Source organism: Novosphingopyxis sp. YJ-S2-01, assembly GCF_016093175.1.
Classification (GTDB): Bacteria; Pseudomonadota; Alphaproteobacteria; order Sphingomonadales; family Sphingomonadaceae; genus Novosphingopyxis; species Novosphingopyxis iocasae.
The window spans coordinates 173,015-228,071 of the sequence record NZ_JAEDAI010000001.1; the positions used below are offsets into that span (position 1 = coordinate 173,015).

General features: G+C 64.6%; 54 protein-coding genes and 2 tRNA genes (2 of these 56 cut by a window edge). 27 read left to right on the forward strand and 29 right to left on the reverse strand.

The window, feature by feature from the left end; all coding sequences use genetic code 11:
- Together I6A82_RS00735 and I6A82_RS00740 are read left to right on the forward strand one after the other, a co-directional pair.
- Positions 1-57: the 3' end of a SapC family protein gene (locus I6A82_RS00735; RefSeq protein ID WP_187334578.1), read on the forward strand. 723 nt of this gene lie to the left of the window's left edge; the window shows 57 of its 780 coding nt (coding positions 724-780); its start codon lies off the left edge, out of view; the stop codon is at positions 55-57.
- 5 nt (positions 58-62) lie between these two features.
- Entirely contained in the window at positions 63-617 is a 555-nt protein-coding gene (locus I6A82_RS00740) for a cytochrome b (protein ID WP_198093324.1), read from the forward strand.
- Between the two features lie 183 nt (positions 618-800).
- On the opposite strand, the gene I6A82_RS00745 is transcribed toward I6A82_RS00740, so the two are convergent.
- Entirely contained in the window at positions 801-1,682 is an 882-nt protein-coding gene (locus I6A82_RS00745; RefSeq protein ID WP_198093325.1) for an N-formylglutamate amidohydrolase, read from the reverse strand.
- A 132-nt stretch (positions 1,683-1,814) separates the two neighbouring features.
- Between I6A82_RS00745 and cpdR the strand changes: the two genes are divergently transcribed.
- Positions 1,815-2,201: a cell cycle two-component system response regulator CpdR gene (gene cpdR, locus I6A82_RS00750; RefSeq protein ID WP_187334581.1), complete on the forward strand. Its 387-nt coding sequence runs from the start codon at positions 1,815-1,817 to the stop codon at positions 2,199-2,201.
- Positions 2,202-2,280: 79 nt separating this feature from the next.
- Positions 2,281-2,355: transfer RNA gene (locus I6A82_RS00755), tRNA-Val, on the forward strand.
- A 97-nt stretch (positions 2,356-2,452) separates the two neighbouring features.
- Here I6A82_RS00755 and I6A82_RS00760 read toward each other — a convergent pair.
- Complete coding sequence (locus I6A82_RS00760) at positions 2,453-3,460, reverse strand: mechanosensitive ion channel family protein (RefSeq protein WP_198093326.1); 1,008 nt, start codon at positions 3,458-3,460, stop codon at positions 2,453-2,455.
- 107 nt (positions 3,461-3,567) lie between these two features.
- Between I6A82_RS00760 and I6A82_RS00765 the strand changes: the two genes are divergently transcribed.
- On the forward strand, positions 3,568-4,044 hold the full coding sequence (locus I6A82_RS00765) for a hemerythrin domain-containing protein (RefSeq protein ID WP_198093327.1): 477 nt from the start codon (positions 3,568-3,570) through the stop codon (positions 4,042-4,044).
- A gap of 47 nt (positions 4,045-4,091) precedes the next feature.
- Complete coding sequence (locus I6A82_RS00770; protein ID WP_198093328.1) at positions 4,092-4,859, forward strand: thioesterase family protein; 768 nt, start codon at positions 4,092-4,094, stop codon at positions 4,857-4,859.
- Positions 4,860-4,875: 16 nt separating this feature from the next.
- On the opposite strand, the gene I6A82_RS00775 is transcribed toward I6A82_RS00770, so the two are convergent.
- Complete coding sequence (locus tag I6A82_RS00775) at positions 4,876-6,117, reverse strand: SAM-dependent methyltransferase (RefSeq protein ID WP_198093329.1); 1,242 nt, start codon at positions 6,115-6,117, stop codon at positions 4,876-4,878.
- A 138-nt stretch (positions 6,118-6,255) separates the two neighbouring features.
- Here I6A82_RS00775 and I6A82_RS00780 point away from each other — a divergent pair, with 138 nt between their 5' ends.
- The gene (locus tag I6A82_RS00780) at positions 6,256-7,563 is read left to right on the forward strand and encodes a spinster family MFS transporter (RefSeq protein WP_198093330.1); all 1,308 of its coding nucleotides are present in this window, start codon (positions 6,256-6,258) and stop codon (positions 7,561-7,563) included.
- Here the strand turns inward: I6A82_RS00780 and soxR are convergent.
- Complete coding sequence (gene soxR / locus I6A82_RS00785) at positions 7,560-8,015, reverse strand: redox-sensitive transcriptional activator SoxR (RefSeq protein WP_198093331.1); 456 nt, start codon at positions 8,013-8,015, stop codon at positions 7,560-7,562. The genes I6A82_RS00780 and soxR overlap by 4 nt on opposite strands.
- Before the next feature lie 104 nt (positions 8,016-8,119).
- Between soxR and I6A82_RS00790 the strand changes: the two genes are divergently transcribed.
- From I6A82_RS00790 to I6A82_RS00800, 3 genes are all read left to right on the forward strand, one after another.
- Positions 8,120-8,284, forward strand: a complete 165-nt coding sequence (locus tag I6A82_RS00790; protein WP_198093332.1) for a hypothetical protein — start codon at positions 8,120-8,122, stop codon at positions 8,282-8,284.
- Positions 8,281-8,655: a VOC family protein gene (locus I6A82_RS00795; RefSeq protein ID WP_198093333.1), complete on the forward strand. Its 375-nt coding sequence runs from the start codon at positions 8,281-8,283 to the stop codon at positions 8,653-8,655. Before I6A82_RS00790 ends, I6A82_RS00795 begins: the two co-directional genes overlap by 4 nt.
- A gap of 66 nt (positions 8,656-8,721) precedes the next feature.
- Positions 8,722-9,336 (forward strand): flavin reductase family protein, encoded by a 615-nt coding sequence (locus tag I6A82_RS00800; RefSeq protein WP_198093334.1) that lies wholly within the window; start codon positions 8,722-8,724, stop codon positions 9,334-9,336.
- A 170-nt stretch (positions 9,337-9,506) separates the two neighbouring features.
- On the opposite strand, the gene I6A82_RS00805 is transcribed toward I6A82_RS00800, so the two are convergent.
- Positions 9,507-10,559 carry a winged helix-turn-helix domain-containing protein gene (locus I6A82_RS00805; protein WP_198093335.1) on the reverse strand — a complete coding sequence of 351 codons (1,053 nt, stop codon included), beginning with the start codon at positions 10,557-10,559 and terminating at the stop codon, positions 9,507-9,509.
- A 104-nt stretch (positions 10,560-10,663) separates the two neighbouring features.
- Here I6A82_RS00805 and I6A82_RS00810 point away from each other — a divergent pair, with 104 nt between their 5' ends.
- Entirely contained in the window at positions 10,664-11,197 is a 534-nt protein-coding gene (locus tag I6A82_RS00810) for a hypothetical protein (RefSeq protein ID WP_198093336.1), read from the forward strand.
- Here I6A82_RS00810 and I6A82_RS00815 read toward each other — a convergent pair whose 3' ends face one another.
- From I6A82_RS00815 to I6A82_RS00835, 5 genes are read right to left on the reverse strand one after another with little or no spacing between them, the layout of a single operon-like run.
- Entirely contained in the window at positions 11,198-11,806 is a 609-nt protein-coding gene (locus I6A82_RS00815; RefSeq protein WP_198093337.1) for a class I SAM-dependent methyltransferase, read from the reverse strand.
- Entirely contained in the window at positions 11,803-12,783 is a 981-nt protein-coding gene (locus tag I6A82_RS00820) for an acyl-CoA thioester hydrolase/BAAT C-terminal domain-containing protein (protein WP_198093338.1), read from the reverse strand. Before I6A82_RS00820 ends, I6A82_RS00815 begins: the two co-directional genes overlap by 4 nt.
- 52 nt (positions 12,784-12,835) lie before the next feature.
- Positions 12,836-14,092: a 23S rRNA (adenine(2503)-C(2))-methyltransferase RlmN gene (gene rlmN, locus I6A82_RS00825; RefSeq protein ID WP_198093339.1), complete on the reverse strand. Its 1,257-nt coding sequence runs from the start codon at positions 14,090-14,092 to the stop codon at positions 12,836-12,838.
- Positions 14,093-14,147: 55 nt separating this feature from the next.
- Positions 14,148-14,609 (reverse strand): hypothetical protein, encoded by a 462-nt coding sequence (locus tag I6A82_RS00830; RefSeq protein WP_198093340.1) that lies wholly within the window; start codon positions 14,607-14,609, stop codon positions 14,148-14,150.
- Positions 14,610-14,617: 8 nt separating this feature from the next.
- Positions 14,618-15,265 (reverse strand): histidine phosphatase family protein, encoded by a 648-nt coding sequence (locus I6A82_RS00835; RefSeq protein WP_198093341.1) that lies wholly within the window; start codon positions 15,263-15,265, stop codon positions 14,618-14,620.
- A 129-nt stretch (positions 15,266-15,394) separates the two neighbouring features.
- Here I6A82_RS00835 and I6A82_RS00840 point away from each other — a divergent pair, with 129 nt between their 5' ends.
- Positions 15,395-16,054 (forward strand): outer membrane protein, encoded by a 660-nt coding sequence (locus I6A82_RS00840; protein ID WP_187334598.1) that lies wholly within the window; start codon positions 15,395-15,397, stop codon positions 16,052-16,054.
- 163 nt (positions 16,055-16,217) lie between these two features.
- Positions 16,218-17,333: a DNA polymerase III subunit beta gene (dnaN, locus tag I6A82_RS00845; protein WP_187334599.1), complete on the forward strand. Its 1,116-nt coding sequence runs from the start codon at positions 16,218-16,220 to the stop codon at positions 17,331-17,333.
- A gap of 463 nt (positions 17,334-17,796) precedes the next feature.
- Here dnaN and I6A82_RS00850 read toward each other — a convergent pair whose 3' ends face one another.
- On the reverse strand, positions 17,797-21,072 hold the full coding sequence (locus I6A82_RS00850) for a type ISP restriction/modification enzyme (protein WP_198093342.1): 3,276 nt from the start codon (positions 21,070-21,072) through the stop codon (positions 17,797-17,799).
- Between the two features lie 429 nt (positions 21,073-21,501).
- On the opposite strand from I6A82_RS00850, the gene I6A82_RS00855 reads away from it, so the two are divergent.
- Positions 21,502-22,404, forward strand: a complete 903-nt coding sequence (locus I6A82_RS00855) for a LysR substrate-binding domain-containing protein (protein WP_187334601.1) — start codon at positions 21,502-21,504, stop codon at positions 22,402-22,404.
- A 79-nt stretch (positions 22,405-22,483) separates the two neighbouring features.
- Here I6A82_RS00855 and I6A82_RS00860 read toward each other — a convergent pair whose 3' ends face one another.
- Positions 22,484-23,836, reverse strand: coding sequence for a PQQ-dependent sugar dehydrogenase (locus I6A82_RS00860; RefSeq protein WP_198093343.1), 1,353 nt, complete (start codon positions 23,834-23,836; stop codon positions 22,484-22,486).
- A gap of 313 nt (positions 23,837-24,149) precedes the next feature.
- Positions 24,150-25,964 carry a translational GTPase TypA gene (gene typA, locus I6A82_RS00865; protein ID WP_198093344.1) on the reverse strand — a complete coding sequence of 605 codons (1,815 nt, stop codon included), beginning with the start codon at positions 25,962-25,964 and terminating at the stop codon, positions 24,150-24,152.
- A 508-nt stretch (positions 25,965-26,472) separates the two neighbouring features.
- On the opposite strand from typA, the gene I6A82_RS00870 reads away from it, so the two are divergent.
- The 3 genes from I6A82_RS00870 to I6A82_RS00880 all read left to right on the forward strand — a co-directional run bounded on the left by I6A82_RS00870 (position 26,473) and on the right by I6A82_RS00880 (position 29,616).
- Complete coding sequence (locus tag I6A82_RS00870) at positions 26,473-27,435, forward strand: bile acid:sodium symporter family protein (RefSeq protein WP_232343188.1); 963 nt, start codon at positions 26,473-26,475, stop codon at positions 27,433-27,435.
- A gap of 230 nt (positions 27,436-27,665) precedes the next feature.
- Entirely contained in the window at positions 27,666-28,883 is a 1,218-nt protein-coding gene (locus I6A82_RS00875; protein ID WP_198093345.1) for a toxic anion resistance protein, read from the forward strand.
- Positions 28,884-28,896: 13 nt separating this feature from the next.
- Entirely contained in the window at positions 28,897-29,616 is a 720-nt protein-coding gene (locus I6A82_RS00880; RefSeq protein WP_198093346.1) for a hypothetical protein, read from the forward strand.
- Between the two features lie 171 nt (positions 29,617-29,787).
- Here I6A82_RS00880 and I6A82_RS00885 read toward each other — a convergent pair whose 3' ends face one another.
- From I6A82_RS00885 to I6A82_RS14660, 10 genes are all read right to left on the reverse strand, one after another.
- Positions 29,788-30,624 (reverse strand): cupin-like domain-containing protein, encoded by an 837-nt coding sequence (locus tag I6A82_RS00885; RefSeq protein WP_198093347.1) that lies wholly within the window; start codon positions 30,622-30,624, stop codon positions 29,788-29,790.
- Positions 30,621-31,796 (reverse strand): GNAT family N-acetyltransferase, encoded by a 1,176-nt coding sequence (locus I6A82_RS00890; protein WP_198093348.1) that lies wholly within the window; start codon positions 31,794-31,796, stop codon positions 30,621-30,623. Before I6A82_RS00890 ends, I6A82_RS00885 begins: the two co-directional genes overlap by 4 nt.
- Positions 31,796-33,016, reverse strand: a complete 1,221-nt coding sequence (locus I6A82_RS00895) for a glycosyltransferase family 4 protein (RefSeq protein ID WP_198093349.1) — start codon at positions 33,014-33,016, stop codon at positions 31,796-31,798. Before I6A82_RS00895 ends, I6A82_RS00890 begins: the two co-directional genes overlap by 1 nt.
- On the reverse strand, positions 33,013-34,353 hold the full coding sequence (locus I6A82_RS00900) for an O-antigen ligase family protein (protein WP_198093350.1): 1,341 nt from the start codon (positions 34,351-34,353) through the stop codon (positions 33,013-33,015). Before I6A82_RS00900 ends, I6A82_RS00895 begins: the two co-directional genes overlap by 4 nt.
- Positions 34,331-36,529, reverse strand: coding sequence for a hypothetical protein (locus I6A82_RS00905; protein ID WP_198093351.1), 2,199 nt, complete (start codon positions 36,527-36,529; stop codon positions 34,331-34,333). The genes I6A82_RS00900 and I6A82_RS00905 overlap by 23 nt, the downstream gene beginning before the upstream one ends.
- Positions 36,526-37,305: a polysaccharide biosynthesis/export family protein gene (locus I6A82_RS00910; RefSeq protein WP_198093352.1), complete on the reverse strand. Its 780-nt coding sequence runs from the start codon at positions 37,303-37,305 to the stop codon at positions 36,526-36,528. Before I6A82_RS00910 ends, I6A82_RS00905 begins: the two co-directional genes overlap by 4 nt.
- A gap of 86 nt (positions 37,306-37,391) precedes the next feature.
- Positions 37,392-38,474 carry a glycosyltransferase gene (locus tag I6A82_RS00915; protein WP_198093353.1) on the reverse strand — a complete coding sequence of 361 codons (1,083 nt, stop codon included), beginning with the start codon at positions 38,472-38,474 and terminating at the stop codon, positions 37,392-37,394.
- Positions 38,471-40,021 carry a lipid II flippase MurJ gene (locus I6A82_RS00920; RefSeq protein ID WP_198093354.1) on the reverse strand — a complete coding sequence of 517 codons (1,551 nt, stop codon included), beginning with the start codon at positions 40,019-40,021 and terminating at the stop codon, positions 38,471-38,473. Before I6A82_RS00920 ends, I6A82_RS00915 begins: the two co-directional genes overlap by 4 nt.
- Before the next feature lie 47 nt (positions 40,022-40,068).
- Positions 40,069-40,770, reverse strand: a complete 702-nt coding sequence (locus I6A82_RS00925; RefSeq protein ID WP_198093355.1) for a GNAT family N-acetyltransferase — start codon at positions 40,768-40,770, stop codon at positions 40,069-40,071.
- Positions 40,767-41,810 carry a lipid II:glycine glycyltransferase FemX gene (locus I6A82_RS14660; protein WP_198093356.1) on the reverse strand — a complete coding sequence of 348 codons (1,044 nt, stop codon included), beginning with the start codon at positions 41,808-41,810 and terminating at the stop codon, positions 40,767-40,769. Before I6A82_RS14660 ends, I6A82_RS00925 begins: the two co-directional genes overlap by 4 nt.
- Positions 41,811-42,003: 193 nt before the next feature.
- Between I6A82_RS14660 and I6A82_RS00935 the strand changes: the two genes are divergently transcribed.
- The 4 genes from I6A82_RS00935 (at position 42,004) to I6A82_RS00950 (ending at position 46,086) form a co-directional block, all read left to right on the forward strand.
- Positions 42,004-42,999: a GNAT family N-acetyltransferase gene (locus tag I6A82_RS00935; protein WP_198093357.1), complete on the forward strand. Its 996-nt coding sequence runs from the start codon at positions 42,004-42,006 to the stop codon at positions 42,997-42,999.
- The gene (locus tag I6A82_RS00940) at positions 42,996-44,192 is read left to right on the forward strand and encodes a polysaccharide deacetylase family protein (RefSeq protein ID WP_198093358.1); all 1,197 of its coding nucleotides are present in this window, start codon (positions 42,996-42,998) and stop codon (positions 44,190-44,192) included. Before I6A82_RS00935 ends, I6A82_RS00940 begins: the two co-directional genes overlap by 4 nt.
- Entirely contained in the window at positions 44,189-45,334 is a 1,146-nt protein-coding gene (locus I6A82_RS00945; protein ID WP_198093359.1) for a glycosyltransferase, read from the forward strand. The genes I6A82_RS00940 and I6A82_RS00945 overlap by 4 nt, the downstream gene beginning before the upstream one ends.
- A gap of 65 nt (positions 45,335-45,399) precedes the next feature.
- Complete coding sequence (locus I6A82_RS00950) at positions 45,400-46,086, forward strand: hypothetical protein (protein WP_198093360.1); 687 nt, start codon at positions 45,400-45,402, stop codon at positions 46,084-46,086.
- A gap of 30 nt (positions 46,087-46,116) precedes the next feature.
- On the opposite strand, the gene I6A82_RS00955 is transcribed toward I6A82_RS00950, so the two are convergent.
- The gene (locus I6A82_RS00955) at positions 46,117-46,902 is read right to left on the reverse strand and encodes a sugar transferase (protein WP_198093361.1); all 786 of its coding nucleotides are present in this window, start codon (positions 46,900-46,902) and stop codon (positions 46,117-46,119) included.
- 277 nt (positions 46,903-47,179) lie between these two features.
- On the opposite strand from I6A82_RS00955, the gene I6A82_RS00960 reads away from it, so the two are divergent.
- The 3 genes from I6A82_RS00960 to I6A82_RS00970 are packed head-to-tail and all read left to right on the forward strand — an operon-like array spanning position 47,180 to position 49,724.
- The gene (locus tag I6A82_RS00960) at positions 47,180-47,935 is read left to right on the forward strand and encodes a hypothetical protein (protein ID WP_198093362.1); all 756 of its coding nucleotides are present in this window, start codon (positions 47,180-47,182) and stop codon (positions 47,933-47,935) included.
- Positions 47,935-49,131, forward strand: coding sequence for a M48 family metallopeptidase (locus tag I6A82_RS00965; protein WP_198095428.1), 1,197 nt, complete (start codon positions 47,935-47,937; stop codon positions 49,129-49,131). The genes I6A82_RS00960 and I6A82_RS00965 overlap by 1 nt, the downstream gene beginning before the upstream one ends.
- Positions 49,128-49,724 carry a hypothetical protein gene (locus tag I6A82_RS00970; protein WP_198093363.1) on the forward strand — a complete coding sequence of 199 codons (597 nt, stop codon included), beginning with the start codon at positions 49,128-49,130 and terminating at the stop codon, positions 49,722-49,724. The genes I6A82_RS00965 and I6A82_RS00970 overlap by 4 nt, the downstream gene beginning before the upstream one ends.
- Before the next feature lie 65 nt (positions 49,725-49,789).
- Here the strand turns inward: I6A82_RS00970 and I6A82_RS00975 are convergent.
- Together I6A82_RS00975 and ygfZ are read right to left on the reverse strand one after the other, a co-directional pair.
- Positions 49,790-49,864 (reverse strand) — tRNA-Val (locus tag I6A82_RS00975).
- Positions 49,865-49,936: 72 nt separating this feature from the next.
- The gene (gene ygfZ, locus I6A82_RS00980) at positions 49,937-50,725 is read right to left on the reverse strand and encodes a CAF17-like 4Fe-4S cluster assembly/insertion protein YgfZ (RefSeq protein WP_198093364.1); all 789 of its coding nucleotides are present in this window, start codon (positions 50,723-50,725) and stop codon (positions 49,937-49,939) included.
- A 115-nt stretch (positions 50,726-50,840) separates the two neighbouring features.
- On the opposite strand from ygfZ, the gene pyrC reads away from it, so the two are divergent.
- Positions 50,841-51,875: a dihydroorotase gene (gene pyrC / locus I6A82_RS00985; protein ID WP_198093365.1), complete on the forward strand. Its 1,035-nt coding sequence runs from the start codon at positions 50,841-50,843 to the stop codon at positions 51,873-51,875.
- Between the two features lie 24 nt (positions 51,876-51,899).
- Here the strand turns inward: pyrC and rarD are convergent, their stop codons facing one another.
- Entirely contained in the window at positions 51,900-52,841 is a 942-nt protein-coding gene (gene rarD, locus I6A82_RS00990) for an EamA family transporter RarD (protein WP_198093366.1), read from the reverse strand.
- A gap of 13 nt (positions 52,842-52,854) precedes the next feature.
- Positions 52,855-53,163: a hypothetical protein gene (locus I6A82_RS00995; RefSeq protein WP_198093367.1), complete on the reverse strand. Its 309-nt coding sequence runs from the start codon at positions 53,161-53,163 to the stop codon at positions 52,855-52,857.
- A gap of 133 nt (positions 53,164-53,296) precedes the next feature.
- On the opposite strand from I6A82_RS00995, the gene I6A82_RS01000 reads away from it, so the two are divergent.
- Entirely contained in the window at positions 53,297-53,722 is a 426-nt protein-coding gene (locus I6A82_RS01000; protein WP_198093368.1) for a glycine zipper 2TM domain-containing protein, read from the forward strand.
- A gap of 104 nt (positions 53,723-53,826) precedes the next feature.
- Positions 53,827-54,366 carry a GNAT family N-acetyltransferase gene (locus I6A82_RS01005; RefSeq protein WP_198093369.1) on the forward strand — a complete coding sequence of 180 codons (540 nt, stop codon included), beginning with the start codon at positions 53,827-53,829 and terminating at the stop codon, positions 54,364-54,366.
- An 8-nt stretch (positions 54,367-54,374) separates the two neighbouring features.
- On the opposite strand, the gene I6A82_RS01010 is transcribed toward I6A82_RS01005, so the two are convergent.
- Positions 54,375-55,057: the 3' portion of a DMT family transporter gene (locus I6A82_RS01010; protein ID WP_198093370.1), read on the reverse strand. It continues 214 nt past the right edge of the window; the window shows 683 of its 897 coding nt (coding positions 215-897); the start codon falls outside the window, past its right edge; the stop codon is at positions 54,375-54,377.

Sequence of the window (55,057 nt, forward strand, 5' to 3'; positions counted from 1 at the left end):
TCACGTCAGGTTCAGCTCGGTAAAATGCCGCAGGTGACCGAAGCACCACAGGTCTAAATCATATGGCAACGACTACGAGCAACGGCCGCGATCGCTACTCCACGGTGGCGATCATCCTTCACTGGCTGATTGCCGCGCTGATCATCACCAATCTCGTTCTGGCGAAATTGGCAGAGGGCGCCAGCGGTTCGGCTCGTAGTTCGTTGATGGGGCCGCATATGGCCATCGGGATTTCGGTCCTGTTTTTCAGCATCATCATGGTGCTCTGGCGAATCACGCATCCGCGTCCGCCTTTGCCAGCCGAACTGGCGGGGTGGGAACGCGTTCTCTCGAAGATCGTGCACGTCCTGTTCTATATCCTGATCATTGCTGCGCCGCTTGCCGGCTGGCTTCTGGTATCCAGCCATGGCGGATCCAAGGGTATTGACTTCTTCGGCCTATTCACCGTGCCCGATCTCCCGGTTTCTGCGGATAAGCAGGGCCATGAATTGATCGACACGGTCCACAAGAACCTCGGCGGCGCGTTCATCTATCTGATCGCTCTCCACGTGCTTGGTGCATTAAAGCATCAGTTTATCGACAAAATGCCCTATTTCCACCGGATGTGGCCCGGCTGAGCAGAGCCAAGCTTTTTCCGGCACGGACTTTGCATTTTATTGTGTCGGAATATTGAAACCAAAGGGCGCACAGGCCATTTAGGATTGGACGGACATTCCCCCTCTTGTCCGTCGGGCGTCCTTGGGGCGTCATCTCCCTGAGCCTTGGCCACCCCGAAAGGGGTGGTCTTTTTGTTTCAGGGTCTATTCGGCAGCATTCGGCCAGCTTTGCTCGGTCAATTCCAGCTCCAATGTGGCGACTGCGCGGAGCAGCCACTGCGCCATGCCGTTCACCGCCTCGGTCACCGGCTCGCGCGCAAGGGCATCAAGATAGAGCCCCCGATCCACTTCCAGTTGCAGCGCCTGAATATGCCCTGCCGGATTGCCATGACGTTCCAGCACATAGCCGCCCGCATAGGGATGGTTCAGCGCCGCTTCCCACCCCTCCTGGCGTGCCTGCTCGACAAGGAGCGATGCCAAGCGGCTCGATGCGCTGCGCCCGAACCGATCGCCTACGACGATCCGGGGAGCGGCTCCCGCGGGATAACGCAAGCTCGGCATACTGTGCAGATCGAGCAATAGCGCGCAACCGAGGCGGCGTCGCATCGCGCGCAGCACGTCTGCGATCCGGCGATGGTAGGGCCGGTGATCCTCCGCAATGCGCCGATCGAGCTCGCTCCGGTCCAGACGACCGGTCCACAACTCCCCGGCCGTACCCAACCAGCGCGGGACCAGCCCCAGCCCTCCGCGCACCTTGGCATTAGGCGGATCGACCTCATCCGCGTTCAGCCCTTCGATCATGGCAGCGTCCACTTCGCGCTCCGATCGATTGAGATCGATCCAAGCGCGTGGGCGATGCGCGACGATACAGGGAAAGCCGGCATCGATCGCGGCCTTCGCCAGCAGATCGACATAGCGGTCTTCAAGCCGCTGCAGGATGGATGGCGACACCCGGGACCGGGCTAGCAGGTCGGGCGGATAGACGCGGCCTGAATGCGGTATCGATATCAGCAGCGGGCGGGCGGGATCGTCCAGTCCATAGCCGGTAAAACTTGGCAGGCGATCGGGTTCGCATTCGGCCATCATCAGCCGAGATAGTCCGCCCGGCACCTACGCGCAATCACGCCCGGCCGCCGTTTCGGCCATAGAAAATAAACTTCTATCGGTTATGACAAGCACACATCATCGATCCCATCCCGAACAGACCGAGCCTCCCTTATGCCCGACCCGATCCGTATCCTGCTGGCCGAAGACGAAGAGGCGATGCGGGGCTATCTGACGCGCGCCCTGGAAAAGTCGGGCTATGAAGTGGTGGCCGTCGATCGCGGTACGGAAGCACTGCCGTTGCTCAAGGAGCAGCGGTTCGACCTGCTCCTCACCGACATCGTCATGCCGGAAATGGACGGGATCGAGCTTGCCCAGCATTGCGGCAAGGTTTCCCCCGATACGCAAGTGATGTTCATCACTGGTTTTTCCGGCGTCACCTTGCGCGCTGGCGAGGCCGTTCCTCGTGCGAAACTTCTGTCAAAGCCGTTCCACTTGCGCGATCTGGTGCTGGAAGTGGACCGCATGTTTCAGGGCGAGAGCAAGAGCGGCCTGATTTAGGCACTTGAACGCCGGCGCTCCTGTCGTTAGAGGAGCGGCCTTCGATCGCGCCCCACGAGGGGCGTGACCACCGGAAAATGGGCGTATAGCTCAGTGGTAGAGCACCGTGTTGACATCGCGGGGGTCGGAAGTTCAATCCTTCCTACGCCCACCATTTTCCGGAACTGAGGCTTGATCCGGGGGAGTGCCCCCGAAGACTTCGGCATCCCCAGGCTCGCTGGCACGCGCACCACGATCTGGAACCGTCGCGCCTATTCCGTCGCGCCCTTCATGATTTCCTCTTTGATCTGCTTGCGCCAGCGCGGCTCCGGCACGTCTCCGCCGCCCGGCCAGCCTTCTCGCTGCTCGCCGCGCACGCCGTCGATATCTTCTGTCTGATCGTGGAACAGATGGACGTGCGTTTCATAAGGCATGTCGATCCCCGCCTCGTCGAGCGCATATTTGATCGCGCGGATTACCTCGGCGCGCGTTGCCACCAAATCTTCGCGGAGGCTCTTGGTCCACCAGCGCACGCGCACCGTGACCCAACTTGCGGCCAGATCCCAGGTCAGCACGTCGATGCCATGTTCGCTGTCGACATGTTCGCAGGCATCGACCGCGCGGCGAATCACATCGCGCGCGGCATCAAGATCGTCGCCATAGCCGATGCCGACATCATATTCCGCGCGCCGTGTGGCGTAGGCGGTCTTCACCACCACGCTGTTGGTATAGACCGTGCTGTTGGGGATCACGATGCGCTGGCCGTCATAGGTGCGGATGTTGGTGGCGCGGGTCTTGATCGATTCCACCGTGCCGACATGCGTATCGACCTCGATCTGGTCGCCCACGCGGAAGGGCTGACGCAGCAGGATGAGGAGGCCAGCCAGCCAGTTCTGCAGAATATCCTTGAAGGCAAAGCCGATCGCGATGGAGCTGACGCCGAGCCCCGCCACCAGATCGCCCGGATTGAGGCTGGGCATTACGATGGTGAGCGCGATGAGGAGACCCCAAAGGATCAGCGCCCATTTCACGAGCGAGCCCAGCACCGCTCCCAGATCGCTGCGCTGCCGCGCCGCCAGGCTGCGACGGACGATCTGCCCCAGTGCATAGGCCAACAGCAGGAACAGCAGGAACGTGATGCCCGCGGCCACGAAATTGGGCCAGTTGAGATCGATCCAGTGCAGCCATCCACTGACCTTATCCACTGCCGCATTGGGATCGAGCGCATTGCGGGTCGGGGCGGCGGCGGCGGCGGCGGCGAGCATCGTGAGATCGATCATGCGGAATTAACCGTCCGCAGCCCCAAGCGTTCCGGCCCCGTAACGGGAACCGAAATCCCCGCCCGCCATTGATCGACGTGAACATTCAAAGCACCGACGGAGCTCTCATGACCGATATTTTCGAACGCCTGAAACAGGACCACGACCGCCATCGCGAGATGCTCGAAAAAATCGGCGACACCAGCGGCGACAGCGCCGAACGCGAGGAGCTGTTCAAGAAGTTCCGGATCGAAGTGACTGCCCATGCGGCAGCCGAGGAAGAGTCGCTCTATGCCGTGATGCTGCAGGATCCTGATATGCGCGAAGAAGGCACGCACTCCGTGTCCGAGCATAAGGAGATCGACGATTTTCTGGAGGAGCTGCAGGAAACCGACATGTCCAGCCCCGGCTGGATCGCCACGTTCAAGAAGATGCGTCACCGGTACGAGCATCATATCGATGAGGAAGAAGAGGATATCTTCCCGGTGGCGAAGAAAGAGCTCGACAAGGGCGTGCCCGAAGACCTCGCCGCCAAGTTCGAGGAGCGCAAGCCCGCCGAGAAGGAACGCGCCGAGAAGGGCGAGAAGAACGAAGCGCTGGACTGATGCAATCGGGGGTTGCGGCATTCCGCGCCCCCATTACACCGGCTTCCATGAGCCTATCCGAACTTCTGAACACATTCCGCGCGAATGACCTTTCCGTAGCCGTTCCTTCAGGCTGGATGCAGGGTCGCACCGCTTATGGCGGCCTCTCCAGCGCCATCGCGCTGGAAGCGGCACGAACGATCGAGGACGATCTGCCACCTTTGAAGAGCGGGCAGATCGCGTTCGTCGGCCCCATCGCGGAGACAGTGACCGCCAAGCGCCGCCTGCTCCGCCGCGGCAAGAACACGGCCTTCGTTCAAGTCGAGCTCGAAAGCCAAGGCGGCATCGGGATGATCGCCAGCTTCATCTTCATGAACGGCCGTCAAAGTTCGATCGCTTTCGACCTCGTCCCGAACATCGAGCTGCCGCCGCTTCCGTCTGACGAGGAAACGCGCAGCGGCCCGCCGGAATTCTTCACATCACAGCTCCATTACCCCGACAAGCGGCTGGAGCTGGGCAAGGGCAATGTGCATCTAGCCAATTGGCACCGTTTGAAAGAGCGCGAGGGGCTCGATCCGATGGTCGAGCTGATGGCGATCGGCGACGCGCTGCCGCCCGCGGCTATGGGCGCGATGGAAAAGCCCGGGCCGGTCAGCAGCATGAACTGGCAGTTCAACCTCCTCACCGATGCCCTCGAAACCACGGACGGCTGGTGGTGGGTCGATGCCGAGGGCCATCAGGCCGCCGATGGATCGAGCAGCCAATATATGTCGCTGCGCAATGCCGACGGCCGGCCGGTGATGATGGGGATGCAGTCGGTCGCTATTTTCGTCTGACCGGCGCCCCCACCCTTCATTTGCCCAGATAGCGCCTTTCCGCTTCCAGCATATAATCGCGCGAAAGCGGCAATGCGCGCCGTTCGCGGACGAACTGGATCTGATAATTACACATTCCCCCGCCTTCGAAGGCCGCGGCGGCACCTGCCAGATAGAAAATCCACATCCGGTAGAAGCGCTCGTCATACATGGCGACGACCTTGTCCTTCTGCGCCACCACCCGCTCATACCAGGCCCGCAGCGTATATCCGTAGTGAAGCCGCAGCGTCTCGATATCGCTGTGGATCAGCTTGGTCTTCTCGCTCGCCTCCAGCGTTTCCGACAGTGCCGGGATATAACCGCCAGGGAAGATATATTTGCGCGTGAATGCATCGGTCGCACCCGGCCCGCCGAAACGCCCGATCGTGTGGATCAACGCGACGCCGTCCGCCTTCATCAGCTTGCGCAGGCAGGCAAAATAGGTTTCGAAATTGGGCTGGCCCACATGTTCGAACATACCGATCGAGACCACCCGATCGAAGCTCTCCGGCTCACGCGCGGCGAGATCGCGATAATCGACCAGCTCGAACGTCACCCGGTCTGCCACGCCCGCCTTCTCCGCGCGCTCCTTGGCCAGGGCCAGCTGCTCGGTGCTCAGCGTGATGCCGTGAACGCGGATGTCCATGAGCGAGGCAAGATACAGCGCCGTGCCGCCCCAGCCGCAGCCGATATCAAGCACCCGCTGCCCCGGCTCCAGCGCCAGCTTGGCCGCGATATGCGCCTTCTTGGCGGTCTGCGCCTCTTCCAGCGTCATGCCCTCTTCGGGCCAATAGGCGCAGCTATACTGCATGTCTTCATCCAGCCAGAGCCGGTAGAAATCATTGCTGAGATCATAATGATGCGCGACGTTCTGGCGCGATCGGCCGATGCCGTTGACCTGGTCCGCGCGGCTCAGCAGCCACTCGCCGGCACGCGCCAGCGGCTTGCGCGCGCCCACCTCGGCCCCGGCCTCCCAGGGTGCGTTGCGGCGCACCAGCATGATCAGATCCCAGATGTCGCCCTCTTCGACGGTAACGCTGCCGTCCATATAGGCTTCGGGCATGCCGAGATTGGGATTGGTGACGATCCGCCGCTCCGCTTTCTTGTCGTGAAAACGCAAGGCGACGTCGGGCCAGCCGTCGGTCTTTATTCCGAAGCGCTCGACGCTGCCGTCGGGCCAGAAAAACGCAAGAGTGCCGCGTTCGATGCGCGAGCCGATGATCCGTCCAAGCAAACTCATGTCAGGGCATTTAGCGTTCCCCTCCCATTTTACCACCGCTTGACGCGAGCGCGCACCGCCCCACCATACCGGTCTTTCGAAATGCTTTGACGCAGCCCGCATCGCTGTTAGCTCTGTGACCGATAAAGGAGAGGCCGAATGGCAAGCAAGGCGGCGGATTTCGCCGAAACAGTGATGCCGGGCGTCAGCCCGCGGGCGCGCAAGATCACGCTCGCCCTGCTCACGATTACATATTTTTTCAGCTATATGGACCGGCAGATCCTCTCGATCCTGATCGAGGATATCAAGGCGGATCTGGTGCTGACGGACACGCAGATCGGCATTGTCGCCGGCCTTGCCTTTGCCGTATTCTATGCGACGCTCGGCATACCGGTTGCATGGCTGGCCGATCGCAAGAACCGCCGCAATATCATCTCCATCGCGCTGGCGTTGTGGAGCGGAGCCACCGCGCTGTGCGGATTCGCGAACAATTTCGTCCATCTGTTGCTCGCCCGAATCGGGGTGGGGATCGGCGAAGCCGGGTCCAGCCCGCCCAGCCATTCGATGATCGCCGATCTTTACGGGCCCAAGAAGCGCGCGGGCGCTCTCGCCATCTATTCGCTTGGCGTTACGCTGGGCGCGGCAATGGGTACCATTCTGGGCGGCACGATCGCGCATTTTTACGGCTGGCGCATGGCGTTCTTCGTCATCGGCCTGCCCGGCATTCTGCTGGCCATCGCGGTGCGCCTGTTCGCGGTGGAGCCGCCACGCGGCATGTCGGACGCCGCACAGACGGTGGCCGACGATAGCAGCCCTAGCCTTTGGGACGGGTTCCGCGCCCTTTGGCAAAACCGCGCCGCGCGCCATCTGGTGGCCGGCGTCACCATCACCTCGATGATCGGCTACGCGCTCACCTCCTGGGGTCCGGCTTATTATATCCGCAGCTTCGGCTTCGATAAGCTGGAGATCGCGCTCTACATCGCGCCGATTCTGGCGGTCGCGGGCGTCGCCGGAACCGTTGGCGGCGGCAAACTGGCCGACCGGCTGGCCGAACGCCACGGCTTGCACAGCCAAAGCATGATGATTGCAGTGGGCAAAACCGCGGCCCTGCCCTTCCTCTTCGCGCTCTATCTCTTGCAGGACGCTTGGTGGGCTATGGCGAGCTATTTCATCGCGCTGCTGTTCCAGAGCTGTTATCTCGGCCCCACTTTCGCGCTGATCCAGGGTCTTGCGCCGCTGAAGATGCGCGCCGTCTGGGCGGCGATCACGCTGCTCGTCATCAACCTGATCGGGCTTGGTGCCGGGCCGACCGCGATCGGCATATTGTCCGATGTGTATCGCGGCGCTTTCGGTGAGGAATCGCTGCGCTACGCTCTGCTGACCGGCGCAGCGTTCACCCCCTGGGCGGTGTGGCATTATTGGCGCGCGGGCAAGGCGCTGAAGGAAATGGAGCGCGCCGCCGCCTAAGCCTCGCTCTCCCCTTCCAGCAGAACGCGCGGACCGGCACCCTTGGCCGCCCATGCGTCGCCGGGATTGTAGAGCGCACATTTCTTCAGGCTGAGGCAGCCGCAACCGATGCAGCCGGTGAGGTCCGCACGCATTTTTTCCAGCGCCGCGATGCGCCGGTCGAGCACTTGCGCGATCCGGCGGCTGCTGCGTTCCCAGTCCCGCGCGGTCGGCGCCCGGTCTTGCGGGAGTTTGGCAAGTTCGGCGCCGATCTCCTCTATCGTCAGGCCCAGCCGCTGCGCGATCAGCACGAAGCTCAATCGGCGGATATCCGCGCGGCGGAAGCGGCGGCGGTTGCCGCCATCGCGCTGCGGATGCACCAGCCCCCGCTCCTCGTAAAAGCGGATCGCCGAAACCGAAAGGCCGGTGCGCCGGGCCAGATCGCCTATACCGAGTAAGTCGCTTGGTCTCATCGATTTTTCCGTTCGCCAAATCGTTTGACCTCAACTTAGCTTGAGGTCGCACATGTTGCCAAGCGGATCGCACAAGGCGGCCGCAACGACCAGGAGAACGGCATATGGAAACGGCAATCGACAGGATCTGGGACAGGCTTTCGCGCGAGCATGAACGAACGACAGCAGCGCCCGCCCCGCATCCGCGGGGCGTAGGAATCGAGGCGGACGACGCGGCCATGCTGGCGCGTCTGTTCAGCCTGAAGGCGAGAGAGGAGGTCCGATCATGACCGACGCTTTCATCGAACATATCAACATCACCGTCACCGATCCGGACGGAGCCGCCGAAAAGCTTAGGCAGATCTTCGGTTGGACGGAACGCTGGCGCGGCCCTGCGCTGAACGGTGGACGCACGATCCATCTGGGCAGCGAGGATCACTATCTCGCGCTCTATTGCCCCAAGGACGTTCCCGCCGGGCGCTTCCCCAAAGGCGCGCCGTTGCAGCATATCGGCGTGGTGGTGGACGATCTGGATGATGCCGAGACCCGCGTAGCCGCGGCGGGCTATCGACCATTCAACCATGGCGATTACGAACCCGGGCGGCGCTTCTACTTCCTCGGCCCGGACGAGATCGAGTTCGAGGTCGTGAGCTACGCCTGAGGTCAGGCCGATAGCCATGCGGGCGGGCACTGGCCAAGCCGGGCCCGCCTCTTTATGCGCGCATGCATGAGCACGCATTTTTATGAGCCCGCCGCCGGCCACGGCCTGCCCCATAATCCGTTCAATGCCATCGTCGCGCCGCGGCCGATCGGCTGGGTGGGCACGGTAAGCGAAGCGGGCGTTCACAATCTGGCGCCGTACAGCTTCTTCAACGCGTTCAACTACACTCCGCCAATCGTGGGATTCTGTAGCGTGGGCGACAAGGACTCGCTCAAAAATGTACGCGAGGTGCCGGAGTTCAGCTGGAACCTCGCCACCTGGGCGCAGCGCGAGCAGATGAACGCAAGCTCGGCCGGGCTGGACCATGGCACCAGCGAATTCGAAGCGGCGAAAATTGAGGTCGCCGAGCCCAAGCTGATCTGCCCCAAACTCGTGGCCGCCGCCCCCGTCCAATTCGAATGCCGCGTGACGCAGATCGAACAGCTGAAGACCGCGAGCGGGGACGATGTGCCCAGCTGGCTGATCCTGGGCGAAGTCGTGGGCGTCCATATCGACGAAACGATGCTGGAAGACGGCATCTACCAGACCGCCCGCGCCCGCCCGATCCTGCGCGGCGGCGGCCCCGGCGATTATTTCACCGTCACCGACAACGACAAGTTCTTCATGCCGCGCCCCGACTGATCGATTCGTTCGATTATCGGGGCCGTTCTTGATCCTAAGGTCACGGATGTCCCGATACGGGGTGCCCCTTTTCCTCCGGCCGCAAGCTGCACGGCAAAGCGAAGCAGGGCGGCGGAGCGAGCGGGGCATGGCCGCAGTTTAGCGCCTCAAGCCTTCTGTAGGACAGTGTTTCAGGCGCGGCGGCGGGCGATCAGCAGCATCGCGGCGGCGATGGCAGCGGCGAACAGCGCGCCTTCCAGCATACTGGTGGCGATCCGCGTGAAGACCCCGAAACCGTTCTCCCCGAACAGCGCGCCGATGGCGTTCAGCGACAGCTTCGATCCGGTGATGCGATCGGCGAACAGATCGAGGCTGCCGCCCATCAGCCGTCCTTCCGCCAGCGCGATCGCGAGGCCTGCCGCCGCGCCCACCGCGCCTGCTGCACCGGCGGCGACTTCCACCGGTTTATGCGCGAGGCGGTGGAGCGCCAGCCATGCACCCAGCCCCACCGCAGCGCCGAGCAGCGCTCCCTCCGGTGCGCCGGTGATATTGCCGGGCGATCGGCCCAGCATCAGTTGAAAGGCGTCGAGGCCGAGCAGACGCGTCAAGCCGCCGATCACGAGCCCGCCCAGCGCGCCGCCGAGCGTCAGCCGCATCCACTGCGCACCGCGCCGGCCTCCTTCCGCCACCGCGATACCGAAACACACCGCCGCCGCGCCCAGCGCCGCGACCATCAGCGTCACGCTGGCGATGACCACCAGCACCGAGAGCGAACCCATGCCCGGCGTGACCGTCGCACCGAAGCCGTAGAATAAGCCGCCCACAAGTCCGGCAAGTGCCCCGCCGAGCGTTCCCGCTCCCCAAAGCTGCAACAAAGCGGTCCAATCGCGCCCGCTTTCTGGCGCGGCAAACCTCTCTCCTGCTCGCAGCGCTTCCAGCGGGGCAGGCTCGACCGACGCGATGAAGCGATAGCCATGCTTCGGCACCGTCTCGATAAAACGCGGATCGCCCGCGCTGTCACCAAGTAGGCGGCGAAGGGTGCGGATGCATTGGGTCAGCGCCTCGTCGGTGACGGGCACGCCGCGCCAGACCTCTTCATGAAAGCGGTCCTTCGTCACGAGCGATCCGGCCTCCGCCACCAATAGGGCGAGCGCATCGAAATAGCGGCTGGAGCAATCGAGCGGCATGCCTTCTTCGGTCAGCGTGCGATCTGCCGGATCGAGAACGAACCGGCCGAATTGCACGGGACTTCCGCTCGATTTCACCAATTGCTCAGCCCTTCCTCATGACGCTCATGACCTGCCGCGGCCCAATAGCGGCTCCCCTTTCGATGAGGAGACGTACTGCAATGACCGACGACACGCTACGGCGCCCGCCCTACAGTTTTCGCCGCGCGATCATCTGGATAGCGATCATCACCGCCCTGCTCTGCCTCCCATTCATTGCGATGCAATTGACCGGCGAAGTGGACTGGACCGCCGGAGACTTCGTCTTCGCAGGCCTGATCTTCGGCGCGGTGGCGACCGGATATGAGCTTGCCGCACGCGCCGCCCCCAATGGCTGGTATCGGCTGGGCGCGGGGCTGGCGCTGCTGATCGGCCTGTTCACCGTCTGGAGCAACCTTGCGGTCGGTATCGTCGGTAGCGAGGACAATGCCGTCAATCAGATCTTCTTCCTGATCCCGCTGGCAGCGATCATCGGTACGGCGTTCGTTCGGGGACGGGCGGACGGCATCGCCAAGGTGATGGGCGTGGCTGCTCTGCTTCAATTGCTCACCGTTCCCACTGCTATCCTATGGGATCAGCGCGTGATCATATTCCTGATTGCTCTCTCTGTCGGATGGCTGGCCTCGGCCTGGTGTTTCCGCCGCGCGGCGCGATGATCAGTCGGCCTTGCGCAAGGTGAGCGCGAGCCATTCGCGCCTCACGCCATCGCTGCCTTTCCCGGTATAGCGATCGGCATCGAGAAGGCTGAAACCTGCCGCCGCATATCGCTCCTGCAGCCATGCGGCGGTAGGCAGGTTCGTCCAACGTCCCGAGGGATCGCGCGCCTCATCCGGATGGCATTCATCCGCCAGCTTGTAATTGGCGAAGTGCAGTCCGCCGGACTTCAGCGCGGCGTGGATGCGGGCGAGGATTGCGGGCAGCGCCGCGCGCGGCACGTGCAGCAGCGATGCATGAGCCCAGACGGCGTCATACTTCTCCACGGCGTCCAATTGATCGAAGCGCATCATCCGTGCGCCGATGCCGAAGCGCTGATTGGACTTGCGCACCATCGCTTCGGTGCCGTCGGTTGCGTCCAGCGCAAACCCGCGTCGGACGATATGCGCCGCATCGAGACCCACACCGCAGCCCAGTTCCAGCACCTGCGCGCCGGGCGCGAGCCGATCCAGGAAGGTGTCGAGGTGCCGGTGACGATCCTGCGCCGTGCTCGCGGTGTAGCGCGGAGCCGCCGCCTGATAATAAGCGATGGTCTGCGCGTCGAAGCTCATCGGCCCTTCAGATGCTCGGCAAGAAAGGCGAGCGTCGCGGGCCAAATCTCCTGCTGCGCGGCGAGCGTCGCTTCGTCGTAGCGAAATTCGCCTTCGGTTCGCTGAATACCGGTGCCGGACAATGCGTGGCCCGCGCCCGGATAGATCAGCGCGACCGTTTCCAGCCCGCCTGCCTCGGCGCGGCGTTCGGCGATGTTCTGCGCCATTCCGCCCGAATTCCAGGTATTGTCGGCATCGCCGCCCGCCACCAGCACCGGCTCGTCGATATCCTCCACCCGGATGCGCGCGGCGGGCACCCGATCGGGATTGGCCCGGCGTCCGGCATCCTGCGGGGTGCGCAGGCGCACGACCGCACCGGGGATCGCATATTTCGCGAACTCCTCTTCCATGCCGAGATAGGGCACGAAGGGCAGCGGCTCGCCCTGCCAGGAGAAACTGCTGACCTCGCCGGGCTTGGCGTGCGGGCCCCAGCCCTCCCAGATCACATCGCTCGGTACGATCGCGACGACGGCGGCGAACCCGTCGATCCGGCTGGCCCCGGCGAGAACGAACTCCGCGCCCTTGGACACGCCGTACAGTCCGATCGAATCCGCTTTCACATCATCACGTTTGCGCAGCCAGTCCCGCGCGATGGCGAGTTTTTCGAGCGGAATCGAATCGAACGCCTCGGGCAGCTTCGGCAACTGCTTGGACGGGGGGAGATAGGCAGGCGAATAATAGGGCAGGCCGAGCACCGCATAGCCCTGTTCGATAAATCGCGGGGCAGAACCGCGCGATCCCGTGTCGCCGCCCTCGCTACCGCCCAGAACGATCACGACCGGGAAGGGGCCGCTTCCCTCGGGCGTCGCGAAATAGGCATAGGGCAGTTCGTCGCCGACCATGATCTCGGTCGGTGCGACGGGCGGGCCGGGATCGGCCGCCACCGGCACCGAAAGCCCAAGACCGCAAGCCGCGAGAATTGTCAGAAACGTGCGCAAACTATACCTCCCTTAGTGTATTAGGAAGGCATTACACTTATGCGCGACCGTTTCAAGCGGCGGTTGCAGCTTCCGCAGCCTCGCGGTCCCGCTCGGCCCGGCTCTTCTTGGTGGCTTGCGTTTTCAGCTGGCCGCAGGCGGCGTCGATATCCCGGCCGCGCGGGGTACGCACCGGGGCACTGATGCCGCCTTCGAAGATGATGTTGCTGAACGCCCGGATGCGTTCCGGGGTGGAACATTCATAAGGCGCGCCCTCCCACGGGTTGAACGGGATAAGGTTCACCTTGGCCGGCAGGCGGTAATGCTTCAGCAGGCGGACCAGTTCGCGCGCATCCTCGTCGCTGTCGTTCTTGTCCTTCAGCATCACATATTCGAACGTGATGCGCCGGGCATTGTTGGCGCCGGGATAGTCGGCGCAGGCCTGTAGCAGCTCCTCGATGCCGTATTTCTTGTTGATCGGCACGATCTCGTCGCGGATGTCCTTGGTCACCGCATGGAGCGAAACGGCAAGGTTCACGCCGATTTCCTGCCCGCAGCGCTCCATCATCGGCACGACACCGCTGGTCGAAAGCGTGATGCGGCGCTTGGACAGCGCAAGGCCGTCGCCGTCCATCACCACTTTCAGCGCATCGCGCACATGATCGAAATTATAGAGCGGTTCGCCCATCCCCATCATCACGATGTTGGTGAGCATGCGGCCATCGGCAGTATAGGCCGCCTGATCGCTCTCTTCGTCCATATCGCCCACGGCCATGTTGCCGCGCGGCCATTCGCCCAGCGCATCGCGCGCCAGCATGACCTGGCCCACGATCTCGCCCGGCGTCAGGTTGCGCACCAGCCGCATCGTGCCCGTATGACAAAAACGGCAGTTGAGCGTGCAGCCGACCTGGCTGGAAACGCAGAGCGTGCCGCGATCCGCATCCGGGATGAACACCATCTCGAACTCGTGCCCATCGACTGATTTCAAGAGCCATTTGCGCGTGCCGTCGGTGGACACCTGCGCCTCGACCACGTCCGGGCGGCCGATCACGAAGCGTTGCGCCAGCCAGGGGCGCATGGTCTTGGCGATATCCGTCATGCCGTCGAAGTCGGTTGCGCCGCGATGGTAGATCCAGTGGAACACCTGCTTGGAGCGCAGCTTGGCCTGTCGCTCATCCAGCCCGGCGGCGGCAAAGGTCTCGCGGATTTCCGCACGGCTCAGGCCCAGCAGGTCCACGCGCCCATCCTCGCGCGCGGTGACGTTGCGGGGAACGGGCACGGGATCGAAATGCCCTGCGATGGGCATGGCGGTGGTCATACTGTCGGACATGACCGTCAATATACGTGTTCCGGCAGCGTTTGGGAAGCTGTGGCCTCGTGAGGCTCTATCGCGAAAGGCAGCTGAGCCGCGCGGCGTCGATCGCGCTGGGGCCGCCGGCGAGCGCATAAGCATCGACGATCGGGCGGCCCTGCATATCCGTGCCTTCGATGCTCATCGCATTGGCCATGCGTAGCGCGGAGAGGATCGCGCGGTCGGTTGCCGCCTTTGCGGCCAAGGCCTCACGCCCCTTGCCGGTCAGCCGGAACCGGCGGCCGCCCAGCGTCACCGTCAGGCTGGTTCCGGCGCGCCGCTCCCGGCTGAGGCGGGCATAGAAGCGAGGTAGCCCGCCTCTAGCGAACGCGAACCCCGCATAAGCGCGCGCCGTCTCGCTACCCGCAACGCGTTCGGGGCGGGCGATCGCATAGCATTCCTGTTCCTGAGCGAATGCCCCCCACCCTTCGAACACGCCGAGCGCTTCCTGCGCAGCTAGCGGCGTTGCCGTCAGGAGCGGCAGGAGGGCGAACATGGCGCGCCTCATCCCTTTTCGCCCTCACCTTTGCCCAGTACGATCACTTCTTCCACGCCATCCCGGATCATCACCATGCTGCCTTGCGGCAGGCCCGGCGCGATCGGCGCGTCGAAACCGTCCAGATCGGGCAGGCCGCACAGAATGCCGCGCAGCACGCGGCTGGTCATGCCATGGCTGATAATCAGCATATCGTTTTCGAATGCCTGATCCGCGATCCATGCATTGAGCCGCGCAGCGATATCACCATAGCTTTCCGCATCCTCGGGCAGCCGCACGAACAGCCGTTGCTGCACATCGATCACCGGTCCCTCGGCCATCAGATCGCGATAATAGCGGCCACCCCAGCTGCCCACATCGATCTCGGCGAGCCTCGGATCCGTTGTCGCCTCATGCCAGTCCCGCCCGATCGCTTCAGTGACGATGGCCAGCGTCTGAAGCGCGCGGCCGGTATCCGAAGCCACCAGATCGAGCGCTCCGTTCCATTCGCAGAGCCGGCGGGCCAGCCCGTCCCCCATCGCCAGCGCCTGCCGGAACCCGCGCGCGGTGAGCGGCGTATGCGCATGGGTTCCCTGAAGACGCCCGGCAGCGTTGAACACCGTCTCGCCATGCCGGGCGATAAACAGCCTTAATCCTTTTTTAATCAATTGTTTCACCCGACTTTGTGATCATTATGCAACAGGGTTTCGTTGTATCAGGTTCATGAAACAAACCGGCCAACCCCTCCGTTTTCCCGTCCGTGACACGCCCACAAAGGGCAGCACGAATAATAACGGAGTAACAAAATGCGTAAGATCTATCTCCCCCTCATTCTCGCCGCCGGTGCGGCTGCCACGCCTGCTCTTGCCCAGAGCGCGACCGCTGGCCCGTTCACCGGTCCGCGCGTCGAAGCCACCCTCGGCTATGACAATGTCACCGCCGGTAGCGATGTCGATAGCAATTTCGAGAATGACGACCAGTCGATCGACGGCCTGCTCTACGGTGCCGGCGTCGGGTACGACTTCAACGTCGGCGGCGTCGTCCTGGGCGTCGAGGGTGAATATACCGACAGCACCGCGAAGGTGGACTACAACAACCCCGATCCGAACACCTTCGGCTTCGGCCGCGTCGATGCGGGCCGTGACCTCTATGTCGGCGCGCGCGCCGGTGTGCTCGCCGATCCGCAGACGCTCGTTTATGTGAAGGGTGGCTATACCAATGCCCGCCTGAACCTGCTGGCGAACGATGGCGAGACCGAGCTGGATCGCAACTATGAGCTCGACGGCTTCCGCGTCGGTGCGGGTGTCGAGCGCGCCTTCACGCCGAACACCTTCGGCAAGATCGAGTATCGCTACTCGAACTATAGCTCGGCCGATTTCGGCACCGGCCAGTCGACCCTAGTGGACGACTTCAAGGTCGACACCGATCGGCATCAGGTGGCGGTCAGCGTCGGCTACCGCTTCTAACTCAGGCTTTATCCAAAGCCTTATCCACGCGTTTCGGCGCGTGAACGGAGGCCGGGGCGCTTGCCCCGGCCTTTTTTCATGGTAGGACACCCGGCAATCGCGCGCAGGGGGGACTCGGATTCCCACGCGCGCCAACGCCATAGCGGGGACAGAAGAGGGATCCATGAAAGCCACGATCGAGCGCGCCAGCCTGCTGAAGAGCCTGGGCCACGTCCAGTCGGTGGTCGAGCGCCGCAACACCATCCCGATCCTGTCCAACGTTCTGATCGAGGCGCGCGAAGGCGGCGGCCTGAAGCTGATGGCGACCGACCTCGATCTGCAGATCGTGGAGACCGCAGAGGCGCAGGTGGAGACGCCCGGCACCATCACCGTGAGCGCGCACACCCTGTTCGACATCGCCCGCAAGCTGCCCGACGGCAGCCAGGTGCGCTTCGAGGCGTCCGACGGGCGCATGGCGGTGCACGCCGGCCGCGCGCGCTTCTCTCTCGCCACCCTGCCGCGCGACGACTTCCCGGTGATCGCCGAGGGTGAGCTGCCGACCAGCTTCGAACTCAGCGCCCAAGACCTTGTCGCCATCATCGACAAGACGCGCTTTGCGATCTCCACCGAGGAGACGCGCTACTACCTCAACGGCATCTTCCTCCATGTGGCCGAGGACGGCGAGCCCGTGCTGAAGGCCGCGGCCACCGACGGCCACCGCCTGGCCCGCGTCACCCTGCCCCGCCCGGACGGCGCGGAGGGCATGCCCGACGTCATCGTGCCGCGCAAATGCGTGGGCGAGCTCAGGAAGCTGCTCGACGAGAACGGCGAGGCCCGCGTGCAGGTGGACCTCAGCGCCTCCAAGATCCGCTTCACCCTCGGCAACGCGGTGCTGACCAGCAAGCTCATCGACGGCACCTTCCCGGACTACAACCGCGTGATTCCCACCGGCAACGACAAGCTCCTGAAGATCGACCCCAAGAGCTTTGCCGAGGGTGTGGACCGCGTGGCCACCATCGCCACGGAGAAGACGCGTGCCGTCAAGATGGCGCTGGGCGCGGACAAGATCACGCTGTCCGTCACCAGCCCGGAGAACGGCACCGCGGCCGAGGAAGTGCCCGGCGCGTACAGCGCGGACGGGTTCGAGATCGGCTTCAACGCGCGGTACCTGCTGGACATCCTGGGCGAGATCGAGGGCGACAGCGTGGAGCTGCACCTGGCCGACGCCAGCGCCCCCACGCTGATCCGCGAAGGCGACAAGGCCCGCGCGCTGTACGTGCTGATGCCCATGCGCGTGTAACGCGCTGGACTGACACGCCGGGCCTGACCCACGCCCACTTCACACTGCTTCACACTGTCCAGAGGCGGAATGCTCCGCCCTTCCCGTCCCGCATCATTGCGAGCCACGCAAGGACGCAGAACGGACGCGCAGGCGTGGCGCATGACGAGGCGGGGCGATCGGTTCATAACGAGCCCACGATATAACCGATCCGGTACGCTGTAGGACAGCGCTTTGTGCAAGCGTCGGATGCTCCTCGAGAAGCTGGGCCCCGGATCAAGTCCGGGGCGACGGGAGGTTTTCCAGAAACTGACGCCTCCCCGATGACACCGTCACCCCGGCCCCCGGGCCGGGGTCCAGCTTCCTTCCATGCTGAAGAGATTGGACAGACGTAGCGGAGACTTCCACACACCCTCAGCGATAGAGGATCGTAATAGGCGCCACGGCGGGAAGATTTTCCGCGCTGCACGCCCCGGGCACGATCTTACCCCTCCGCCGCGTCCGTCTCCAGCGGCAGCACGATCTCCTTCATGATCCGGTCGGTCTCGATCAGGATTTTGACGATGTTCTGATAATGGCCGATATCGTCCCAGCTGAGCGCACGTCCCTTGCGGTCCTTCAGCCATTTCTGCGCAGGCTGATAGCCGCCGATGTAAAAGTCCCACGCCGCCTGCGGCACATCCGCGAAATATTGGTGCGGATTGATGTAGACGCGCCCATCCTTGTACTTCGGGTGGGCGGGCGCAACTTCGTCATTCGCCTCGTCCGGTCCGGCGCCTTCTGCGTTCATGAAGGGGAACGGCACATCGCCGATCGCGGCGGGTTCCATCAGGTGCAGGCGGCGCAACTGCTCGCCCTTTTCGCTGACATGCCGGAACAGTTCCGGGCTGGCCGGATAGGGGATGCGCGGAAAATCGACCTTGAGGAATTCGGCAAAGGTTTCCCGGTAATCGGGCGAATGCAGCACGCCGTAAATATAATCGAAAACCTTGATCTCGCTCGGCCGCGCATCGGCGGTGGGCGAGCGGAAATCGTCGTCCGGCCCGGCGGTGTTGGCTGGGTCGATCCCGGCGATCTTGCAGATGGCGGCGTAGAGTTTGGCGTCGAGATTTAGCGTGCGCGTGGTGGGGGCAAGAGCGTCCGCTTGGTCGGCTCTTTCGTCGGGGTATAGGTAAAGCGGAAAATTCACCGATTGAGTGCTACTTTCGGCAAATTTCGTTTCAGAAATTCTATCAGTCAGAAAGAAATGATCCGGAAAAGGATTTTTGTTGCTGCGCGCGGTGGCTAGTCCCAAATTCTGATGCCCATAGAAATGCGACATCACTCTTTCGCGACGATGAACTGCGACATGTGAATTGTAGATCGTCCATCGATTATCAAAGGGGCGGTAAGAAATCTGTGTAAGCTCGTTGCGAGCTTGTTCGACAGTTAGGTCTTTCTTAGCACTGAGATAATCCCACTGGGTGGTAGAGCATAGTCGGAAGCGTCGACGGGCATCCTGTTCGTCGGCCGAGCCAAGCAGTTGCGCGACTTTCAGTACGGCCTCCGCCGCATCCCAAGAAATTGCGAACTGATCTTGAGTTGTCACAATACCGGGAGCGGGTCGCCCATTTGGCGAAAAAAGTTCTGCGGTCGAAATTCCGTCCTGATAGATCTTTTCTAGTTTGGTGTCAGTGGGCTTAAACCTCCATGGATGGGACGCGGGACTAGCGTCTAAAAACCGCAAATTAGAAAGGGCGGACTCTCTTAGAGCTTTGTATTTTTCCTCTCGCTTTCCCCAAAAGTCGATATGCTTTATCGACGCTTTTTCCGGCTCTAAGACCTTATTATTTATTCTTTTGATGGCGACGATAATCGCTACACCCTGCTGAATATCGAAAACATTCTTATCCGAACTGCCGTCGGGGCAGATTTCTTTTCGTTTCGAATTTCCATGAAGATCAACGACGTAAATTGTGTCAAAGGTTTTTCTAAGATGATTGCGCATGTCGAGAAAAGTCGGATTATCCAAATAAGCGTGATTCGTGACGAAGCCGAGGACACCATGACCATTCTTCGAAATTGTGTTTTCGGCCATTCTGATGAATTTTACGTAGTCATCAGATAGCCATTTTGCCTGTGCCGGACGCTTAAGTTCCGGGCTTACCTTATAGTCAGCCATTAGGCTTTCTATCCACTCACCAAAATTTGATGAGTGTCCCGAATAAGGCGGATTGCCGATCACGCACATGATCGGTGTCTGGCGCTTCACCTCGCTCGCGCCGCGCGCCTCGTCCGCCAGCTGCTGGAAGAACAGGTCTGGGACGTCGCGCTCGCCCGGCTCCAGCGCGTTGGTGAGCCAGACGGACAGGCGCGGCGGCCACTGCTTGCCCGCGGGCCAGTCCGTCGGCGGCTTGCCTTCGCTCGGCACGTAGCCGCTCTCGGTCAGCTGCATGTCCAGCTTCATGTGGCACATGGCGTAGCTGGCCATCAGCAGCTCGAACCCATGCAGGCGCGGCAGCAGCTCCTGCTCCACATAGGAACTCCATTTGCCCGGCGCGCGCGCCTTCACCCGGTCCGCGATGGTCTGCACCGCCTTGGCCAGAAACGTGCCCGTGCCCGTCGCCGGATCGAGAATCTGGACGCGGTGAACGTCCTTCTTGATTGTGACGGGTTTGCCCTTGCGATCGGTCTCTCCTGTGTCCCAGTCCACCGTCACCTTGCCGGTATCGGCCAGGCCGTCGGCGATGCCGAATTCCGTTTTCAGCACATCGTCCACCGCGCGCACGATGAAATCGACCACCGGTTCGGGCGTGTACCAGACGCCCCGCGCCTTGCGCTTGGCCGGATTATAGGCGGCCAGGAAGGTCTCGTAGAAGTGGATGAAAGGATCGTTGCGCGCGGTGAACTTGCCGAAATCGGCAAACAGCGAATGCGGATCGCTGGCGCGCAGCACCTCGGCCAGATCGTCCACGATGTAGCGCAGCCTGTCCGGGATATCATAGCCCGCGACATATTGAAAAAGGCCGCGCAGGAAGGGGTTGGACTTGGGCAGCTTTTCCAGCGCCTCCTGCCGGCTGAACGTGTCCAGCGTATCATCGTGCAGCCGTGCGGCGAACATGCCGTATGTGATCGTCTCGGCATAGATATCGGCAAATTCGGGCGGGGTCAGGTTGGGGAGCAGATTGTCCTTGAAGTTGGTGAACTGCCGCCCGAGCGCGCTCTGGAAATCGGGATCGTCCTTCAGCGCGATGCCGACCTCATCCTTGATGATCGCCGCCTTGCCCGCCATCATTTCCGCGAGCTTTTGCGCGCTACGGATGCTGACCGGCTTCTGCTCGGCAAACAGGCGCAGCTGGCGCTCTAGCTCGTCGAACTGTTCGGGCCGTGGATTGAGGCCGCCCAGATCGCCCATGAAATCGGCGATGGAGGTGTGGTGCACAACCTCCTTGTTGCGGATGAATTCGAAGTCGACGCCGTTGGTGTAGATGAGGTTGGGGTAGGCGTTTTCGTAGCGCTTGCGCTGTTCGACCGAATAGCCCTTCAGCTTGATGACGTCCTTGTCGATATCCTTCGCCTCGGCCCAGCCGAAGGCGATGCCGTCCCGCTGGAACAGGAAATCGGGCATGCCACCTTCGGAGCGCTTGGGTTCGTTCACCACCTCGATGGCGGGATCGATCGACTGGAACAGGCCCTGCAGTGCGGCACGATAGCTGTGCTCGGTCGCGTGGCCGGTGGCATAGGTGCTGCGCACCACTTCCAGATATTGCGCAATGTCCATGGCTTACCCTCCCCTTACCCCATGCCTCATGGCGCGGGCGGGCGGGCGGTGCAAGCGGAGGTGGTGCGTTGGCCGCGATGCCCCCATGCAACGCTTGCCGGGCAATCGCAGCGGGGCGGGCTGCTGCCCTTCCGCTCCGATTGCCTCATGCTCTAGGGGGGTGGTTTGGGGCATGGCGGGCCACCCAAAGCCGTCCGTTAAGACTAAATGCCATGCCCCAATTTGTCGGACGGCACCCCGCAGGGAGAAGGGGTGGGAAGCAAGGCGCCGTCCTAGCGCGCTTTTTCGTTTGAGGTCCGGCGGTATCGGGGGCTGCCCGTCCGCCGGTTTCGATCTGCTCCTCGTTCCCCCAACAGATGGCGGCTGGCGCGTCATAAGACCAATCGAAACAGCGCTGGCCAAACGATAGAATTTATCTATCGTGTGGGCATGGTATCCATCCGTCAGCTCGAATATCTCATCGGTGTGGCGGAGGAGGGGCATTTCGGCCGCGCGGCGGAGCGGCTCAACGTCTCGCAGCCCACGCTCAGCCACCAGCTGAAGGCGCTGGAGGAGCGGCTGGGCACCGCGCTTCTGGACCGCGCGGGCCGCGGCGTCTCCGTCACCCCCGCGGGGCGCGAAATCGTGGACCGCGCGCGCGCCGTATTGCGCGAGGTGCAGGAGCTGAAACATGTCGCCGCCCTCGCCGCGAGCGGGCCGCTGGGGCGCGTGCGCTTCGGCGTCAGCCCCACGCTCGGCCCCTATCTGATGCCGCAGGTGATCGCATCGCTGCACCGCGACGTGCCGGACCTGAAGCTCCTGATCCGCGAAGGCATTCCGGACCGGCAGATCGGCGAGATTGCGCATGGCGGGATCGACATGATCCTGGCGCCGATGCCGGTGCGCGGGGAACATCTGCATGTCGAGCATCTGTTCGACGAGCCGCTGGCGGTGATCGCCCCGCCGGAGCATCCCTTCGTGAAGCGCGACTCCATCGCGCTGGGGGAGCTGGCGGGGGCCACCTTCGTCACCATCGACCGGCGGCACAATTATCACCGCGCGATCGAGCGGTTGTGCGAGCGCAGCGGGGCGGTGCTAATGGGCGATTATGAGGGCACGAGCCTCGACAGCCTGCGCCAGATGGTGGGATCGGGCGTGGGCCTTGCGCTGCTGCCCGAGCTCTATCTGCGCTCCGAAGCAAGCGGCAAGGACATGGTGCGGCGCCTCAACATCGAACGCTGGAGCGAACGCCGCTCCATCGCCGCGGTGTGGCGCAAGAACGCCGCCTATGCGGACGTCTACGCCGAAATCGCCCGCCGCATCGCCGACCAGGCACGGGTGGAACTGGCTTGAGGGGATAGAGATTCAGGCCACAACGCCATGTGTCTTGGCTGGTCGATCGGCGCGCCGCCCGATGGCGCGCCGGCCGAACTCAGTTCGCCTTGCCCACTCGGAACAGTTCACCGTCGAAATCCAGGATGTAGACCAGGCCGTCGCCGCCGACCGTGAAGGCCACCGGATTGTCGATCGTCCCCACTTCCGGCTGGAAATCGTCGCTGCGGTTTTCGACATTGTTCATGTCCAGCGTAGTGCCGCTGACGAAGTCGCCCGAATAGTTCCAGATATTGCCATTGGCGAAATCGGCGAACAGATATTTGAGGCCAGGATAGCCACTGGCGCGCACGCCCATGATGATCGAATTGCCCTCGAACCAGCCTGAGCCATGGCGATATTGCAGCACCGGGTTTGTCAGCATGCTTGTGGTGGAACCTTGATAGGGCAGCGTCCCTTCGCGCACCGGCCAGCCGAAATTGGTCAGCGCGCCATCGGTGGTGCTCAACCAGTCGATCTCTTCGACCTTGTCTTGCCCCACATCGCCGATGAGCAGATTATTGCCATCGAAGGTAGCGCGGAAGGGATTGCGCAGGCCCAGCGCATAAACGGTGGGATCGCCGCCCGATCGCACGGTGTAGGGATTGCCCACCGCAGGAGAGAGTTGAAAATTCCTGGGTACCGAGGCGCCTGCATAAGGATCGGCATCGTAACGGAAGCGAAGGATCTTACCCAGTTTGGACTGCGGGTTCTGCGCATTGCCTTCCGGGTCCCCGGCTCCGCCACCATCGCCGGTGGCAACATACAGGTTGCCATCGGGACCGAACGTCATCCAGCCACCATAATGATTGGTATAGGTCGGGTGAGGGATGGCGTAGTTCGTTACGCCGTCCCGGCTGGTCCCGCCGGTTGCGTAGATCGTTCGCAGTTCGATATCGCCATTTTGCGCCACAGCGAACACGATCATGCCGCTAAAATTGGCAAAATCCGGCGTAGGTGCCATGCCGAGAAGCCCCCCTTCGCCAGCGGTACTGATGTCCGTGACGGTGGTTGCCAGCGTTTTAACGCCCGACATATCGACAGAATAGATGCGGCCGCCCTTCTCGCTCACGAAAAGCCGGTTCGATCCCGGAACCGGCGTAACGAAAGTAGGCTGGTTGAAGCCGGTGGCCACCCGCGTGACCGCGATGCCCTCTTTGTCATTGGTTACGGTAATCTCGACGGTCTTACGGGCGGTCTCCCGTCCATCGCTGACGCTTACCTCCACCACATAAATATTGTCGAGGTTGGCATCGCGCGGTCGCTCGTAGTTCGGCGCGGCCTTGAACACGAGGTCTGAGCCGGTAATAGAAAAGAGGCTGGCATCCGCCCCGCCCGAGACCGAATAGGTCAGGCTGTCGCCATTCTGATCGCGCCCGTCGATCCGATAGGCAGTCGCATTATTCTCCACCACTTTCGCAGTGCTGCCCGATGCAATCGTCGGAGCGATATTAGCGGCCGGGGGCGGAGGTGGCGGAGTTGAACCGCTGTCGCTTCCGCCACAGGCGGCAAGGAGCACGGGAAGCGCCAGGGGCGTGGCATGAAGCCAATGTAGTCTGTTCTTCATACTCGACGACTAACGTCGGACGATATCCTTGTCGATCAAGTCTATCGAATAGTTTTACCTGCAAGTTCGGCAAACGATCGCCGTGAAACCGTTCAGCGGACTGACCGGTTTCGCCCTTTGCCCCTTCCCGCATAGGCGGGAAGGGGCCCGGAGCCTTGAGTCAGGCCGCTTTCTTGCGGCTCGCTTTCTTGCGTTCGTTGGGGTCGAGGATCGCCTTGCGCAGGCGGATGCTCTGGGGGGTTACCTCGACCATCTCGTCATCGTCGATATAGGCGATGGCCTGTTCCAGCGTCATGCGGGTGGGCGGGGTCAGGCGGATGGCGTCGTCCTTGCCGGTGGAACGGAAGTTGGTGAGCTGCTTGGATTTCAGCGGGTTCACTTCCAGATCGTCCGGCTTGGCGTTCTCGCCGATCACCATGCCTTCATAGACCTTTTCCTGCGGGCTGACGAACAGGATGCCGCGCTCTTCCAGCGCGTTCAGCGCATAGCCGACCGCTTCGCCCGTGGAGTTGGAGATCAGCACGCCGTTCTGACGGCCGCCGACGGCACCCTTATAGGGCCCGTACTTCTCGAACAGGCGGTTCATGATGCCCGTGCCGCGCGTGTCGGACAGGAATTCGCCATGATAGCCGATGAGACCGCGGCTGGGGGCGGAGAAGGTGATGCGCGTCTTGCCGACGCCGGAGGGCCGCATCTCGGTCATCTCCGCCTTGCGGCGCTGCATCTTCTCCACAACCGTGCCGGAATGTTCGTCGTCCACGTCGATGACGACGGTTTCATAGGGCTCCTCGCGGCCCTCGGGCCCATCGCGGAACAGCACGCGCGGACGGCTGATGCCGAGCTCGAAGCCCTCGCGGCGCATGGTCTCGATGACGACGCCGAGCTGCAGTTCGCCGCGGCCCGCGACTTCGAAGCTGTCCTTGTCGGCGGCTTCGGTCACGCGGATGGCGACGTTGGTTTCCGCTTCGCGCATCAGGCGATCGCGGATCATGCGGCTGGTCACCTTGTCGCCCTCGCGGCCCGCAAAGGGGCTGTCGTTCACGGCGAAGCGCATGGCGAGCGTCGGCGGATCGATCGGCTGCGCGGCGATCGGATCGGTGACGTCCGGCTGGCAGATGGTGTTGGCGACGGTCGCGTCTTCCAGGCCGGCAAGCGCGATGATGTCACCGGCGCGCGCCTCTTCCACGGGCACGCGTTCCAGGCCGCGGAAGCTCATCAGCTTGGTCGCGCGGCCGCTCTCGATCAGCTTGCCCTCACGGTCGATCGCCTTGATCGGATCGTTGACGCGGATGGTGCCGGACTGGACGCGGCCGGTCAGCACGCGGCCCATGAAATTGTCGCGATCGAGCAGGGTGGCGAGGAACTTGAACGGACCGTTCTCGTCCAGGCCGGGAGCGGGCACATGATCGCGGATCAGCTGGAACATCGGGTCCAGCGTGCCCTCGCGCGCGTCGATATCTTCGCTGGCATAGCCGTTGCGGCCCGAGGCGTAGAGCACCGGGAATTCCAGCTGCTCGTCATTGGCGCCCAGGTTCACGAACAGGTCGAACACCTCGTCCAGCACTTCGGAGGGGCGGCCGTCGGGACGGTCGATCTTGTTGACGACAACAATGGGCTTAAGGCCCAGCGCCAGCGCCTTGCCGGTGACGAACTTGGTCTGCGGCATCGCGCCCTCGGCGCTGTCGACCAGCAGGATCACGCCGTCGACCATGGAAAGGATGCGCTCCACCTCGGCGCCGAAATCGGCGTGGCCGGGCGTATCGACGATGTTGATGCGCAGGCCTTCCCACTCGATCGACGTCGGCTTGGCGAGGATGGTGATCCCGCGTTCCTTTTCCAGATCGTTCGAATCCATCGCGCGCTCCTCGACGCGCTGGTTGTCACGGAAGGTACCGGACTGACGGAAGAGCTGGTCGACGAGGGTGGTCTTGCCGTGGTCAACGTGCGCGATGATCGCAATGTTGCGAAGGGACATGGGGGCGGGCCTTGGAAATGAGAGGGGTGCGGCGGGCGCGCATCGCCCGCATCTCGCACGCACGGCGCCCATAGCGCCTATGCTGCGCTGCGACAAGGGGCGTTGGGGTGGATGTTGCGGGAGAGGAGCCCTTCGCCCCACTCCGTAAGTCCTGAGCTTGTCGAAGGACGTCTATCGGGCGAGCGCCACGCGCTTGGGAGAAGCGCCGTTGGCCCTGCGGGCCGTCTGCGACTCCGACAGGCTCAGGGCTACGGGCTTTTCTCTTTTCCTACCTCACCCCCATTCCGTTAGTCCTGCGCTCGTCGAAGGATGCCCCGCGGCGGCTAACCATCGTCATTGCGAGGAGCGCAGCGACGCGGCAATCCAGAGCCCCGCAGCGCTGCAACGGCCCTGGATTGCTTCGTCGCCTACGGCTCCTCGCAATGACGTACAGTCTTGAAGGCAATGGGCGGCGTTGACGGCAACAGACTTGCGCTCCCTCCGCCCCGCCGCCACAGCGCGCTAGCCCATGATGCTCCTGCGCGCCTTTACCGATCGCTTCGTGCTGCTGCTGTTCGCCACCGTGCTGCTGGCGAGCGTGCTGCCGGTGAGCGGGCGCTCCGCGGAGATTGCCAGCATCGTCAGCTCGGCGGCGATCTTTCTGCTGTTCCTGCTCCACGGCCTGCGCCTGCCGCGCGAGGAGCTGGGCCGCGCGCTGAAGAACTGGAAGCTGCAGGCGGCGCTGTTCGTGTTCGTGTTCGCGGTGATGGCGGGCGCGGGCTACGGCCTGTCGCACCTTGCCATGATCTGGCTGCCCACCGATCTGGCGCTGGGCCTCCTGTTCCTCGGCACCCTGCCCTCCACCGTGCAATCGGCCACCGCCTATTCGAGCCTTGCGGGCGGCAATGTCGCCGCTTCCGTGGTGGCCGCGGCGCTGCTCAACCTCGTCGGCGTGGTGCTGACGCCGATCCTGTTCGCCGCGCTGGCCAGTACGGCGGGCGTCAGCGTGACGGGCGATGCGGTGATCCGCATCATGACCATCCTGCTCCTGCCCTTCGCGCTCGGCCAGATCCTGCAGAAATGGCTGCGCCCGCTGGTGGCCGAACGCAAGGCGCTGGTCACCTGGATGGACCGCAGCGCCATCGCCATCGCGGTTTATGTCGCCTTTTCGGGCGCGGTGGTGGACGGCGCGCTGGGAAAGGTGAGCGCGGGCGAATTTGCCGTGTTGGGCGCAGCGATCGCCGCGTTCCTGTCCTTCGGCTTCGGCGGCGCGTGGCTCGTCGGTGGGCTTCTGCGGCTGGACGGGCCGGACCGGCGCACGATGCTGTTTTCCGGCGCACAGAAATCGATCGCCATCGGCGCCCCGCTCGCCGCGATCCTGTTCAGCGCGGACCGGGCGGGCATCATCCTGCTGCCGGTGCTGATCTATCACCTCTCGCAGCTGGTACTGAGCGCCCCGCTGGCGGCAAGATTGGGTGAGCGGGCCGCCTAGCACATCGTCATTGCGAGGCCGCAGGCCGAAGCAATCCAGGGCCGCCGCAGCGCTGCATGCGCCCTGGATTGCCGCGTCGCCTTCGGCTCCTCGCAATGACGTCAGGCTTTCATGGAACAGGTAACCCCGAGGATTGCACTGTTCTGCCAATACAATACAGTGTAAGACGAACGGGCTTGATGACCGGCCCCGCGCCGTCCATCTTTCCCGCCAAAGGAGCAGACACGACCATGGCCGAAGCCACGCAAACCGCCACCGACAGCAAGCTGGAACTGACCCCGCCCGATCCGGTGCCAACCGTCAGTGCGGAGCGGGCCGCGGGGCTCGTGCCGGTGAGCGAGGAGAAGAAATCCAAGCTCGATGAAAAGGTGGACCAGTTCCTCGCCGATCTTGTCGCGCAGGACGTGAACTCGCCCGAATTCGGCAAGCGGGTCGATCAGATCACCAATATGGGCCGCAAGGAATTGCAGGCCGCCGCCGGCCAGTCCAACCGCTTCCTGGACCGCCCCGTGCGCGCGATGGACGAAACCAGCGGCGTCGGCGCGGATCTTGCCGAATTGCGTCGCACGGTGGAGGATCTCGATCCCTCCAAACGCGGCAAGCTGCTGCAGAAGAAGAAGCTGTTCGGCGTCATCCCCTTCGGCAACAAGCTGCGCGACTATTTCGACGGCTATAAGAGCGCGCAGGGGCACATCTCCTCGATCCTCGACCGGCTGAAGAACGGCAAGGACGAGTTATTGATGGACAATGCCGCGATCGATGTGGAGCGCACCAAGCTGTGGGAGGCGATGGGCAATCTGGAACAGATGATCCACATCTCCAAGACCATGGACGCGCGGCTGGAGGAAAAGGCGGACGAGCTGGATCATAGCGATCCGGCCAAGGCCAAGGCGATCCGCGAGACGGCGCTATTCTATGTGCGCCAACGCACGCAGGATCTGCTGACGCAAATGGCGGTGACGGTGCAGGGCTATCTCGCGCTCGATCTGGTCAAGAAGAACAATGTCGAACTGGTGAAGGGCGTGGACCGCGCCAGCACCACCACCGTCGGCGCGCTGCGCACCGCCGTTACGGTGGCGCAGGCGATGACCAACCAGAAGCTGGTGCTCGACCAGATCACCGCGCTCAACACCACCACCGCGAACATCATCGAAGGCACCGGCAAGATGATGCGCGAGAACACCGCGCTGATCCACGAGCAGGCGGCGGGCAGCACCATTCCGCTCGAAACGCTCAGCAAAGCGTTCCAGGATATCTACGACACGATGGACACGATCGATCAGTTCAAGCTGCAGGCGCTCGGCTCCATGAAGCAGACGGTCGATGCGCTGGAGGGCGAGGTCGAGAAGTCCAAGGGCTATATCGCCCGCGCCGAGGGGCAGGCCGCCGCGCTGAAGGACGCGCGCGGGGCCGAGCCGGAGCTGCTGAGCGCGCTGGGCGCGGAGTGAAGGGCTGAAGCCGATGGTCACCGCCTCCGATCATGACGCCGTGATGCGCAGCGCCGCCCGCGTGATCCCCGATCAGCGGGCGCGGCGCGAGGGTTCGATCGGCCAGCGCTCCAAGGAGCTGAAGCGCAAGAAGGCGCTGCAGAAGCTCGCCATCGGTGCGGGCGGCGCGGGCGCGGTGGTGATTGCCGCGATGATCGCGGGGCTGATCCTGAACGGCATCGGCTTTACCGGCGTGATGATTGCCATCGGCCTGATCCTGCTCGCCTTCGTGATCGCCGCGATGCTGCCGGGCCTGCCCGAACCGACGCCGGAGACGATCCAGAAGGCTGACCTCAAAACGCTGGCCGGCAAGACCGAAATCTGGCTGGAGCGCCAGCGCCCCGCCCTCCCCGCGCCCGCCGTCACGCTGATCGACGGCATCGGCACGCGGCTGGACCAGCTCTCCCCGCAGCTCGCGACGCTGGGCGAGAACGATCCGGCGGCGCAGGAGGTGCGCAAGCTGGTGGGCGAATATCTGCCGGATATGATCAACGGCTATAAATCGATCCCCGAACCGCTGCGGCGCAAGGACAATGGCGGCTCGACGCCCGAGGAACAGCTGATCGGGGGCCTGCGCACCATCGACCGCGAGATCGAGACGATGACCGGCCAGATCGCGCGCGGCGAGCTCGACAAGCTGGCCACGCGCGGGCGGTTTCTGGAGCTGAAATATGACGGGGCGGGCGAGGAGTAAGCGGCTCCCGCGCTTCAGCCTGACGTCATTGCGAGGAGCCGAAGGCGACGCGGCAATCCAGTGCCCCGCAGCGCTGCAACGGCCCTGGATTGCTTCGCTACGCTCGCAATGACGTGGTTCTATTAGCGAACCATCGGTCACGAACGCCGCTGTAATTGGGAAGCGCGGGAGCTACATCCCCAGCCGCCGCGCCACGCCCCAGGCCAGTGCCTTGCCGCGGTTGCTCGCGGGGAAGCGGCCCGGGGGTTTGGGGCGCATCCCCAGCTTGCGCAGCGTCCCGTTGAAAGCATGCGCGTTCGCCTCCGCCACGCTCCAGGCGGAACGCCAGGTGATCGACAGCGAAATGCTGGGCTCCGGCCCGTTGCGCACATAATGCGGCGCCATGACGGGGACGTAGATCGCCTGCCCCGGCTCCAGTGTCACGTCCATGCCGCCGTCCGAAAAACCGTCCTGCCAGACGAGGTTGCGGTTGCCGCCGCGATGATAGCTTTCATGCGCCTCCTGCGGCGCGAACCGCGGATCGCCGGGCGGATAGACGCGCATCGTCTTGGTACCGCGCAATTGCAGCAGAATGTTGTGTTCGGGATCGAAATGATAGGGCGTCATCGAGCGCGGCGAAGAAATGAAGATATAGGCCTGCAGCTTCTTCATCGCGCCGGTCTTGGGCACGATATCGCCCTCCAGCTCCCCCAGCAGATCGTGCAGCAGCCGGGCATAGGCCGGATCGCTCTCCACATTTTTCAGGACCGCCCAGCTGTTCGCACCGTCGATGTTGCGGATCGTATCGCCGATGCTGAGGCCGTTGGCGGGCACGTCCTCCGCCGCGATGCCGACGGGCAGATCGCCCAGATTATATTCGACGCGCGCCGGATCCAGCCGCTCGGACAGATCGGCCAGCGCAGGCAGCGTCAGCAGATCGTGATCGTGCAGGCCGTGATGCAGCCGCCCGGGCACCTCCGGATAGAGCGCGGAAAATTCGGTGCGCGCGGCCTCGCTGAAAATCGTCATCTGCTGCTCCCCTTCTTGCTGCGCATTTGCTTCAGGCGTTGCTGCCATGTCTCCGCCGTGCGCACAGCGCTGAAATACAGCCGCCGCCCGCGCCAGCAAAGCGCGATGGAAACGCCGCCGATCGGCCGCCGCTCGCGCCAGATATGATCGATCATCGGATGGTCCTGCGCCGCGCAGCTGTCGATCCAGGCCAGCGTGGGATCGCCCAGATTCTGCAGATTCATCAGCTGCAACTGCACACCCGGCGAATAGCGTGCTAGCGCCTCGTCGAACGCGGTCTTGAAGGAAAACGCCCCCTCGCCCGATCGCAGCGTGACCAGCATCGCGATGGGCCGGCCGTCGAGCCGCAGGCCCTGCCGCAACAGCTGGCCGCGCGCCGCCGCGCCCGTCATCGCCTCACGAAAGAAGGCGGCCGATCCGGATGCGGAGCCCAGCGCGGTGCCCGCCCCGCCCTTCCAGCCCGCCGCCTCCAGCGCGAGAAATTCCTCGATCCAGCGCTCCAGCCCTTCCTCATCGCTCCAGCGATGTTCGGTGAGCGTGCCCAGCTCCTCCAGCCGCGCGCGCTGACGGCGCAGCTCCTTGCGCTTCTTGGACCGCACGGCGTTCCTGTAATAGCTGTCCGCATCGCGGCCCTCGGCCAGGATGAAGGCGCGTGGGCGCACCTGCACCACATCGTGCCGCCGCCCCGTGGCATAGCCCGCCTTGCGCAGCCCCTTGGCCAGCGGACCGTCGAGCGGCAGGCCCTGGATATGCAGAAATCCGCCCCAGAAGCGTCTCTGCACCGCCTCGATCAGCGCAGCCCAGAAAGCCTGCTCCGCCCCCGGCGCCACCAGCGGGCTGCCCAGAAAAGCGTTGGCATATTTCCAATTGGCCACATGCAGGAAGGGCCAGCGGCGATAGCGCCAGCTTCGCGAAACCGGCATCATCCCGATCAGCGCCGACTTGTCCGGGGCCCCTTCCCACAACAGGAACAGCGTCAGATCGTCATCGCCGCGGCAATGGCGGATGGCGGGCATCAACAGCGCGGGTTCGTAGAAGATATTGGGCTCGCTCGCGCTGTCGGCCAGTGCCTGCCAGCGCCCCAGCAGCGCATCGTCGATCGCCTCGGGCGCACGCCAATCGGCTTGCGCATCGGCGAAGCGATCGGGTGACGAGCGGCGGCGGCGGGTCATTAGCGGCGATTCCGCTGCGCGAACAAGGCGAGCTGGCGCGCCGCATTGCAGGCAAGATCGAACTCGGCGACCACCTTGGCGCGCCCGCGCTCAGCCATTTCGGCGGCCTCTGCCGGGTCGCGCACCAGCCGCAGGATTGCCGCGCCGAGCGCTCTTGCGTCCTTTTGCGGCACCAGCAGGCCGTGCTCGCCATCGGTAATCAGCTCCGGGATGCCTGAGATGGCGGTGGCAATGGCGGGGCGGCGATAGGCCAGCGCTTCGATCATGACATTGGGGATGCCCTCCATCCGCCCGTCCGGGCCGATGATGCTGGGGCACAGACAGATCTGCGCCTGCGCATAGGCCTCCGCGACCGCCGTGAAATCCTGCCGCCCGCGAAAATCCATGCGCTCCGCGATCCCCGCTTCGCGCGCGCGGCGCTGCAAGGCGTCCGCGCTCGTCCCGGTACCGATCAGTACGCAGTTCCAGTCGCCAAGCTCGGCATCGATTCCGGCGAGCGCATCGATCAGATATTCCACCCCCTTTTTGGGCTCGAGTGCGCCGACATAGAGAAGGCGCGGCGCGGCGGGGTCGATCGGCACCGGCGCGGCCGTGATGGCGCCGGTATCGATGCTGCTGTGGATCACCTCGATATCCAGCGCGCGGCCATTGGGCAGCTTCTCGCGCAGAAATTCCCGTCCGAAATCGCTCACCGTGCGCACGCCGCTTGCCTCGCCCAGCTTTTCGGGCAGCAGCTTTTGGGTACGGAAGATGTCGTGCGCCCGGCAGCTCACCGAATAATCCGGGCCGCCGAAGCGCCGGCCGATCCAGGCGGCGGTGGCTGGGTGCCCGGCGAACTCGGCATGGACATGGGTCGCACCCCATTTCCGCGCATCCGCCGCAATAGCGAGCGCCTTGGGCAGCAACGCCAGCGATTTGGCGAGGATCTTCGGGTGCCGCTTATAGGCGCGCACGATCTGGCCGACTGTCTTCGCAAGCCGCCACGGATGCCGCACCAACGCCGCGGCGAGTGCGCCCAGCGCCTTGCCGCCCGCCATCGCGATGTCCTGCCGCGCCGCCATCAACGGCTCGGCAAAGCTGTGGAGCTGCTGATCGGCACGGAACGGCGCAACATGGTAGAGCCGCAGATCGGCCCCCTGCCGCCGGAATTCCATCAGATCGCGATAGATGAAGGTCTCGGTCGCCTTCGGGAATTCGGTGACGATGATGGCGAGTTTCATGGCCCTTCCCCCGCGCAGCGCGCCTCGAAGCGCTGCATCGCGCCGCAGGCCATGGCAAGCCCGATCATCAGCCAGAGATAGCGAAAATCCTTGTGCGGCATGAAGAAGCTGGCGGCGTAGAGCGCCACCAATGCGGCCATGATCGCGTGCGCCATGCGCGCCAGCAGCGGATCGACCGCCCTTCGCGCCGCCCGCGCCGCCGCGAAAAAGGCTGTGCCCAGCACGCTCATGAACAGCGCAAAGCCGACAAGGCCATATTCCACCGCCGCATCCAGATAGGTGTTGTGCAATTCGCGCGGGTTCAGCGTGCGGCCCGGCAGGAAGCGATATTCGGCCTCCACATAATGGGAAGGGAAGTTGCCCGGTCCCACGCCCCAGATGGGCGATTGCTGGAGCAGATCCCAGCCGATGCGCAGATAGGTGATGCGGCGATAGAGCGATCGATCCTCGGCAAAGTTCGCCACCGCCTGAAAGCGCGCGAGCGTGGTGGCGGGCAGGAACAGGAGGCTGGTGGCGGCCAGCGCGATGCCGCCGAGCAGGATCAGCGGGAACCAGCGGCTGCGATAGAAGCGGAACAGAATGATGATGCCGCCGATGCCGAGGCCGATAACCGCGCTGCGCGCCGAGGTCATCACGATCGCCGCGGTGCCCAGCAGGATCAGCGCGATCATCGGCAGGCGAAAGCGCTTGTACCCGCTCGCCAGCAGTCCGGCGGCCAGCAGCACCGCCACCATCAGCATCTGCGCCACGCTGGTAGGGTTGAGGTCCGATCCGCCGGCGGAGCGGATCTTGCCCTCGAAATCCGCCTCCACCGCGGCGGCGGAGGTGGAGAACAGCCGAGCGCCCGTCTTCGTTTCGTAGATGATGATGAGCGCGGTGACGATCCCGGCCCCCATGATACCCCACAAGACCGGCTGCAGCTGGGTGGGATCGCGCAGGAACATGCCGATCAGAAAAGGCAGCAGCATCACCGCGACGGCACGGATCGCATAGGCGAAGGCCAGATCGTGATGTTCGGCGAACACGAAGCTCACGCCGATCCAGCAGATGAGCAGCGCGATCAGCTTTCCGCCCAGCGGATCGATCATCGCGGGCCGCCGCCCCGCCGGCAGCGCGATCAGCAGCGCACTCAGCCCGACGAGCAGGGCCAGCAGCAGCTCGAACGGGGAGAGCGGCAGGAAGCCGGCATATTTCTTCGCGACCGCATCGAGCTGCCCGAACACCGCCACCAAAGCGAGCGCCAGTGTGCCGAGCGCCAGGATGCCGCGATCGTCCACCCTTGGGCGGGCGGACGGCGTGTGCGAGCCGTGAACGTCAGTTGTCGAAAAAGGCGACATGCGGACGCTGGCCGGTGAGGGTTTCCAGGCTTCGCGCCAGCGCCTCCGCCTCGTCGCGCATCTCGGTGCGGGTGGCGAGCACGATGTTGCCGGCCCTTGCCACCAGCGCGTTGAAGCGGCCCGGCTCGGTCAGCGCGCCGCGCACGATCAGGCTGACGCGCCGCGCAGTGAGGCCGCTTTCGCCCGCCCGGTTGTCGTTAACGCCTGCCAGTATCTGCGTGTCGATACCGCGCCGCGCCAGCATATCGCCGATCGCCTGCGCCATGGTGCGCGCGTCCTCCGGATCGTCGAGCCCGGCGACGGAGATCGGCATGCCGTTGGCGATGGCCGGGCTGAGCCACTGCATCAGCATGTCGGACAGTTCGGCCAGCTGGTCCGGCCCGTAATGCGGCGGTTCTTCCGGGCGCGGCAGCTGGCGGTGATCGTAATGCGGCGAGGCAAGGTCGCGCGGACCGGACTTGGCGGGCGCGCTTTTGTGCGGTTTCGGCTCCGGCTCCGGATCCGGATCCGCGGACGGCGGCGCGGCGGGGCGGGGCCGCGCGGGCGCAGCGGCGCTCGCGGCGAGCAGCCCGCCGCCCCCGGCAACCGCCAGGCCGCCGAGCGTGCTTTCCGAAAAATCATTGTCCTGCGCCGTGGCCACCGGCGCCGCGACCGGGGCGCTCGAAACATGGTCGGGCTCATCGGTCAGGCGCGGCGCGGCGAACGGCGTGGCCTGTTCGGCGACCGCGGGTTCCGGTTCCTCGGCAGGCGCATCGGGCTTGACCGGAACGTCATAGGCTTCGGGTTTGTCGTGCGGCTCTTCCTCGGGCGTCGTCTCGGCCTCGTCCGGCTCGCCGACCGGATCGGCTGCGGCGACGAAGGCGGGCGTCGCCGGAGCGGCAGCAAGTGCGTCTTCATCGCCCAAATCGGTCTCCACCGTGCGCACCCGCTTCCGCTTCGGCCCGAGCAGCAGCAGCGCCATGCCCGCCAGCGCGCAGCCCAGAATGAAGCCCAGGATGGTGTTCAGCAGCACCTTGGGCGAACTGCGCACGGCCGGCGGTTCGGCACGGTCGACGATGCGGATGCGCGGAATATTGGTGAGGTTCTCGGTCTCGCTGAACTGCGTGCGGCGCGTCAGTTCGGCCACTTCGTCGGTGAGCGCCGAGATCTGATCGTCGATGTTCTTGATCCGCAGTTCCTGGCGCGACAGCCGTTCGAGCTGTGCCTGGATCGAATTCACCCGCCGCTCGCGCGCGGCGCTGGACTGGCGCGCGGCGGCAGCCTGCGGCTTCTGCAAGGCCAGCTGCTGTTCGATCTCGTTCTGCGTGGTGCCGAGCTTGCCGGTCCGCTGGGCCTGCAGCGCATCGACACGCGCCTGCGCGGCGGAGGCATCGGATCGATCGGTGGTAAGCGCAGCCTGTTCGGCCAGTTGCGCATCGAGCAGCGCCTGCTTCTGCCGGTCGATATCGACCACGCCGAGGCCGATCTTCAGCTCGCGCGATTGATTTTTGAGATCGGAAAGCTGCTGCATCTTCCGATCCAGCTCCGCCTGCAGGACGTCAGACAGTTGCTGTCCGGACTGGCGCGACAGGCTCTGCGCACGGGCCACCACCGCATCGGCCAGCGCATTGGCGAACCAGGCGGCGGAACGCGGATCGTCCCAGCCCACCGTCAACTGCATCATATAGGTGCCGTCCAGCGATTCGATCACCGTCGCTTCGCCCAGCTCCGCCACCATCTTTGCGCGCGGCGGCAGTTCGGGCGCGCTGCCATAGTTCAGGATCGACAGGATGCGGCCGGGCGAGAATCCGGGCGGCCCCTGCTGACTGGCGAGCCATGCCCTCTCGCTCATTCCCGCCGCCTTGGCGCGCATGGCGATATATTCGTTCACCACCTGAATGCGCGTTTCGCGGGCGCGCGCATATTCGGCATAGGTCTGCAGAAGGATCAGCCCGCCCTCGGTGGTCTGCCCCCGCGCGAATTGATTGGCATAGCCCAGCTCCTCCGATGTCGGCACGACATTGAGGCTGGTGCTTGCCTCATACACCGGATCATCGGCGAGCACGAACACGCTGAACGCCCAGGCGCCAACGGTGCAGACCAGGATAAGGGACAGCAGAAGCGGCCAGCGCGACACGGCGGCGCGGCCATAATAGAGGAAGATGTTCTCTTCCGGCGGGACGACGGTGCTGCTCATTGAAGGAAACTGAACCGGGGCGCGATGGTGATGCCGTTCAGGCCGATGATGTTGCGGATCGTCTCCGCCTTATCGGCGGTGCGCGCCAGCCGGTTGGAGGGCACGATGACGATGCTATAAGGTGCCAGATAACCGATAGACCCGGGCGCGCCGTCCAGGATCGCCTGCAGGTTGACGAGCCGCGCGTCGACGCGGTCTCCATTGGGCGTCAGCACGACGACCTGGCTGAGATCGGCGCGCTGATTCGGCCCGCCCGAGCGTGCGAGGCCTTCCAGCATGGTCACGCCGTCGCGGTATGCGAAGGCGCCAGGGTTGGTGACTTCGCCCATCACGAAGATCTGCGGCAATGGCGGCGGATTGGCATATTCGACCACCGAGACCGAGACGACGGGCTTCTCCAGCTTGGGCTGGTAGAGTTTTTCGAGGCGCGCCTGCAGTTCGCCGACGGACACGCCGCGCGTCTGGACCGGGTCGAGCAGCGGCGGGGTGAGAAAGCCCGATAGCTGCACACGCTGATCGGTGTTCAGGACGGGGAAATAGGGGAAAGTCAGACGCACCACATCATTGGGCGAGAAATCGCCGCGGCTGGCATAATAGGTCTCCAGCATGGCGTTGGCCTGGCGCGCGACATCGCGCGTGCCGGGATCGACCGCGATGCTGGCGGGCACATCATATTGCAGCTGCGGCGCGCAGGAGGCGAGCGCGCTCGTCGCCAGCAGGCCGGCCATCAGCCGCCGCACGGGCATGTGCCTCACTTCATTCGTCATCGCGCGCATTCGATTCGCCTTTCAGCGGGTCGTAGCGATGAAAAAGCCACGACCGGCACGTTGCGCCTGCCATGATATGTTGAACATTGGTTTAATCATAACCGCGCGAAAGAGTCTGCGAGCGCTTTGGCGGAGGCAGCAATGTCGTACCGCGCGGCCGTTTCCTGCGCCGCGGCCGCGCGGGCTGCCGCTGCATCCGGCGCGGCGGCAATGGCGATGATGGCGGCGGCGAGCGCGGCGGCATCGTCCACCGGCACGAGGCACCCGGTGCGCCCGTCCTCGATCAGCCCGCGCGGCCCGTCGCTGGCCGCGGCGAGAACCGGCGTGCCCGCCGCCATCGCTTCCACCAGCACATTGCCGAACCCCTCCCGGCGCGAGGCCAGCACGAACAGATCGGCTTCGGCGAGACGCTGCGAAAGATCGGCGGCGTGGCCGGCGAGGAGCACCTGATGGCTGAGCCCGAGCGATGCGGTCCGGGCGCGCAGCGGCGCTTCCTCCGGGCCTTCGCCATGAATGATGAGCAAAAAGGCGAGCCCGCGATCGCGCAGCAGCGCGCAGGCATCGATCAGGATATCGAACGCCTTTGCAGGGACCAGGCGTCCCGCCGAAACGAGGCGCAGCGGCGCGTCTGCCGTGCGTTCGCGCGGACGACAAAAGTCGATGCGGTCGACCACGGGATTGGGGATCACCGTGGCGGGCGGCAGTTTCGGCACGATATCGGACAGCTCCGCGCCGATCGCCTCGGTCGGCACGAACAGGGCGTCGGCGCGCGGCAGCAGGCGGCGCATCACGGCGCGGCGCACAAACGGCCATTTCGCCTGCGCCAGATAAGCGCGCGGACTTGTATGCTCGCTGATGACGACCTTTGTTCTCGTGCCGCGCGCGGCTGCACAGAGCGCCAGGTTCATCGCGCTGGTCGCGCTATAGGCAATCTCGACGCCGTGGCCGCGCAGCATCGTGCGGATGCGACCCGGCAGACGCGCCGCGCGTGCGCCGCCAAGATCGATCACCGGCACATCGTCCGGCACCTCCTCCAGAAACGCTCCCTCGGCGCGCTTCAGCATCAGCATCGGCGCAAAACGGCTTCGGTCCAGCGCTTTGCACCAGTTCAGCACTGCCCGCTCTGCCCCGCCGGGGCGCATGTGCGGCAGCAGGAAAGCGACCCGCCGCGCGTTCATGCGAAGCCGATCCGCTTCAAGAGCGGCCGCGCGGCAACCACCAGCGTCATCATCTCCTGCTGGCGGATTGCGAGCGCGGATAGCGCATAGGCCAGGATCACCGCGCCGCCGATCACGATACCGTCCGCGATCCAGAGGAAAACGCCCTGCGGCGTCGGGAAAATTTGCGCCGCGCCCCAGCCTGCCAGCGCCGCCACGCCCGCGCAGGCCAGCGCGCCCAGGCTCTCACTCAGTGAGCGGCGCAGCCGGAAATCGGGGAAGCGATGCTTGCAGACGATAAGGCACAGGATGCTTGTGAAGATGGTCGCGGCGATCACCGCCAGGCTCAATCCGATCAGCCCATATTGCGGCACCACCGCCCAGACCGCCACGAAGCGCAGCGCCAGGCCAGAGGCGCAGAGAAACAGGATATGGACGAGCGGCGATCGGTGCGCATCGCTGAAGATCGCGTTGAGCGCGATATTGCCCGGCATCAGAAAGATCGCCGCGATCGAATAAGCAGAGGTCACGAGCGCGGTTTCCGCCTGCGCCGCCTCGTCGAACCCGCCATGGCCGAACAGCACCGCGACGACGGCAGGCGCAGCCATCGCCAGCGCGATCGAAAAGGGCAGTTGCAGGAACAAGGTACCGCGCAGCATCTTGCCGAGCGCGCCGGCCGCCGCCGCGCGATCCTCGCTCGCCATCATGCGCACGATCTTGGGGTAGAGCACGGTCGTCAGGCTTGCGGTGACCAGACCGGGGAGGAGGGAGACGAGGCGCGTGCCATATTCCATCGCCGCGACGGTGCCGGTGGGCAGCTGCGTGGCAAAGGCGAAGTCGATCATCACCGTCACCTGAAAGAAGGCGAACATGGCCAGCGCCGAACCGATACGGCCGCGCGGCGAGGCCTTGACGGGTGCAGGCTCATCAGGGGTTTCGAGGTTCGCCAGCCGCCGATGCATCACCAGCGCGCCGCCCGCCAATAGCGAGAGAGAGACCAGCCCCGCGCCCAGCATCGTCCAGCCCACCGCCAGAATGGCGAAGGGCGGCACGAGGAAAAAAAGAAAAAGGATCAGTAGCAACCGCTGAAACGCGCGGGCCGATTCGCCGAAGAAGAACACGCCGCGCGCCGCCAGATAAGTGAGCAGCAACGCGGAGAGCACCGCGATGGGCAGCAGCGGGATCAGGATGGCGAGAATGGTCGATCCGATCGCCAACCGCTCGCCCGAGAACCCCGGCGCGAACAAGCCGATAATGGGAGCCGGAAACAGGATCGCCACCAGCGGCACCAGCAGCATCGCGCCGATCACCCAGAGCACGGGGCGCGGCAGGGTACGCCAGCTGGGCCGCTGCCCGCGATCGATGCTGAGTGCGATGGATGGCATTGCGAGCTGCTGCACCAGCTGCTTGACCAGCTCCGTCATGCCTACCGTCGCCCGCCGCGCCATGAAGAACGCATCAAGCTGCGCGCCCGCGCCGAAGCGGTTGGCGAGCAGGATTGCGACCAGGAAGCTGAGCGCGGTGTCGAACCCGCGCACCAGGAAGATGCCGATGGTCGAACGCGCCATCGCCCTGCGACCGGATGGCGGGCGCGGCGCAGCTGTGACGGGTTCGCTCATCCGCGGCGGAGGCGGGGCCGGTTCCACGCCGGCGGAACGCGCGATCCGCGATAGCGCCGACGCGATTGCAGATTGAGGCCGAACAGCCGCGTCTCCACCATCAACTCGCCGGTTTCTTCGAAACCGATGCCAGCCTGTGCGCGGTAGCTCGTTTCATTACCGATATCGCAATAGTTGAAGACACGGATCACAGCGCGCGCGTTCATCTGGCGCAAACCGAATGCCGCCAGCAGCCGGGCCACGCTGCGGTCACGGTACCGATGGTCTACCATCATGCCGAAAGCATAGGCTTCGCCTTCGGGCACCGTAACGAACAGCCTGCTGTTTGGATCATGAAAATCTTCGGTAGAGGCCCAGATGCAGGCGATTGCCTGTCCATCCGTCAGCGCGAACATCCCAATCCGTCCGTCTTCCAGCAGGCCTGCGAAATCGGCACATCGATGAGCCAGCCATCCGCTGAGGGGAGGAACGGCATCACCGCGCGTCAGCTCGACCAGCTTCACGCCGTCCGGCACCGGCGTTGCGTCGGCAGGCGGCAGATCGTCGGTGCGGCGGGCCAGGATGAACGACAGCTCCTGCCGGAAAACATGGTCGCGAATTGCCTTGGCCGCCATACCGCGCAGACCCAGCTTGCGCAGATTGGCGGCCATATGCTGCAACCGGCCGCTCCGTTCAGGCAAGGCGTCGCTCTCGCTCATTTCAGGACCGAGCGGACGAGCTGGCGCGATGTAAAGAGCAGATTGTGTGCCACCGGCTTCAGCGCGATGCTGTGCATCGGCAGCATCACCCGCCGGTGCGGGCGGAACGCATTCTTGAACTGCATCCGGCCCTTTTCGCCCGGATCGGACGGCTCGTCGATCGGCACGCCGGCCAGATCATATCCAACGCATCCCGATGCCCGCGCACGCCGCATCGCTTCCCACAGGAGGAGGTAATTGCTGGGAATCTTCGGTTCGGCATCGGTGCTCGCCAGGGTCAGCCAGATCGCCTCGCCGCCCTGATGGACATAGGATGCCGCGCCCAGCAGCACGCCCTCGTGTTCCGCCAGCAGCATCGCGCCGCCCAGCTCCGCGATCAGCCCCGCTTGCGCCTTTGCATCCGGCGTCGACGACATTTCATAAGCCGGGCGATTTTCATCAAAGATATCGAGCGCGCGCTGGAAAGCGGCGATATCGGCCTCGCTTTCCACCGCACGCACCTGAACCCCGGCCTTGGTGGCCGTCTTCAGCTTGCGCCGTCCGCTCTGGCCGAAGCCTGCAAGAATGTCGTCCTCCGGCTTGTCCAGCCAGACGATGCCGGTCGCGACGTGGAGCGATTGCTGTGATGCGGGCAGCGGAGTGGCTCCGGCGGCGCGCATCGCCTCCGCCTTGGCTGGAAGATCGCGGCCACGCACGCGCGGTGCCAGCTGCCAGGTGGCGGCCCCCGCATCGCGCAGCACATCGCCGATCGCGCGAATCACCTCACCCAGATCGGCGGGATCGCGCACCAGTGGTCCGCGCGCCGAACTTGCCAGCCAGTAAGGGCCCGCCAGCTTGGAGCGGCGCACAACCGCGCTGCCGATGATGGCATCGTCGCGGCGGCAGATGACGGCCAGATATTGATGCCGCGGATGCGCGGGCACCGCTGCCAGCCAGCCGGGCGTCTGCTGATAGGACCAGAACGGGCAGCTATCCACGAAGGCGGCGAACGACTGGCGCGTCGCCCCATCAAACTCATCGATGATTTCAGCAACGGTCACCCGTTACTCCTTCGGTTGCTACGCACATGTAGGGCATGCTTTCGATAAGGCAGCGGGACACCCTCATCCAAGCGCGTTCACCTTAAAGTCAGTCGCTTGTCCCCGTTTGAGGCGCTTTACCACCGAAACTTTGACAATTCGGTAGGGAAAGGTGCTTAGGATCATCTAAATTCCGTCCTCGGAGAAGCACGCCTTGTCCAAAACGCTCCAACAGTCGCCCGAGCTGGCCGCGTCGCGTGCGCCGGACTGGTGGATGGATGCGTGGCGCATGGCCTATTGCGATGAGGCGGAGGCGCGGGTTTCTGTAGCCGGCCTGCTGCTCCACGGCGCCAAGGGCGCGGCCCGTCTGCAAACACAGACGAATTTGCAATCAAGCTATCTGGATGTGGAGCCCAGCGTGAGCGATGCCGATGCGCTGGCGAAGGAGCTTTTCGCCGATCCGGCAACGGCGATGGTTTCGCTCGATTATCTGTCGGAGCATTCGCGTGCGCTTGCCATGTTGCGGAAGGTGAAGGATTTTCACCGGCTGGAGCGACGCCATGCCTCGCGCGCGCTGACGGATACGTCGCGGCCCTATGAGGAATGGCTCGCGGGCCGCCCCACCAAACGCCGCAAGCGGCTCCGCGCGCTCGATCGCGGCATGCCCGGTGCCATTGCCGCAAGCTTTACCGTCCACACCCGTGCGGACCACGCGCTGCTCGAATCGATCTTCGCACTGGAGGCGAAGGGCTGGAAGGGCCGCGGCGGCACGGCCATCAGCCAGAACCGCGCCGATCTTGTGTTCTATACCGAACTCGCGCGCGCCGCGGAGCGAGAGGGCGCGCTGCGCATCATCACAATCCATGACGGTGCGCAGCTTGTCGCCTTCGAATATGATGTCCTGCATCAGGGCCGTCTGCTCAGCGCCAAGGTGGGATATGATGAGGAATATGCCGCATTGCAGCCGGGTAGTTGGCTGGCGCTACGGACGATATGCTGGGCGTGCGCGGAACCGGATATCCGGCTGATCGATATGCTCGGTAACAGCGCGCATATCAGCGAGAACAAGGCGCGCTTCGGGGATTTGCGGGAAGATCTTTGGCGGGTTCGCCTGTACCGTCCCGGCCCGCGCGGAACGCTGCTTTATGCCTGCCACGCCGCGCGGCAGCGACTGACCGGGCTGAAAGCACGGCTGAGGCGGGCACGGTGACGCGCAAGCAGGAACGAAAGCGGCGCTTCGGTGCCGGAATCCTCGCGCTGCTGGCCGCGCTCGGCTGTCTGTGGGCGGCGAGCGCGGGCGGCGCTGCGCTGTGGTGGCTGGCCGGAGTGGCCGCAGCGCTGATCCTGATGCATAAGGCGATGATCGGGCCGCCGGGCATTGCCGTGCTCACCTATCATTCGGTCAGCCCCGATCCGGGCTGGCTCCCCTGGTCTCAGGAAACCGCCGTTTCGCCCGAAACCTTCGCCGCGCATTGCAGCATGATCGGTGCGCCGGGGCTTCTGGCGATCACGACCGACGAGCTGGTGCGCATGCGCGCCGCTGGAGAACAACCGCGCGGCGACGAGATCGTGCTGCATTTCGACGACGGCTATCTCGACAATTGGCTCTACGCCGCGCCGATCCTGGAGCGCCACGGCATTCCGGCGAGCTTCTTCGTTTCGCTGGATTTCGTGGAGCCGGGCGCGCTCATCCGCACCGCGCCGGATGCGCGCGACGTCTCCGGTTACATGAACTGGGCAGAGATCGCGGCGATGCAAAAGGTGCGCGGGCTGGAGATCGAGCCGCATGGCGTGGACCATGCCCGCATCCCGGTGAGCGAGCGCGCCATCGACAAGCTGACCGAGGCGAACTGGCGCAAACATGCCTGGCTGCAATGGCACGGCACGAGCGGCCCCAAGCATGACTGGTATCGCAGCGACGCCCCGCCCGCCGTGCCGATCGGATCGCCGGTGCCTGAATCGGGCCTCGCGCTGGCGGTGCGCGGCTGGGTGAACGGACGGCGCGAGGACGTATCCGAACTGGAAGAGCGCCTGCGCGAACAGCTGACGCTGTGCCAGACGGTGTTCGCGCAGAGGCTGGGCAAAATGCCGCGCATCTTCTGCTGGCCGGAAAACAAGGTCGGGGCCGAGGGCCGCCGCATCGCACGCGAGCTGGGATTTGCCGCCACCACCGGGGGCAAGGGCCGTAACCGCGCAGATGAGCCGGTGGACGTCATCTCCCGCCTGCACATGGGGGACCGCGCGCTGGGATTCCGCTGGCTGGCCGCCGAGCGGCTGCATTTCCGCGCCGCGGTGCGCCTCGCCCAAGGCAATCATTATCATTACGCGCTGATCGCGCCGATGAACCTGTGCCGCAAGCTGGTCTTCGCCTGGCGCAAGCGCTTCGGCAAACCTTTCGCATGATCGCGGGGCTGGCCTGGGCGCTGATCGCGCTGATTGCGATCACCTTTGCGGGCTATCCGCTCGCGGTGCTAGCTCTTTCCCGCTTCGCTTCGGCAAGGCCCTGGCACCGGCTCGGCGCCGTGCCCGCCCATGTACCCGATATCGCAGTCCTGATCTGCGCCTATAATGAGGCCGCGCATCTGGGCGCGAAGCTGGAAAGCGTGCTTGCCGAAACCGCGCGCTGGCCCGGCAAAGCGGCGATCTGGGTGGCCGACGACGGATCGAGCGATGCCACCGCCGCCATCGCCGAAGGGTTCGGCGTGCATGTGCTGCGCCTGCCGCGCGGCGGCAAGGCGGCGGCGCTGAACGTGCTCAGCGCGCGCGTGGAGGGCGACATCCTCGTGCTGAGCGATGCCGATCCGCTGCTCGCCCCTGGCAGCCTCAACGCCTTGATCGCACCGTTCGACGATCCGCGCATCGGCGCAGTGGCGGGCGAGGTCGAAAGCGCGAAGGGCGCAGGCGGCGGGCGGTTCGACCGGCTCTACCGCGCCTATGAAAGCGGCCTGCGCGAAGCAGAGGACCGGTTGTTCGGCTGCGTTTCCGCCGATGGCGGCCTGCTCGCCATCCGCCGCGATCTGATGCCGCATGTTCCGCCCGACGGCACCGACGATTTCCACATCAGCACCGCCGCCGTCGCCGCGGGCAAGCGTATCGCCTTTGCCCGTCATGCCGTGGCGATCGAGCAGCCGATTGCGGGCGGCAGGAAAACCATGCGGCGGCGCGTGCGCATTACCGTGCGCGGCCTCACTGCGCTGTGGCGGCGGCGCGGGCTGATGAACCCGGCGCGCACCGGCGGCTATGCGCTCGGCCTGTTCTTCCACAAATTCGCGCGCCGCTTCGCGCCCGTGCTCGTCCTGCCGCTGGCTTTGTGCGCCTTCGCGCTCGCGCTCACGGGCAGCGCATTCTGGACGCTTGTCAGCCTCGCCATCCTGGCCGCCGCGGCCCTCGGCCTCGTCGGCTGGTTCGCCGAGCGACGCCTGCCCAAAGTCCTTCGCATTCCCTATCTGCTGGGCCTGCATCTGACCGGACTGATCGCGGGCGTGGCGCTGTTCTGCTGGGGCACGCGTTATGCGCAATGGACCCCGCAAAAAAGCCTCTCATGATCCTACGAGCCGCCCTGCCTTTGCTCGCATGCGCTATAGTCGGCTGTTCCTCGCCCGAGCCTGATATGTCCGGCTGGACCGCCGAGGCGGCCGAACGCCCGCGCCCGCTCGCTCTCGCCGACGATTTCGACGAAGCGCTGTGCACCGGCGATTGTCCCGGCGCGGTATGGTATTTCCGGCAGGAGGTGGAGGGCCGGCTCTCTGTGGTGCCCGATCCGCGCGCGCGCGGCGGCCTGCTGCTGGCAGAGGCAGGGCCGCGCACGGGCCGCGTCCCGAAGGCGGCGCTGGTGGCGCGCTTCCCGCGCATCGGCGACGGCCAGAAACTCGCGATCGCATTCGATGTCATGATCCCGCGCGGCAAACCGCTGAATTCGGTTCATCTGCTCGATCTGGAATGCGCGGACTGCGGCATGAGCGGCAATCCCGGCATTCGCCTTTATCTGCGCCGGGGCCGCCTGCGGATCGACCGCGCCAAGATCGGCATCGAGCATGCCTGGACCGATGACGCCGCACCGCAATTGGAGGCGGGCCGCTTGTACCGGATCGAAGCGCTGGTCGATCTGGCACCCGATGATCGCGGCGGCGCGCGGGTGCTGCTCGATGGCAGGCCGGTGCTGGAGGCGCGCGGACGCACGCTGCTGCCGCGGCGCGATGCGGGGATCGACCGCATTCAGCTCGGCATTACGGCGACGAGCAACGATGTGCCTGCAGCAGCCCTGTTCGATAATTTCAGCGCGCGGACGCTGCGCTAATGCCGCGCGTTTCGCCCGCCGATATGCGCTTCAATGCGCGCCGTCGCCGCGCCGCACCGCGCCGACCGTGCGGAACATCAGCCGCGTATCGTTGGCGAAGGACATGGAGCGGATATAGTCCACGTCCAGCTCGGTCCGCTCGTCGAAATCCACATTCGCACGGCCCGAAACCTGCCACAGCCCGGTGATGCCGGGGCGCGCGGCGAGGCGCGGCAGATGGTGCATCTTGTACGTGCCGACATCGAAGGAGGTCGGCCGCGGCCCGACCAGCGCCATCTCCCCGCGCAGTACGTTGATGAGGTTCGGCAGTTCATCGATGCTGGTCTTGCGCAGAAACTTGCCGACGCGGGTGATGCGCGGATCTTCGATCAGTTTGAAATCGGGCGAGTCGGCTGCATGATGGTTCTGCGCGCGAAGCGATGCCTTCAGCGCCTCCGCTTCAGGCACCATGGTGCGAAACTTCACCAGCCGGAACGGGCGGCCGAGATAGCCAGTGCGATTCTGGCGGAAGAAGATGGGGCCCTTGCCGTCCAGCCGGATCGCGATCGCCGCCGCCAGGAAGACCGGAGCCAGAAACACCAGCAGCATAGCAGCCACAAATCGCTCGACCACCGGCTTCACACGGCGCGCATAGAAAGCCTGCCGATATTCCAGCGGCAGCGGAACGCCGCGCATGTCGCATTCGAAGCGCACGCGGCGTTGCCAATCCTGCCGGCGCTCCGCCTGGGGCCGAGCCGTCGTAACCGCCGGTTTGCCGGCAGCTACGCTCTCCAGTTCCTGAATTTCCAGGCCGATTCCGTGACCAAATCCGTGCATGACACTGCCCCGCTTCTGACTGGAGCGACTACGCTGCCGACCCTCGTCGCGGCTTCACTTATGATTAAAAATGTCTTTAGAGAAGGGCGCGGCGGACACCGTTTTAGTCCTGCCCCGTAATGCGACAACCGCGCGCCCCCACGTTAACCTGCCCTGCCGACAGCTTTTCCCCGTCAGGCAGTTGCCGCTCGCACTTTACTATTGCCAAGGGGCCGCGAAGCGATAGATATTTGCGCTCTGCTGTCCGGGGGGACAGCATTGGGGGAAATCGAAAAAGATGATGTTCATACGTCGCATAGCCTTGGCGATCTGTCTTGCGCTGTCGCTCAGCGTGCCCGCCATGGCGCAGGAGCGCTCGGCAACCAGGCAAGGGTTCGAACTGGCGCCCGGCGAGGGCAAGAAGATCCTCGTCTTCCGCCCCGCCGTCAGCGTTGGCGGCCAATCCACCGCCGGAATGTTCGAACCCAATGGCGAATGGACCGAAGCCGCGCGGCGTAACATCGAAGCATCGCTCGCGCGGCTCCAGGCGCAGCTTGGGAACGAAGTGATCGCGGCGCCCGAAGCTTATGGCGAGGATGCGCAGAACCTGCAGGAACATATGGCGTTGTTTGCCGCGGTGTCTCAGGCGGTGATCGAATATCAGTTCTTCGTCGGCAACCGCCTGCCCACGAAGAAGAAGGACAACAAAGAGGACGTGTTCGACTGGTCGCTCGGCAGCGGCGTGGCCGACCTTCCCGGCGCGAAGGATGCCGATTACGGCCTCTTCATCTGGAACCGCGATGCCTATGGCTCTACCGGGCGCAAGGTACTGCAGGTGCTGGCGCTGCTCGGCCCCGGCGTCGCCGTGAAATCGGGCGAGCATCGGGGCTATGCCGGCCTGGTCGATCTGAAGACCGGCGATCTTCTCTGGCTGAACGCCGACGGTGCGATGGGCGGCGATGTGCGAAAGGAAGACGGCTCCGACAAGCGCGTGCGCCAGCTGCTGGAGGATTTTCCGGGCAGCAGCATCGCTGCCGAGGAACCGGCCGCGTGATGCGCCAATGGCTTGGCGGCGTGCTGGGCGCGCTTGCCATCGCCCAGCCGCTATCCGCTGAGGAAAGCCCGCTGCCGCCGCCCTATGAGGGCGTCTACCAGCCGCAAGGGGTGGATGAGATCGGTTTTTGGCGGGAGGATGACGAAAGCGAGCGTGCCCTTGCCGCCTCCCCGCTCATTATCCGCGATGCGGCGCTCAACAGCTATGTCAAAGGCGTGCTGTGCGAAACGGTCGGCCAGGATCGCTGCAACGCCGTGCGCGTCTATATCCTGCGCGAGCCGACCTTCAACGCCAGCATGTCGCCTAACGGCACCATGCGCGTGTTCAGCGGCCTGTTCCTGCGGGTGCGCAGCGAAGCGGAGCTGGGCGCGGTGCTGGGGCATGAGTTCGGCCATTTCGAACGCCGCCACTCGCTCGCGGGGTTCCGCCGGGCACGCAGCGGGACGGATCTTCTCGCCTGGACGTCGCTGCTCGTCAGCATGGCACCCAGCTATGGCGCGGCGAGCAGCCAGCGGAGCCTGGAGATGGCGGTCTACGGCCAGATCTTTCGCCACGGCCGCGATCAGGAGCGCGAGGCGGACCGGCTTGGCGTGAGCTATCTGAATCAGGGACGGCTCAGACCGCAAGCCGCCTCAGAGGTTTGGAAGACCGTCATGACCGAAGCTGAATCCTCGGCGCGGTCGCGCGGCCTCAAGAAACCGAATTTCAAGGCCATTGCCTTCTTCGCCTCGCACCCGCCCGAGGCCGAGCGCGCCGACAATCTCGCGGCGCTGGCAGTCCCGGACGGCGCCGCGCGGGACGACGGCGCGTTGCGCTACCGCGAAGCGCTGGCACCCTTCATGCCGCAATTCCTGGACGATCAGATCAAGCTGAACGATTTCGGTGCCAGCGATTTCCTGATCGAGAACATGGCCGAAAGCGGCGGCTGGTCTGCTCCGCTCTGGTTCTCCCGCGGCGAACTGTATCGCCTGCGCGGCGCGCAGCGCGATTTCGTCAACGCCGCAGATTTCTACGCCCGGGCCATCGCGCTAGACCCTTCCCTGGCGGAGGCGCATCGCGGCCTCGGCCTTGCCCTGTTCAAAACCGGGCGGCGCGAGGAAGGCATGACGGCGCTGAAAGAGTATCTCAACCTGAAGCCCGAAGCCTCCGACGCGAAGATGATCGCGCTCATGCTGCCCCAGGACACCGAATCATGACCCCTTCCCTGCCCGCCAAATGGACCCTCGCAGCCACCGCGCTGCTGCTCGCCGCCGCGCCCCTTTCCGCGCATAAGCTGCGCGAAAGTGGCGCGAGCGTGACCGTAGCCAATTCGGCGATGACGGTGACGCCCGCGCGCGACTGGAACAGGCTGAGCGGATCGCCGGGCAAATTTGCTGAAAGCTGGACGCTGAATGGCGAGCAGCTGGACGACCTTACCTTTTACGGCGGCATCAAACCGGGCCAGCCACTGGTGAAGGAGCGCAGCAAGAAGCGCGATCCGCTACCCAAGTTCAAGAAGAGCACACTCCTGATCGAAGTGCCCGAGCTGCTCGAAGGGACCTATCGGACGTACAAGACGCTTGGCGCCTTTCAATTGCTCTCGGCCGAGCCGGCCCCGTTCCTGGGCAAAGACGGCGTGCGGTTCACCTACGAATATACCGATGATGACGGCCTCACCCGCAAGGGAGAAGCGCGCGCCGCGATTGTCGACGGCCAGCTTTACATGGCCACCTTCGATGCGCCCCGCCTGCATTATTTCGATCGCTCGATCGAGGACGCCCGCGCGATCATGGACAGCGCCAAGCTGTAAGCTACGGTAATTTCGGTAGGATTATCGGCTGGAGCAATCCCCCGGATCGCTCACGATTGCCGAAATGGTGGGCGCGGCAAGGATTGAACTTGCGACCCCACCCGTGTGAAGGGTGTGCTCTACCACTGAGCTACGCGCCCGGATCGGCGATCCGAAGGGCGCGCCAATGCCAGAGAGCGCGCGGGATTGCAAGCGCGTGGTTGAAGCGCCGCTCAGGAAAGCGGTGCGCCGTCGGCGACCTTGGGGTCCATCGCCTCGATGCCGGCGCGCTGCCAGTCCGGAAGGTCCAGCGTTTCCATGTCCTCCACCCGGCGATGTTCCACCGAGTAACCGAGTTCCGGATAAGCGATACGCTGGCGCTTCTCGTCCGCCTGATCCAGCGGCACCACGGCCAGTCGACGGTTGACCTTCTGCCGCCAGTTCATGCGCGCGGTGTTTTCCTGCCCGACATAGCAGCCCTTGTCGAACGCGACGCCGTTCAGCTCGATCGCGTTGCATTCCAGCCATAAGGTGGCGTCCTGGCCCAGCTCCGCCTCACCCTCGGTGACGCCATGCGCCAGCCGGTGCGCCCGCCAATCGGCGGAAACGTCCGCATCGTCATCGGCAATAGGCGCGATCCAGCGGCGGCCGAGTTCGCGGAGGCGCGGATCGAGGCTGCCTTCGCCGCCATCGGCGCTCCAGAATACGCCCCGGTCCTCGTCCCGTTCGAACCCGATCTTGCGCCGCAGGCGGTAGATCGAGAGGCGGAGGATCAGGCCGTCGGCATGGGCTGCCTCACAATCGATCAGCACGTCGTCGCCCTCCGCCCAAAGCAGGAAATCGAACAGCACCTTGCCCTGCGCGGTGAGCAATGCTGCCCATATCGGGCCGTCTGCGGCATCGGGCTCCAGCCGCCGCGTGTCGTTGGTGACGAGGCCCTGCAGGAAGCCGCGTACATCCTCCTGTCCGTCGGTGGCGGAAACGCGGATGAGCGAGCGGTCGAAAAGTCTTGGGGAAGCCATGGGCCTTAGGTAGGCACGCTCGACCTTGAAACAAACCCGTGAGTGCCGAGCTTGTCGAAGCACGGCTCTCCGGCGAGAAACGTCCTTCGACAGGCGTAAGGCTTACGGAACCAGAATGGCTGATAGCAAAAATTTCCTCACCATCCGCCGCCCGGACGACTGGCACCTCCATCTGCGCGACGGAGACATGCTGCAAGCGGTGGTGCCTTACACCGCGCGCCAGTTCGGCCGCGCGATCGTGATGCCGAACCTCTCACCTCCCATCAACAGCGTGGCCGCGGCGGAGAGCTATCGCAACCGCATACGCCTGGCGCTGCCCGAGGGCGCGGATTTCGAACCGTTGATGACCGCCTATCTAACCGACGAGATTGCGCCCGACGAGATCGAGCGCGGGCACGCGAAAGGCGTGTTTACCGCGGCCAAGCTGTATCCGGCCGGCGCCACCACCAACAGCGCGGCAGGCGTCACCGATATCGCGAACATCCGCCCCGTGCTGGAGCGGATGGAGCGCATCGGCATGGTGCTGTGCATCCATGGCGAGGTAACCGATGGTGATGTCGATATCTTCGACCGCGAGGCGGTGTTCATCGAGCGCACGCTGCAGCCGCTAACCCGCGATTTTCCGGCGCTGAAGATCGTGCTGGAACATATCACCAGCGCGGACGCGGTGCAGTTCGTGGAAAGCGCGGGCGATATGGTGGCGGCGACGATCACGCCGCATCACTGCATCATCAACCGCAACGCCTTGTTCAAGGGCGGCATCAACCCGCACGCTTATTGCCTGCCGGTGGCCAAGCGCGAGCGGCACCGGGCAGCGGTGCGCGCGGCGGCCACCTCCGGATCGGCGAAATTCTTCCTGGGCACCGACAGCGCGCCGCATGCGCGCCACGCCAAGGAAAGCGCCTGCGGATGTGCGGGCATTTTCAACGCGCCTTATGCACTGGAAAGCTATGCGCGCGTGTTCGATGAGGATGGCGCGCTGTACCGGCTGGAAGCCTTCGCCAGCGAAAACGGCCCGCGTTTCTACGGACTGCCGCTGAACGAGGGCACGGTGACACTTCGCCGCGAGGCACAGAGCGTGCCGGATCAGCTGGAGGGCGAACTGGTGCCGTTCCTGGCGGGCGAAACGCTGGAGTGGCGGTTGGACTGAACCGGCTGGCTCAGATCGCCAGTCCTAGATCGCTAACCCGCGCCGCGCCCGGCGAAAGCTGTCGACCGAGAAGATGACGAGCGCCGCCCAGATTAGCGCGAAGCAGGCAAGGCGCGGTGTGGTGAGCGGCTCGTCATAGAGGAACACGCCGAGCGCGAACTGGATGGTCGGCCCGATATAGCTGATGAAGCCCAAGGTGGTGAGGCGCATGCGCCGCGCCGCGCCTGCGAACAGCAACAACGGAAAGGCGGTGACCGCGCCGCCCGCGATGAGGAACAGATCGGTCCGCAGCGAGCTGCCGAAACCGCCCGCCCCGCCATAGAGCCAGAACCAGACCACCGCGCCCAGCGCCACCGGAGACAGGATCACCGTTTCCGCCGCAAGGCCCGGCATCGATCCGACCGGCGCGAGCTTGCGCACCAGGCCGTAGCTGCCGAAGCTGACCGCCAGCGCCAGGCTGACCCACAGGGTCTCCAGCGCGCCGGCTGCCAGAATGGCCACGCCGATGAAGGCCAGAACGACCGAGACCGCGGTGGCCTTCGTCATCCCCTCCTTCAAAAAGAAATAGCCGAGCAGGACATTGAGCAACGGCGTGAGATAATAGCCGAGGCTGGCCGCCAGAATGTGATCGGAGAAGACGGCAAAGACGTAGATCAGCCAGTTGGCCGCGATCAGCGAGCTGGACAGCAGCATCAGCCAGCGCGTCTTGGGCGTCTTCAGCACGCCCCAGAAGACGGCAAGCTGCTTGCGGAAGGCAAGGATCGCCAGCAGCAGCGGCACCGACCAGATGACGCGGTGCGCCACCACCTCCACCGCGGGCACCGTGGTCAGCTGTTTGAAGAACACGGGCATGAAGCCCCAGATCACATAGGCGCCGAGCCCTTGAATAAGGCCATTGCCCTGCTCGGCCGGCGGCACATCGGCGCGGGCCGCCTCTACCGGGGCGGCAGGTGGATCGTCGCTCATACCGCGGGACCGCTCAGAAGGTGATCAGCAGCCTGAGGAAGCAGAGCACGAATACCAGGATGCAGAAGTTCCGCCCGCTCTTGCGGCGCGAAAAGGTCCCGATGACGATACCGATGAGCGGCAGCGGCAGCAGGATCAGCGCCAGCAGCCAGCCCACGATCGGCAGGACCGAGGGGATGGCGATGACCGCCGAGACGATGCCGATGGCCCATGCGATGATGTTTCCCATGCCCCAGCCCTGCCGATCCGTATCGAAGCTGGCAAGCGGTTTCTGGGGTCGAGTCGGACGCTTCCGCAGACGCGGTTGAAAGCCGCCGTTCATCCCCGCGGCATTTCGTCGATGGCCCGGAACGCTTGGGCTTGTCGTCAAATGTTCAGGAAACCGCGGCTAAACATGAACTGTTCTGACAAGAAATGGTCGCCTCACCCGGACGGCCCCAGCAAGGAGATAGAGGATGAAAACAGCAATTCTTGCCGCAGCCGCCGCGCTGACCATGGCCGTCCCCGCGCCCGATCTGGGCCCGGTTACCCAGGGTGCCGCACTGCATGCCGATCAGGGCCGCCATCTCGGCCACTACAAGAAGCATCGCAAATGGCAGCGCGAGCGCGCCCGCGAACAGCGCCGTTATTACGCCCAGCAGGACCGCGCCTATGAGCGTCAGCTGAGCCGCAACGATCGCATCTGGCGCGGCGACGATGGCCGTTATCGCTGCCGCCGCGACGACGGCACCGCAGGTCTCGTCATCGGCGGCGCGCTGGGCGCGATTGCCGGCTCCGAAGTCGCGGGCAGGCAGAACCGCACCATCGGCGCGATTATCGGCGCAGTGGGCGGCGGCCTTCTGGGCCGCCAGATCGACCGCGGGGGCTTGCGCTGCCGCTGATATAAGCAGACGTCACGCGAAAGGGCGCTCCCATATTGGGGGCGCCCTTTTTCGCGCATGCAATCCGGTCTATAGCTGGTCCTTTCCCACGAAAGGCGCTGCCCATGTTGAACGGTCCCCTGCTCGTCACCCAGCGGCTGATCCTGCGCCCGCCCGCAGCGGAAGATTTCGAAGCGGTCGTCGGTTTTTATTCCGAGCCCGAGACGATGGAGCATCTGGGCGGGGTGAAGCCGCGTTCCGAGGTGTGGCGCGCCTGGTGCTGCATGGCGGGCAGCTGGCATATCAATGGCTTTGGCATGTTCTCCCTGATCGAGCGCGCCACCGGCCGCTGGATCGGCCGCGCGGGCCCCTGGCGCCCCGCCGATTGGCCGGTCGACGAGGTAGGCTGGGGCGTCGCGCGCGATTTCGCAGGACAGGGCTATGCGCGCGAGGCCGCGGTGGCGGCGATCGATTATGCCTTCGACGTGCTCGGCTGGGACGCGGTGCACCATGTCATCGCGCCGAAAAACGCGGCTTCGATCAAGCTTGCCGAAAGGCTCGGATCGCGCCTCGAAGGCCCGACGCGCATGCCCGCGCCCTTTGGCGACAAGGAGGTGCAGAGCTGGGGTCAGACCCGCGAGGAATGGCGCGCGCGCAAAAACTAGACGCCGCCTCAGACCGCGTCGATCTCCACCGTCTGCACCAGCTTCGGCTTTGCGCGCGCCGCGATGAGGCTGCCGGTGACGATCAGCACCGCGCCGGCCAGCACCGGCCAGCCGGGCTTTTCCGCGAAGAACAGCCAGCCGAACAGGCTCGCCCACAGAAACGCGGTATATTCCACCGGGATCAGTACCTGCGCCTCGGCCCGCGCATAGGCCCAGCTGAGCAGCAGCAGCGACACCGAGGATAGCGCCGCCGCGCCCAGGATCGCGGGCCAAGCCGCTGCATCCGGAACGGAGGCGAGCCATGGCGCGGCGAGTGTATAATAGCCCGCGATTAGCGCGCCCATCACGAACGCGATCTCCATCGGCCCGGCAATCTGCGCCTGCCGCCGCGCGAGGATGAGGTTGTAGGCGAACAGGCAGGCCGAAAAGAGCGCCGCCGCCGCGCCCAGCAGCGCATCCGCATCATAATCTCCGCTCAGCCGTCCGCCGACGATCACCGCCACGCCCAGAAGGCCCAGTGCGGATGCGATGATCGCGCTGCGCCCTATCGTCTCGCCCAACAGCAAGGCCGCTAGGTACAGCGCTATCACCGGGGCGATGAAGCTGAGCGCGATCGCCTCCGCCAGAGGCAGGCGCCCCAGCGCCCAAAAGAAACTGAGTGCCATGGGCAGGAGGACGAGCGAGCGGCGCA

What these genes read in the sequence shown, in the direction of transcription:
- I6A82_RS00740 (WP_198093324.1), top strand. Translation starts at nt 63, where the DNA reads ATGGCAACGACTACGAGCAACGGCCGCGATCGCTACTCCACGGTGGCG.
- I6A82_RS00745 (WP_198093325.1), bottom strand. Translation starts at nt 1,682, where the DNA reads ATGATGGCCGAATGCGAACCCGATCGCCTGCCAAGTTTTACCGGCTAT.
- cpdR (WP_187334581.1), top strand. Translation starts at nt 1,815, where the DNA reads ATGCCCGACCCGATCCGTATCCTGCTGGCCGAAGACGAAGAGGCGATG.
- I6A82_RS00760 (WP_198093326.1), bottom strand. Translation starts at nt 3,460, where the DNA reads ATGATCGATCTCACGATGCTCGCCGCCGCCGCCGCCGCCGCCCCGACC.
- I6A82_RS00765 (WP_198093327.1), top strand. Translation starts at nt 3,568, where the DNA reads ATGACCGATATTTTCGAACGCCTGAAACAGGACCACGACCGCCATCGC.
- I6A82_RS00770 (WP_198093328.1), top strand. Translation starts at nt 4,092, where the DNA reads ATGAGCCTATCCGAACTTCTGAACACATTCCGCGCGAATGACCTTTCC.
- I6A82_RS00775 (WP_198093329.1), bottom strand. Translation starts at nt 6,117, where the DNA reads ATGAGTTTGCTTGGACGGATCATCGGCTCGCGCATCGAACGCGGCACT.
- I6A82_RS00780 (WP_198093330.1), top strand. Translation starts at nt 6,256, where the DNA reads ATGGCAAGCAAGGCGGCGGATTTCGCCGAAACAGTGATGCCGGGCGTC.
- soxR (WP_198093331.1), bottom strand. Translation starts at nt 8,015, where the DNA reads ATGAGACCAAGCGACTTACTCGGTATAGGCGATCTGGCCCGGCGCACC.
- I6A82_RS00790 (WP_198093332.1), top strand. Translation starts at nt 8,120, where the DNA reads ATGGAAACGGCAATCGACAGGATCTGGGACAGGCTTTCGCGCGAGCAT.
- I6A82_RS00795 (WP_198093333.1), top strand. Translation starts at nt 8,281, where the DNA reads ATGACCGACGCTTTCATCGAACATATCAACATCACCGTCACCGATCCG.
- I6A82_RS00800 (WP_198093334.1), top strand. Translation starts at nt 8,722, where the DNA reads ATGAGCACGCATTTTTATGAGCCCGCCGCCGGCCACGGCCTGCCCCAT.
- I6A82_RS00810 (WP_198093336.1), top strand. Translation starts at nt 10,664, where the DNA reads ATGACCGACGACACGCTACGGCGCCCGCCCTACAGTTTTCGCCGCGCG.
- I6A82_RS00815 (WP_198093337.1), bottom strand. Translation starts at nt 11,806, where the DNA reads ATGAGCTTCGACGCGCAGACCATCGCTTATTATCAGGCGGCGGCTCCG.
- rlmN (WP_198093339.1), bottom strand. Translation starts at nt 14,092, where the DNA reads ATGTCCGACAGTATGACCACCGCCATGCCCATCGCAGGGCATTTCGAT.
- I6A82_RS00830 (WP_198093340.1), bottom strand. Translation starts at nt 14,609, where the DNA reads ATGTTCGCCCTCCTGCCGCTCCTGACGGCAACGCCGCTAGCTGCGCAG.
- I6A82_RS00840 (WP_187334598.1), top strand. Translation starts at nt 15,395, where the DNA reads ATGCGTAAGATCTATCTCCCCCTCATTCTCGCCGCCGGTGCGGCTGCC.
- dnaN (WP_187334599.1), top strand. Translation starts at nt 16,218, where the DNA reads ATGAAAGCCACGATCGAGCGCGCCAGCCTGCTGAAGAGCCTGGGCCAC.
- I6A82_RS00850 (WP_198093342.1), bottom strand. Translation starts at nt 21,072, where the DNA reads ATGGACATTGCGCAATATCTGGAAGTGGTGCGCAGCACCTATGCCACC.
- I6A82_RS00855 (WP_187334601.1), top strand. Translation starts at nt 21,502, where the DNA reads ATGGTATCCATCCGTCAGCTCGAATATCTCATCGGTGTGGCGGAGGAG.
- typA (WP_198093344.1), bottom strand. Translation starts at nt 25,964, where the DNA reads ATGTCCCTTCGCAACATTGCGATCATCGCGCACGTTGACCACGGCAAG.
- I6A82_RS00870 (WP_232343188.1), top strand. Translation starts at nt 26,473, where the DNA reads ATGATGCTCCTGCGCGCCTTTACCGATCGCTTCGTGCTGCTGCTGTTC.
- I6A82_RS00875 (WP_198093345.1), top strand. Translation starts at nt 27,666, where the DNA reads ATGGCCGAAGCCACGCAAACCGCCACCGACAGCAAGCTGGAACTGACC.
- I6A82_RS00880 (WP_198093346.1), top strand. Translation starts at nt 28,897, where the DNA reads ATGGTCACCGCCTCCGATCATGACGCCGTGATGCGCAGCGCCGCCCGC.
- I6A82_RS00885 (WP_198093347.1), bottom strand. Translation starts at nt 30,624, where the DNA reads ATGACGATTTTCAGCGAGGCCGCGCGCACCGAATTTTCCGCGCTCTAT.
- I6A82_RS00890 (WP_198093348.1), bottom strand. Translation starts at nt 31,796, where the DNA reads ATGACCCGCCGCCGCCGCTCGTCACCCGATCGCTTCGCCGATGCGCAA.
- I6A82_RS00895 (WP_198093349.1), bottom strand. Translation starts at nt 33,016, where the DNA reads ATGAAACTCGCCATCATCGTCACCGAATTCCCGAAGGCGACCGAGACC.
- I6A82_RS00900 (WP_198093350.1), bottom strand. Translation starts at nt 34,353, where the DNA reads ATGTCGCCTTTTTCGACAACTGACGTTCACGGCTCGCACACGCCGTCC.
- I6A82_RS00905 (WP_198093351.1), bottom strand. Translation starts at nt 36,529, where the DNA reads ATGAGCAGCACCGTCGTCCCGCCGGAAGAGAACATCTTCCTCTATTAT.
- I6A82_RS00910 (WP_198093352.1), bottom strand. Translation starts at nt 37,305, where the DNA reads ATGCGCGCGATGACGAATGAAGTGAGGCACATGCCCGTGCGGCGGCTG.
- I6A82_RS00915 (WP_198093353.1), bottom strand. Translation starts at nt 38,474, where the DNA reads ATGAACGCGCGGCGGGTCGCTTTCCTGCTGCCGCACATGCGCCCCGGC.
- I6A82_RS00920 (WP_198093354.1), bottom strand. Translation starts at nt 40,021, where the DNA reads ATGGCGCGTTCGACCATCGGCATCTTCCTGGTGCGCGGGTTCGACACC.
- I6A82_RS00925 (WP_198093355.1), bottom strand. Translation starts at nt 40,770, where the DNA reads ATGAGCGAGAGCGACGCCTTGCCTGAACGGAGCGGCCGGTTGCAGCAT.
- I6A82_RS00945 (WP_198093359.1), top strand. Translation starts at nt 44,189, where the DNA reads ATGATCGCGGGGCTGGCCTGGGCGCTGATCGCGCTGATTGCGATCACC.
- I6A82_RS00950 (WP_198093360.1), top strand. Translation starts at nt 45,400, where the DNA reads ATGTCCGGCTGGACCGCCGAGGCGGCCGAACGCCCGCGCCCGCTCGCT.
- I6A82_RS00955 (WP_198093361.1), bottom strand. Translation starts at nt 46,902, where the DNA reads ATGCACGGATTTGGTCACGGAATCGGCCTGGAAATTCAGGAACTGGAG.
- I6A82_RS00960 (WP_198093362.1), top strand. Translation starts at nt 47,180, where the DNA reads ATGATGTTCATACGTCGCATAGCCTTGGCGATCTGTCTTGCGCTGTCG.
- I6A82_RS00965 (WP_198095428.1), top strand. Translation starts at nt 47,935, where the DNA reads ATGCGCCAATGGCTTGGCGGCGTGCTGGGCGCGCTTGCCATCGCCCAG.
- I6A82_RS00970 (WP_198093363.1), top strand. Translation starts at nt 49,128, where the DNA reads ATGACCCCTTCCCTGCCCGCCAAATGGACCCTCGCAGCCACCGCGCTG.
- ygfZ (WP_198093364.1), bottom strand. Translation starts at nt 50,725, where the DNA reads ATGGCTTCCCCAAGACTTTTCGACCGCTCGCTCATCCGCGTTTCCGCC.
- pyrC (WP_198093365.1), top strand. Translation starts at nt 50,841, where the DNA reads ATGGCTGATAGCAAAAATTTCCTCACCATCCGCCGCCCGGACGACTGG.
- rarD (WP_198093366.1), bottom strand. Translation starts at nt 52,841, where the DNA reads ATGAGCGACGATCCACCTGCCGCCCCGGTAGAGGCGGCCCGCGCCGAT.
- I6A82_RS00995 (WP_198093367.1), bottom strand. Translation starts at nt 53,163, where the DNA reads ATGAACGGCGGCTTTCAACCGCGTCTGCGGAAGCGTCCGACTCGACCC.
- I6A82_RS01000 (WP_198093368.1), top strand. Translation starts at nt 53,297, where the DNA reads ATGAAAACAGCAATTCTTGCCGCAGCCGCCGCGCTGACCATGGCCGTC.
- I6A82_RS01005 (WP_198093369.1), top strand. Translation starts at nt 53,827, where the DNA reads ATGTTGAACGGTCCCCTGCTCGTCACCCAGCGGCTGATCCTGCGCCCG.